This is a genomic window from Lapidilactobacillus luobeiensis (assembly GCF_024345205.1).
GTDB classification, from domain to species: Bacteria; Bacillota; Bacilli; order Lactobacillales; family Lactobacillaceae; genus Lapidilactobacillus; species Lapidilactobacillus luobeiensis.
Window position 1 is genome coordinate 1 of record NZ_BROC01000006.1, and the last position, 57,671, is coordinate 57,671.

A 57,671-nucleotide genomic window follows, 5' to 3' on the forward strand; every position below is an offset into this window, starting at 1 on the left:
AAGAGAAAAACTGCTAAAACCGTTAATTAATCAAGGTTTTAGCAGTCTTTCATTGTTACGTGTTTCGGGAATCCAGGTTTGTTATTTCATGCGCATTATTTTTTTACCGATAGGAAAGATATTCTTGATTGTATAAGAATATTAGGTTAAGAAAGCGCTTTATAACTTGCTACATAAATTATTCATGATTAAAAATTATTTTATTTTTTTATGGTGATATATTGCCTAAATAGGAAAAAATTGTGATTACGCGGTTTTTTCGAGCACAAGATATGGGACTTACCCAGCTGTGATCCAGTTAAAAATATAAGTAGGTGATGAACTGAACATATTATGTCCATTAAGTTGGGTCGATTATGGTATCTTTTTTGGATCAGGATTAGTTCGAGCAGGACTTTTGCCGAATAATCGCGGCTACAATCGATCGTGCCGTGATCGCAATACTAAAAAACCCAGCACAGAGATACTGTGCTGGGTCGCGTTGTAAGTCAACGCTTATTTCTTGGAAGATGAGCTTGATGAACTACTTACATAGCTAGAAAGAACATCTTGGAGATCCTTATCCTTGATATCAACGTTGGCTTTCTTAATAACTTTAGCCAAAATTTGTTGCATTACTGTTGAGTCTGACAACCAAGTTGTGTAAAGCTGGTCTTTGAGATCTTTGGTGTGATCAGACATCTTACCTTTACCAGGATTCTTGACCATCTTGATAATGTGATAGCCGTAAGAAGTTTTGACTGGTGTTTCCGTATACTTGCCTTGAGCCAGCTTGAAAGCCGCTGCTTTAAAATCAGCATCTAGGCTAGTATCAGTATTGTCGAAGGCAGCCAATTTGCCACCATCAGCCTTAGTACCAGTATCAGTTGAATATTTCTTTGCTAAAGTCGTGAAATCAGCACCACCGTCTAATTGCTTGATAATATCTTCAGCCGTTTCTTTCTTCTCGACTAAGATATGAGCAACAGTGACTTTAGGTTGATAACTTGCCCATTGCTTCTTCAATTGTTTGTCGGTGACTTTCTTAAGATCTTTCAGGGCAGCCTCGGTCAAGAAGTTTGTCCGAATATTGTTCTTCAGGTCAGTTGTCGTCATGTTATTGCTGGCCAAGACAGAAGACAATTGCGCACCATAAGTCGTTTTGAATTTCTTGTATTCCTTGGTGACCTTGTCTTTGGAGACTTTACTACCATATTGTTGCTCCAAAGCCTTGGTGATGATCATCGTTTGCAAGGTCGATTTTCCTGAAGCAGACTTCTTCATCTCATCGTAATAATCGGACTCGCTGATCTTACCACCCTTCATGGAAACAACCGTCTTGTTGCTACAGCCTGCCAATCCCACGACTGCTAGTAAACCAGCCGCCGCTAAGACAAGCTTCTTCATTGATTTCTTCATAATACTGAATCCACATCCTATTCAAAGTCCTAGATAAAAACTCAACACTCTTAGTAATATACCATAATTAGCAAGCAAATAAAATTAAACGGTCAAATTTAACGGAATGTTCAAGCCTTTATTCCAAAAAATTCAAATCCGGCACAGAAAATTCACAGGTCAAGTTTTATTGCTTGCCACGAGAAAATCAATGCTCCGCTGCTTGAGTCGGCTCTACACCAGGAAGGTCATTCAGGTCATTTTGTAATTGATCGGTTTGATCCTTTAAGGCGTTTAGTCGGGGTTCTGCTTGAAATTGAAAATCAGTGACGTCTTTTTTCAGCGCATCGATCGTGGGGACTGCATTATGACTGATCTCGTGGTGAAGGGTGGCTAGGGCGGTGCGCAATTTGCGCACGCTACGGTTGACGTTATCAGTCGCGCTGGTCAAACCATCAACATAAGTGCTGAACTCATTGCGTCGTTGAGCACCGCTCTTTTTGGAAGTCAGCAGCACGGTGGTCAACCCCAAAACACTGCCCCAAAGGAGCCCCTTACCAAATGTGGCTTTACGTCGTTGCTTCGTCATTCGACTTCCTCCTTAGCCAGGGCCGATTTGATTTTAGCAGCGATCGCGGTCAAACTAGCCTGATCGTATTGATCCGCGTTATTGGCCCAATGCATTTTGAAACCGTCATCGCTGGTATAGCGCGGTACAAAATGGATATGTGAGTGAAAGACGGATTGATAGGCCAGTTCGCCATTGTTGTTGCAGATATTTAGTCCTTGTGCTTCAGGGAAAGCCTGCTTGAGTGCACGGGCGATCTCTGGAACGTGGCTGAAGACACGTGTGGCCAAGTCGGTATCGTAAGCGTAAATGTCGGGAACATGCTTTTTAGGCACGAGCAGTGTGTGTCCCGGGGTCACTTGCGAAATGTCGAGGAAGGCCAAAACATCATCATCTTCATAAACTTTAACACTGGGGATCTCGCCCCGAATGATTTTGCAGAAAATACAATTATCCAATAGATTCACCTTCAAATTAAATGATTGAATATTCCAAACTATCCATTTCATGCTATCATATTAGTAACTAAAAAAATAGTGATGATGGTTGGATTCCCACTGTTACCACTAAATTCGATTTGATCTTGCGTTAAGAAAGGAACACGATCCATGTTAGAAGTATCGCACTTGACTGGTGGTTATCAGCACCTTAAAATCTTGAATGACCTGAGCTTTTCAGTAGCCAATGGTGAAGTCGTTGGTTTGATCGGACTGAACGGCGCTGGTAAATCGACGACGATCAAGCATATCCTTGGGCTTTTGCGGCCTTTATCAGGTACGATCGAGATCGATGGCCTGCAACAGACCAGTGATCTTTCCGCCTATCGGCAACAGATCGCTTTTGTCCCTGAGACCCCGATCCTTTACCCTGAGTTGTCTCTGCGCGAGCATTTGGAGTTAACGATGATGGCTTATCATTTGGATCCTGACGCGACTTGGGCTCGGGCCAATCGTTTACTGAAGACCTTTCGTTTGGATCAGATGCTAGATTGGTTCCCGGTTCATTTCTCTAAGGGGATGCAGCAAAAAGTAATGATCGTCAATGCGTTTATGACTGACGCTAGCTTATTGATCATCGACGAGCCATTTACTGGTCTGGATCCATTAGCGGTGCGCAATCTACTGGATTTGATCGCGACAAAAAAAGCGGCGGGAACAGCGGTTTTGATGACGACTCATATTTTGGCGACGGCTCAAGCGCAAGCGGATCGTTTCATTTTGTTGAATCAAGGACAGATCCGCGCTAGTGGGACCGTTGCTGAACTGGCTCAGACGTTTCAGGTGGCACCTGACCACTTGGATGATATTTATTTAACGATGGCGAAGGAGAATGGCGATGTCTGATTTTGCGAAAATGTGGGCAGACCGTCGTCGCCAGCACTTGATCAAGCAAAGCAAATATTTGCAATATGTTTTTAATGATCATTTGATCTTAGCTTTTGTTTTTCTGGCTGGCGCTTTAGCGTTCTGGTATAGCAATTTTTTACAAACGATCAAGCTACCTTTGGCTTGGGCGCCTTATCTGATCAGTGGGATCTTACTAGCGACTTTGTCAGTGGGGCGCTTGGCTACTTTGGTGGTCAATGCAGATCAAGTTTTTTTATTGCCTCGTGAAGCAGAAATGAGTCAGTATTTACGACGAGCTCGTTGGCTGAGTTTGATTCTGCCAGGAGCACTCTTGATCAGTGTAGGGGTGATCTTAACGCCATTTACACTACGGGCGACGCAGCTTGATCTGACCCAGTGGTGGCTCGTCGTGCTGACACTGTTGATTTTCAAGGATCTTGATCTTTGGCGCCAGTATTTTGCGTGCTTTACGAGCTGGTCCAGTAAACGTCAACGTGAGTCGGTGATCTTGATCTATTGTGGCGCCACCTTGAGCTTATTGTTGAGTTTTGGTTTGACGAGTTGGTGGGGCTTGTTATTAGCAGGGGTGTTGTGGGGCGGTCGAATTTATTTTGACCGGCGCTCGGATCTGCAAACGGTCGCTTGGTATCAACTCATCGCTCAAGAAAATGTCCGCCAAGTGCGACTTTTGCGCTTTTATAACCTGTTTGTGGATGTACCTGAGATTGGTGGGCACGTGGTCCAGCGACGGTGGTTAGACCGGCTGATCCAAGCTTGGTCCCAACGACAACCGGGACCGTATCGCTATTTATTTATTCGGGCTTTTCTACGGCGAACGGATTACAGTAATATTTGGTTGCGTTTCGTTGTGATCGGGGTTGTGCTTTTGGCGTTGATCCAACAACCAGCGCTACTTTTGATCATTGCGTTGCTATTTCTTTATTTGACGGGCTATCAATTATTGCCGTTGGTCCATCATTTTGACCATAATGCCTTGGCCAAGTTATTACCAACGGTGCCAGCGGCACAACAGCAACAGTTTACCTCAGTTCTGCGACCGCTTTTATTGATCGAATGGCTGGCTTATAGTATTACGATTTTGATCCACTTGGGTTTTGCGCGCTTACCATTAGCGCTGGCACTGATCGCGGGTACTTTACTGTTCTTATACCTCTTTTTAAAATTTTATTTGCCACAGCGTTTAAGTGCAGGCAAGAAGGGAAAAAAATAAATGCGTTTACGGAACAAACCCTGGGTACCAGCGTTGATGGCGGCCCATCCAGAAGCAGTGGTTTCCGCACAGTCAGGCTTGGCTGGTCATTGGCGCCAACGATTTGCAGATCCGAGTTTACCACTACAATTGGAGATCGGTTCCGGCAAAGGTCAGTTTATCATTGGGATGGCGCAACAAAATCCGCGCCTTAATTTCATCGCAATGGAGATCCAGGCCTCAGCTCTGGGAATGATTTTACAAAAGCAGGTTGAATTACAACTACCTAATCTACAATTGTTTCTTGGTGATGGTGCGGCGGTGACAGATTATTTCGCACCTGCAGAGATCGCCGACCTTTATTTGAATTTCTCTGATCCTTGGCCGAAAACCAAGCACGCAAAACGCCGCTTGACATATCCCAGTTTTTTAGCGCAATATCAGCAGATTTTGCTGCCCGCAGGCCAATTGCGTTTTAAAACGGATAATCGGGGGCTGTTTGAGTATTCATTACAAAGCTTAAACGCCAGTGGCTGGCTTTTTGATTTTGTTTCTTTGGATCTACATCAGAGCGAACGGGTCGACACGAACATCGAAACTGAGTATGAGCAAAAATTTGCGGCCCGAGGTCAAGTGATCTATGCTTTAGATGCCCACAAAATGACGGCCGCTCAGGCAGCTAGCCGTTCAGCGGCTGGTGAACAAAAATAGGTAAAATAAAAAAACCATCATGTGCGGCGATTGCGCATGATGGTTTTTATTGAATGTTGTGAATAATAGCAGTCGATTCTGATTTTTAGGCGAGTGCTTCTTTTTTCAAATCAAGCAATTCTTTGGTTTTAGCATCAAAAATGAATTGATATTGAACCAAAGCGTGGCTTTCTTCACGAGTGATCCCGCCAAAAAAAGCCAAATGACGATCACCACGCCAAGTGATCGTCCGTGGGGTGGATTCGATCCAAGAACCTTCGATCGGCCCCTCCTTCAAGAACAGCGACTTGATCTCCTCCAAAAGACTCTCAGGCAGTTGTTTTTCCTTCAGATGCCAACTAAAAGCAGCTGCGGTGCCGATCGCTAGGCCATTTGCAAAACCGATCAAGGTATATTTGAGCATTTTTTTTGTTGCTTCTGTCATGGTTACTCCCTCTCGATCACCAAAGTTTTTTCAAAATTACTCCTGTACTCAATAGGATACCCTGTTTCACTGAAAGGGGCAAATAAAATGAGTAAATTCTTTCTTAAAATCAGTGAAAATTATCGCTGGACCATTAAGGCAGGATCGCATGGGCGCAGAATGATCAAGACAAGTGATTTGAAGCGGTGAGCAAGTAGCGGCGTAAGCGATGGTTGATGTTTTGCCGACAATGCATCGATCGGGCTGATCGATCGGACTATCGGCGAAAATCCGGGCTAATTTTTCGGAGATGATTCAGTTGACGCTTACTAAAAGATAGCTTATAGTATGGTAGTAGAAAATCATGGAGGTCAGATCATGAAACAATTAACTGAATTCGAAAAACAAGATCTAGCAAGCATTACGGCGCAGGGCAAAACAATGTTGTTCTTTACAGCAACTTGGTGTGGTGACTGCCGTTTTATCAAACCAAGTATGCCCGCGATCGAGGCTGAATATCCGGACATTGATTTCATTGAAGTCGACCGGGATAAGTTCATGGATCTCGCCGTTGAATTGAATATCATGGGGATCCCTAGTTTCGTTGCTTATCAAGATGGTCAAGAAGTTGGTCGTTTCGTCAATAAAGATCGCAAGACCAAGGCAGAGATTGAAAAATTTATTAATAATCTTGCTTTTACGATCTAAGACTTTAAAAACGACCCCATCTAGCTTACAATAATAAACGTGCAACCAAAGCCAGTTGCTTCTGTGTTTTTTGCAGAACTGCTGGCTTTATGTCGCTATTGACGATATTTTAGTTGCCATTAACAATAAATAATAACAATAAAAAAATGATGGGAAGTTTTTTGATTGCTGATCACAAGCTATAATCCAGTCGCATTAGGCGACGTTCTTGTTATGACCACGGCTCAGGCGACAGCTTCCGAACAAAAGGCTGTTCGTTTCGGTGATTTGGTCCAGATCCAGCGGCGCGATAATGATCAAGTCGTTGGTTATAATTTATTCAACGCTTCGACTTATTTATCAGATCTTAAGGGTCAAGGTCAAGTGTTTCTCACAGCGGCACAAGTCGAACAAATCAATGCTCTATTACAACAAGCTCAACAGCCACAACGTTTGAGTGCTGACCTAACGCCTAAATTCGTTGTCGGTGAAGTTTTGGAAATGAAGGCGCATCCTGATTCAGATCACTTGAAGATCACGAAGGTCGCCGTTGGCCAAGCTGAACCGCTCCAGATCGTTTGTGGTGCGCCGAATGTTCAGGCTGAACAAAAGGTCGTTGTCGCTTTAGTGGGTGCGATGATGCCTAGTGGTAAATTGATTTGGCCAGGTAAGTTACGTGGAGTCGCTAGTTACGGCATGATCTGTAGTCCTCGTGAATTAGGGTTGGCCAATGCGCCGGCACGACGGGGGATCATGGTGCTTGATCACAAGACACCAGTCGGTCAGGCCTTTGACTTTCAAGCTCACTATGAATTTGCTTGATCAACAACGCGAACACGCGCAGAAATTATTTTGATTATTCTGATAGTAGGGTGAAAAAATGGAAACGAAGAAATATTTCTTTATTGGTATCAAGGGTTCAGGGATGAGTGCATTAGCGTTAGTCGTCCATGATCTGGGCTATCAAGTTGCAGGTTCTGATATCGATCAATATACGTTTACACAGACGAGTTTGGAAGCGGCTGGGATCCCGATCTACGCCTTTGACCCGGAAAATATTCGCGCAGGTTGGACTTATATCGCCGGGAATGCTTTTCAAGATGATCATCCCGAGATCAAGGCGGCCCATGAATCGGGTGCTGAAGTGATTCGGTATCATGATTTTCTGGGTCAGTTGATGAGTGGCTACACCAGTATCGGTGTTGCTGGAACACATGGGAAGACCAGTACGACAGGTTTATTGGCTCACGTTCTCAGTGGGGTCGCGAAGACGGCATATTTGATCGGTGATGGTACTGGAAAAGGTGAGGCAGACGCTAAGTTCTTTGTATTTGAAGCAGACGAATATCGGCGGCACTTTATCGCCTATCACCCAGATTATGTGATCATGACTAATGTTGATTTTGATCATCCTGATTATTACCGTGATCTGGAAGATGTGTTCAGCGCCTTTGAACAAGAGGCGCAGCAAACTTCAAAGGGGATCTTCGCTTGGGGCGATGACCCTAATTTGCGCCGCCTGAAGGCCAATGCGCCGATCTATTACTATGGCACAAAAGATAGTGATGATTTTCAGGCGATCAATATTAAACGGACCTCGTCAGGTTCAGAATTTGACGTCCGGCACGAAGACACGTTCATCGGTCATTTTGTGATCAATTTGTTTGGCGAACATAGTATTTTAAACAGTCTGGCTGTGATCGGGGTCAGCTATCTCGAAGGCCTTTCGATGACCGAAGTTGCGGCGGAATTATTGACTTTCTCAGGCGTTAAGCGTCGGTTCGCAGAAAAGAAATATGGTGCGGTGACCGTGATCGATGATTATGCGCATCATCCATCGGAAATCAAAGCGACGATCGATGCGGCTCGTCAAAAGTATCCGGATCGCCAGTTGGTCGTGGTTTTTCAACCACATACCTATTCACGAACTAAAGCATTGATGCCTGGCTTTGCCAAGAGCTTAGATGCAGCTGATCAAGTCTATTTGACGGAGATCTTTGGTTCAGTTCGCGAGCAGCAAGGAACCGTTTCTAGCGCGGATCTAGGGGCATTGATCGATCACGGTGGTCAAGTCCTCCACTTGGACGAAATGGCGACATTGTTGCAGTACCAACATGCGGTAGTTATCTTTATGGGTGCCGGTGACATTCAGAAATATGAAACAGCCTATGAAGATCTACTGACGAAGTAGGGTTTGCTAATGACGCTGGTCGTGACTGGATCCTTGCCTGATTTAACAACGTGCCACCGCAACGGACTTCTGCGCAGAATGATGCCAGGATCCTAGTAGCGCAATCGCTTATTAGATCATTGCTAAGTCAAAGTTTGCAGTCCTGCCGTTGTGCAGTCATACTTGCTTGGCAGATCATTGAAGTTGTGATCAGTATTTTGGTACACTAAGGTCAAGAAGTAATGAACCAAAATAAAACAGTAACGGGATGATCGACACAAGATGGAGGTTCTGATGGCGACAACAACGCAACAAAATAAATTGTTACTTTTGGACGGGAACAGTCTGGCCTTTCGCGCTTTTTTTGCGCTACATCATTCGCTGGATCGTTTTACCAACAGTCAGGGACTGCATACCAACGCGATCTATACATTCAGCAATATGTTGGAGGTGTTGTTGAAGGCTGAGGAGCCGACCCATGTTTTGGTGGCTTTTGACGCAGGAAAGACAACTTTCCGGACAGCGCTTTTCCCTGAATATAAAGGAAATCGTTCCAAGACGCCCAGCGAGTTTGCGGAGCAGTTGCCGTATATCAATCAGTTATTAGACGCTTATGGTCTCCAACATTATCAATTGGCTGATTATGAAGCTGATGATATTATTGGTACTTTGGCACAGGCCGCACGCGATCAGATGCCTGTTACGATCGTGACCGGTGATCGTGATCTGACGCAGTTAGCAACAGCCAATACGACGGTCAAAGTCACGATCAAGGGAGTCAATGAACTTGAGACCTACACACCTGCTCACGTCCAAGAAAAACTAGGTATCAGTCCAGAGCAGATCATTGATTTAAAGGGACTGATGGGGGACACTTCAGATAATTATCCAGGGGTGACCAAGGTCGGTGAGAAGACTGCGCTAAAACTATTAGGTCAATATGGTTCAATGGAAAACCTCTATGACCATGTGGCAGAAATGAAACAGAGCAAGTTAAAAGAAAATCTGATCAATGATCGCGAAGCGGCGTTTTTGTCTAAAAAATTAGCGCGGATCAATATCGCTGCGCCGATCACGATCGACTTAGCGCAAACCGAACGTCAACCGGTGGATCAAGCAGCTTTGATCGCTTTTTATCAGGAAATGGATTTCAAATCGAAACTGGCAAAAATGGATCTAAGTGAGGCCACAGAGGACAATGAAGCGACGGCTGCGGCGACTCCGATCACGATGACGGAATTGACGCGAGCGGAACTTCCGCAGATTTTAGCAAAAAAAACAGCGCGCGCGTTCGACTTGGATATTTTGGGTGACAATTATCATCTGGAAACGCCGATCGGTTTTGCATTAGGTACGCCGGAACGCTGGTATTACAGTGATGATCTTGGCTTATTACAAGAGGCGCCATTGCGCACTTGGTTAGCCGACCCACAGCAAGAGAAATATGTGTTTGACAGTAAAAAAACCATGGTGTTATTGGCAAGACTTGATGTGCCGATTGCGGGCATGACCTTTGATCTCTTGTTGGCGTCGTATTTATTGAATACGTTTGACAATAGTAACGATCTCGGAGTGATCGCTCATCTCCATGGTTACGCTGGTGTGCAGACTGATCTGGATGTTTATGGCAAGGGAACTAAACGAGCGATCCCCACTGATTATCAGGTTTTAGGTGAACATCTTTGTCGCAAGGCGCAGGCGATCTATCAATTACAAGCGCAATTGACGCAGCAGCTTCAAGAAAATGATCAAGATCAGCTTTATGATGAGATCGAAGCGCCACTAGCATTGGTCCTAGCGCAAATGGAGTTAGCGGGGATCACAGTGGATAGTCAACGCTTAAAGGCGATGCAACGTGATTTTGGTCAAACTTTGAGTCAGATCGAAGCGCTGATCTATGCCGATGCTGGTCATGAATTTAATATCAATTCAACCAAACAACTAGGTGTGGTTTTATTTGATGAACTCAAATTGCCTGTGATCAAAAAGAATAAGACGGGGTATTCTACCTCGGTCGAAGTTTTAGAGCAATTGCAGCAAAGTCATCCGATCATTGAACGGATCTTGACTTATCGACAGATCTCCAAACTGCAATCGACCTATATCAAAGGGTTGCTGAAAGTGATCCATCCTGATCATAAAGTGCATACCCGTTATTTACAAACCTTGACGCAGACAGGGCGATTATCCTCAGTGGATCCCAATTTGCAGAATATTCCAGTTCGTCTACCTGAAGGCCGCAAGATCCGTCAGGCTTTTGTGCCCAGCCATCCTGACTGGGAGATTTTCTCTAGTGATTATTCTCAAGTGGAGCTACGCGTTTTGGCCCATGTTTCTGGGGATCAGAATATGCAGGCGGCGTTCAAAAACGGGCTGGATATCCACGCCAATACTGCAATGAAGATCTTCCATTTGAATGATCCTGAGGAAGTCACGCCTGATATGCGGCGGCAGGCCAAAGCAACGAATTTCGGGATCGTTTATGGCATCAGTGATTATGGCTTAGCCAAGAATATCGGGATATCGCGACCACAGGCGGCGGCTTTTATCGCGGCTTATTTCGAGCAATATCCTGATGTTCAGGCATATATCAAAAATATTGTCGCGTTGGCTCGTGAGCAAGGTTATGTAGAAACGATCATGCATCGGCGGCGTTATTTGCCAGATATCAACGCGAAGAACTTTAATTTACGCTCGTTTGCGGAGCGGACCGCGATGAATACGCCGATCCAAGGTAGTGCTGCGGATATCATCAAAGTGGCGATGATCAATATGCAAGAACGGTTGACTGAAGCTGGCCTACAAGCTCGAATGCTCTTGCAAGTCCATGATGAATTGATTTTTGAGGCACCTAAAGCGGAGATCCCAATTCTGGAGAAATTAGTTCCTCAGGTAATGGATTCAGCGGTTAGTTTAGATGTGCCCCTAGTTGTTGATAGTGCACATGGACCAACTTGGTATGATGCAAAGTAGTCGATCGATCAAGAAATAATGGGGGAGTTTAGGTGCCAGAATTACCAGAAGTTGAAACTGTGCGACGTTCGTTGTTGGCCTTGGTTCAAGGGAAAAAAATCGCGACAGTGCGTGTTCTTTATCCGAAAATCATCAATGGTGATGTGCCGATTTTTGTCGATGCGTTAAGTGGACGCCGGTTTGAAACGATCCAGCGCCGGGGCAAGTATTTATTATTTCGGTTTGACCAACAGTTAACGATGGTCAGCCATTTACGGATGGAAGGTAAGTACTTTTTAGAACCAACTGCGCAACCGGCGAATAAACATGTTCACGTTATCTTTGAATTGACCGACGGGACAAGTTTACAATATCAAGATGTTCGTAAATTTGGACGAATGCAATTGGTCAAGACTGGCACAGAGGAACAGTTATCAGGAATCAGGACATTGGGTCCAGAACCACTTGGTCCAGACTTCACGGTGGCCGCCTTGTATGCGGGGTTACAAAAGCATTATAAAGCACTCAAACCAGTTTTACTGGATCAACATGTGGTCACAGGTTTGGGTAATATTTATGTTGATGAAGTGCTCTGGCTCAGTCGGCTTAATCCGCTGACGCCTGCTGATCAGGTAACAATGGCCCAAGCTCGACAACTTCACGAGCAGATCATTATGGAATTACAGCAGGCGGTGGACGCTGGTGGGACCAGTGTTCGTAGTTACGTTGACGCTAACGGTCATCAAGGACACTTCCAGTTCGCACTTAATGTTTATGGACACGAAGATGATCCCTGTCCGCGTTGCCAGACGCCGATCCGTAAAATCAAAGTCGGTGGTCGTGGGACTCATTTTTGCCCACACTGTCAGCCGCTCCCCGCAGGCGTTGAGGTGTGTGATGACTGAGGTTAAAACGACACCGAAAGTTTTAGGGATCACTGGTGGGATCGCTTCAGGAAAGTCGGCCTTAGCACGATTATTTAAAGAATGGGGGGCTGAACTGATCGATGCTGATCAGATCGCCCGTCAGGTCATGGCGCCGGGCACGTCGGCGCTGCAACAGATCGTTACTATTTTCGGTCCGCAATATTTGCTTGCTGATGGGTCGTTGAATCGCGCGAAACTGGGGCGGTTAGTCTTTAGTGATCCCCAAGCATTGTTGCGCTTGAACCAAATCACTCAAAAAGCGATCCGCCAACAGATCGGCCAGGCGATCACTACCAGTAAAACTCGGAAGGTCAAACTGATCGTAGCGGAGATCCCTCTTTTAGTCGAGGAAGGTTATCAACCGCTTTGCGATGGGATATTGGTCGCTGATTTGCCGGTTGCCCTACAGCTTGAACGGATCCAACAACGGGATGGTTTGACAGCGACTGCTGCTGCCCAACGGATCGAGGCTCAGGCCAGCCAAGCAGCGCGATTAGCCGTCGCTGACTTTGTTGTTGATACCAGTCAGGATCTGGCGCAACTAAAGCGTCGTTTCCAAGCCTTGGTTCAAAGCGATTCATTTCAAGCTTGGCTGAATGCTTGATCGGCTAGTGCCACTTTTTAGAAGAAATCGGATCTTGAAGGCATCGCCTTTGGATCCTTTTTTTGTTTCAAGACTTTTTTGAATGGATCAGTGCTGACAAAACTGGCTATCAGTGCGGAGCCTTTTCGGTTATTTTTTTTAACATTTGATTTTTTGAAAAAATAAGATGGTTAAATCATTGGTTTACAAGAATCGTGCTGCGCGAACCTGCTTGTTGTGCTTAACTACGCGATCGTTCCGGAAGCAAAGTGCACTTCCAAAACGATTGCTAGGTTAATGCTCGCAAGCAACCCGTTTCGCTTCGCACTTTGATTTAATCGTGCTGCGCGAACCTGCTTGTTGTGCTTAACTACGCGATCGTTCCGGAAGCAAAGTGCGCTTCCAAAACGATTGCTAGGTTAATGCTCGCAAGCACCCTGGTTCGCTCCGCACTTTGTTGGTTTCGTTGTGGGTTTAAGGTATAATATTGGTATTGAAGTCTACATTTGGTGTAGGTGATTCCGACTTGCCGAGGAACTTTCTCGGGGTCAATGATCGAATTTGAAATTGAGGTGTCAGATTATGCAATGTCCACGTTGTCATCATAATTCTCTAAAAGTCGTCGACAGTCGTCCTGCGGATGAAGGTCGGGCGATCCGGCGTCGACGGGAGTGCGAGAATTGTGGTTATCGTTTTACGACTTTTGAACGAATCGAACAAACGCCTTTGCTGGTGATCAAAAAGAATGGTACGCGCGAAGAATTCAATCGCGAAAAGATCATGCGGGGGCTGGTTCGTGCGGCTGAGAAACGGCCGATCAGTATGGATCAAATAACGGCGGTCGTCGATAAAGTTGAGCGAGATATTCGGCAGAGCGGTGAGAACGAGGTCCACTCTGAGGCGATCGGTGAGTTAGTTATGAAATATCTAGCAAAGCTGGATGATGTCGCTTATATTAGGTTTGCCAGTGTTTATCGCCAGTTCAAAGATATGAATGTTTTCATGCAGGAAGTTCAGGAATTGATCGCTAAAGAGAATCAGTCCTTAAAGTCGACTTCTGAGCAAGGGGATGAATCACAGAAATGAGCGCGCAACCAAGTCTTGACCCAACCAGTGGTTACTATTTGATTCGGGCTGGACGGCTCAGCGATCTTGATGGTCAGGTCTTGACCAAGCTCTATCAACCTTTGATCAATCCCAATGCCTTTACGCTTTATCAAGCGCTTTGGGCTTCGGTCGATGATGCTTTGATCCGCTCACAACGTCCCCATCATTTCCAGATCTTGGAGTTACTGGGGATCAATCCCCAAGAATTCTTGCATGCGCGGCAACAATTGGAAGCAGTCGGCCTGATCCGAAGTTTTCAGACGACGGATGAGTTAGGCGATTATTTGATTTATTATCTTTATCCGCCCCTGACGCCAGAACGTTTCTTCCATGAAGAGATCTTAGCGACTTATTTGTTAGAAAAAGTTTCCCGCAAACGTTATTTGGCGTTGGTCCAGGAATTCCAATTACCACGTTTTGATTTACAAAAGGCTCAGGAAGTGACCGCGGGTTTCCTCGATGTTTTTAATTTGCCTAGTAGTACTTTGTTAACGCCGCCGACGGAAGTCAAGTCTGGGGCGCAACGGTTTCAGTCCGATCAGCCGCAACAGTTGGTCAGCGAGGTCAGTCCGGCCCAGCTGGCGACTTTCGATTGGGAGACCTTGCTTGCCTTAGTGGGTCAAAAACAGATCCGTAAAAGTGAGATCATGGCGCATCAAAGCGAGATCTACGGTTTACACGAATTTTATCAGTTCAGCATTACTGATATCGCTCGTTTGATCAGTCGAAGTTTAGATCTTAAAAATAATCAAATTGATTTTCGGAGCCTTGAACAACAGGCCCTGACTTTATATGACCAGTTGAATTCTGATGAGCGATCGAAGCCGGCGGTGGCTAAACCGGCGACACCGGCGCCGGTCAAGACAAGCGCGTCAGAAGCGTTCAGTTCGGATGATCAAGCCTTGTTACAAATGGCAAAATCAATGGGCGTTTTGCCCTTCGCTACGAAAATCAAAAAGCAGAAGAATCCGCGCCTTTATGTTGGCAAAGGGGAGATGTATAATTTAAAGACCCTGCAACAACGCCATGCTTTTTCTGAGGGGACTTTGAATATACTTGTTTGGGCCGTCTTACAGGAGAACCCAACTTTGACAGTGGCACATTTGGATAGTATTGCGCAGGACTGGCTGACGGCAAAGATCACAACGCCGGAAGCAGGTCTTAGTTACTATTATCAACGACAAAAGGGTGTTTCTTCAGCTAATCGGCGACCGCGGCGTCAGTCTAAAAATCAGGGCGTGATCCCCAGTTGGTTGCAACCTGAACAGACAAACACATCTGCGCCTTCGAGTTCTGAACAAAAACAAAATGATCCGCAGATCGATGATGAGATCCAACGAAATCTAGCTTGGCTTAAACAACAACGGCAACAGCGAGGTGACGACCATGTATAGTCTTAGCGAATATTTAACAAAGTTTTTAGCAACACAACATTTGGGCCATGATTATCAGCAATTAATGACTCAGGCGTTACAAGATCCAGAGGTCAAAGCGTTTTTAAGCCATCATCAGGAGGCGATCGCGCCGGGCGCGATCGAGAAATCGGCATCTTCGATCTATGAGTTTTATCAGGTCAAAGCGGGGCTCAATCCTGAAGAAGTGGTTTCTCAGGCTGGTTATGAGCCTTATCTGTTGATGAACAATGGTTTGATCGAAGTCGCGTATCGGCCAACGGTACAAGCAGCCGCGGCTCATTCAGCTCAGGCACGGCGGCAACGGGTCACGATGGTCAATCTTCCTCAGGATCTGCGTGCGGCTGATTTGGCTGACTATCGACAAACGGCTGGTCGTAAGTCAGCTATCAATGCTGCAATGGTGCTTTTGCGTCAACTGAGTCAACCAAGCGATCATCCCTTTGCTCGTGGTCTGTATCTGACGGGACCTTTTGGTGTGGGCAAAACCTACTTGATGGGTGCCTTAGCGAATGAGTTGTCTAAGGAGGGACTGGCGACGACCTTGGTCCATTTCCCAACGTTTGCGACTCAGATCAAACAGGCGATCAGTGCAGGTCAAGTTTGGCCGCAGATCCAAAAGATCCAAAGCGCGCCAGTTTTGATCATCGACGATATTGGCGCTGATAGCAATGGTCCTTGGGTCCGCGATGAGGTGCTCGGCGTGATTTTGCAATATCGGATGCAGGAACGGTTGACGACTTGCTTTACATCTAATTTGGCGATGGCCGAGCTGGAGACCTTCTTGGCTGATACTAGACAAACAACGGATCTATTGAAGGCAAAACGTTTAATGGAACGGATCCGCTTTTTGGCGGCGGAGATCACGATGCAAGGTCCTAATCTGCGTCAGGCCACGGCCCAAACACTGGATTAGACTTGCCCATGATGATCAAGGTGATCGAGTATTAACAAAGATGCTTGTGGCCCTTATTTTCGGGAGATTGAATCACTGATCGCCTCAGTAAAAAATACAAAACAAAAATGTTGCCTGAGCTTATTGAGCAGAGGCAACATTTTTTTGACACTATTTTCTGGTGGATCCGACAGGTTATTGATCTAGCTAGAATTGCTCGTGCTTCGGCAGTTGGCGGATCAGTAATGTAAGTAAACCAACACTCAATAATAAGCTGATCCCGATAAGGGTTAAATCATTGGCGTCGACTTCATTGCTTTGAGGCAATTTCTTTTGTTCGTTAGATTTAGGTGCAGTCGGTTTTTCTTTTGGATCCGTTTCGTTTTGATCCTCATCGGGGATCTGCCCATCGCCGTCCGGTTTTTCGTTTTGCTCACCGCCTTGATCGGGATCCTCACCATCATTATCGTCTGGATCTTTAGGAGTATTGATCAAATTGATCTCTTGCGTGTCATCATCATTAAGCAACGGTAATTTATCACAAGTCAACTGATAGCCAGCAGGTGTTTCTTCCTTAACGGTATATTTGATCAATTTGCCGGATTCATCATATTTTGGTAATGCTAACCACAGAGCGACCCAGCCTTGAGCGGCGCTGAGCGTTTTTGCTTCATATTTGGGCATATCATTAGCGTATAGTTGGACTTTGATCGATTGCGGGCGTTGCTGCGCACTATTATCCTGATCATTCCAGTATTTATGGACGCGAATATTGATGAAGCTTGTGGTCACGTTAGTAGGCAGATCGGGATCAGCGGTATTGATCAGATCGTGACCATCTTGGGTGACCGTGTAGCCAGATGGGCTTTTAGGATCCTCAAACTCAAAGACACGATAAACGATCGGCTTACCTTGCTCATCATTTTTGGGGAGGTCAGTAAAGAAATATTCCCAATTTGTTTTCGCGCTGACTTCTTGTCGCGCGACTTCGATCCAGCCATCTGGTGCTGTGGTACTGGCTTTTTTCAAAATAACGGTAACTTTGTCAGGTCGATTATTATAAATGTTATCATCGTCGTGCCAAACTTTGCTACCGAAGATCGTCGTGGTCACGGGCGCTTGGAGATCTAGGCGATTGGTCAAATCAAAACCGTTGATGGTACTGCTGTAGTCGGGAATATCATCTTCGGTGATGAAATAATGGATCTCGGTTCCTTGATCGTATTTAGGCAGGTCTTTGAACTGTGCTTGCCAATTATTGGCGGCTGAAAGTGTGAAATCAGTAACTTTTTCGATACCGTCAGTATCATGACGCCAAAGATGGGCGCTAACACTGTCCGGACGTTTACCGGCCTGATCATTTTCATCCACCCAATTCTTCTTGATTTGGATCTGGGTCAGCGCTGGGGTGTGGCGGTTGATCAAATCAGGACCGCTGCTCGTGGTGGTATAGCCAGCGACTTTTTTCTCGGTTACAGAGTAGGTGATTTTATTGCCGTTAGTATCGTGAGTTGGCAGGTCCTTGAATTGATAACGCCAGTCAGAACTGGCAGTGACGATTCGTTTGGCGACATATGTTTTAGCCCCACCATTAACTTGACGCCAAAGTTTGACAGTCACGTAAACCGGGCGGAGACCATCCTGATCATTGCCATCGTCCCAAAATTTTTGACCGCTGAACGTTGTTTTACTGACCTCTAGATTTTTCTTAGTATTGATCACGGTTATTTGCGCAGGTTCGCCACTATTTTGGTCTTGAAAATCCCAGCGGTGGGTCTCGCCACCCTCGATATTGACCTTATTGGCGATCAAACTACCATCGATATTTTGATGGGCGATGATCTCGGCTTGAGGCGCTAGCATGGTTCCTTGGAAAGGCGCGTTGACGTTGATCACCGTTTTGTTCGAGTTGGTAAAATTCCAAAGGATCTTGGCGTCATCAAAATCTTCGGTTTCGTGATTTTGGCGATCACTGCCATCGATCACTAGTTTGATCTGCGCTTTGATCGCAAATTCGCGAACATTGTCAAGATCAACGTTGATGATCAGGGGGGCGCCATCCCGACTGAGTCCCGTGATCTTGATCGGTCGATCATTCGCTAGAGCCTTAGCGTCTAGTTTGTAGTATTGAAAGGCCTGACCATTAGTTGCCGCAATGTTTTCATCGGTGACCGTGACGTAATGGCGACTGGTATCTAATTGATAACCGTTGGGTGCCTTTTGTTCAACAAAATAATAAAGACCGGCTCCAGCGACTGTCACACGGAGCTGACCTTGACTGTTAGTCCGTAGATTTTGCGCGATCAGGCTATCATCAGAGCCACGGTAAAGGTTGAAAATCGCATCAGGTAGGAGCTGACCTTCAGTATCCTGTTTCGTCAAGACGATCTGCGCGCCAGTTTGACTTGGATCAACGCTGATCGTTTGATTATTTTGATCACTGAAGTCGGCGGAGATACTGGGCGAGTCGGGTTCTTGAGCCCATTCATTTGATCGGTCCAGCGCCTGGCCTAATACGGTGGTGATGTTGATGTACTGATTAGCGCCTTTATCTTGGAAAACCTCACTTTCTTGGAGGTGATCCAAGGGGTTGGTATTGACTGAGATCGCACTTTGATTATTTTGATCCAACAGACCAATATTTGTTTCGGCACCAAAAACGGCTTTATTGCGATCCATCAACGAGCTGACAAACGCTGAGGGACTGATCGTTTTCACATCTTGAAAATAATAAATATCCTTCTCTAAACTACCTTCAACGATATTCGTGCCGAAGTTGGTGTTGCTATAAAGATCATCAGTCGCGATATTGCCATTGGTGTGGGCATTCGTGTGCGCTTCTTGCGAGAAGATATGAAAGAATTGAGCCGCATGCAATGGTGCACTTTCTGCCTCCGGAACATCGTTATAAAAATCCCCCCCATTGGGGACATCGGGATTATCGGCCGCATGGACCAAACCACTGCCACTACCTAATAAAGTCGTCGTTGCCAAAAAAGTGATGGCGATGACGCGCCCAGCTCGTTGCAAAATTTTCTTCAACATGATTCTGACCCTCACTATAATTTGAATTTGTCTGTGTGATCTGCCCGCCACAAACATAACAATTAAATTATAGCTCACTATTAAAAAAATGACAGCGATCTTGTGAATTTTCGCGAAATAAAAAACGTGATCATGACGATCAGCGTTTTATATTACGGGATCGATCAAGATTGACTAGGTCTAGGCAATCAAATGGTCGGGGGCAACCATGTTTGGTGGCGATGAGGTATCATTGAACAACTCCGCTTCAGTTTTCGGTCAAACCAAAGTGAGCCAGTGCTTGAGCAATCCCGTTTTGATCGTTGGTTGCAGTGACATAGTCGGCTTGGGCTTTGACGGTGGCGGTGCTGTTACCCATGGCGATGGCGGTTCCTGCGACTTTAAACATGGCCAAGTCATTCTGCTCATCTCCAATAGCCATGATCTCAGTCCGTTCGATCTGCAAATAGCTGGCCAATTCTAGCAGGGCATTGCCTTTATTGACTTGAGGACTCATCAACTCTAAGAAATTGCCACCAGCGCGAACAACATAAAGGTCCTGACCGAATCGTTGTTTCACTTTTGCTTCGATTTGATCGAGCTGAGTGATCGTTCCAACAAAAAGACCTTTTGCGATCTTGAAATCTGAGGGGAGTTCTGCAGGTTGACGGATCAAGAGGCCCGCGTGATTCTCCCAAGCCTGGATCACGGTGATCCGATCAACATCATGATCCGCAGTATAGATCACGCCGGCTTCATCAAGCACGTTGAAGGGAACATGATGATCCTTAGCAAAGGCTGTTAAGGTGCGGTAGTATTGGTTGTCGATCAAGTGGCGGGCGATCACTTGACCAGTGGTCGTCTCTAGTGCCGCACCGTTAAAAGTGATCGCATATTGATCGGCGCTAATGAGACCTAAAGTTTTCAAAAAATGTTGGGCGCCTGCCAGTGGTCGACCAGTACAAAGTACGACTTTGATTCCTTGTTGCTGGACAGCTTTGATCGCGGCGACCGTGCTAGGTAGGATCTGACCGGCGCTGTTGAGTAAGGTATCATCGATATCGATGGCAATTAATTTGATTGTCATGTGGGAGTGCTCCTTTTCAATTTGATTGGAGATCAAGCCGAGCGCTAGATCGGCTCGCTTGATAAGCATAACATTTGCAGGCAGGTGTAGGCCCCATTTTTGAAAGTATCTAGGGACGTTTTTGCAAATCATCTTGGTAACAATGCTAAGCATGATCCACGGCAATCAAGTCATGGTGAATCAGGTCCGGCCGCAGCGGATTGAAAAATTGTCCAGTTATCTTGAGATCGACGAAACCACGTGGATAGCTCACGCTGACTTTGCCAAAAATGTGCTGTTTTACTTTTAAGAATGTCCCCCCGACTGAGCCTAAACATGATAAACTACTTTCTGTAACCACTTACAGGAGGATTTTTTATGACATCAGAACGAACGGAAATGCTAGCGGGACATTTATATTATTCACCCGATCCTGAGTTGGTCGCGTTGCGACAACAGGCTAAGTTGCAAATCTATCAGTATAATCAAACGGCACCAGCCGAAAATGAAAAACGTGCGGCGATCTTAGCGTGCTTGATCGATTGTCCCAGTAAAGACGCTTACTTTGAAGTACCGATGCGCATGGATTATGGGCACAACGTTCATATCGGCCGTAATTTCTTTGCGAATTATGACGCTATTTTTCTCGATGTGGCGCCGATCACGATCGGTGATAATGTGATGTTGGCGCCACGGGTCTCACTGTACACCGCAGGTCATCCAGTGGTCGCCAGTGTGCGCAATACTGATTTGGAATACGGCCATCCGATCACGATCGGTAATAATGTTTGGCTCGGGGGCAATGTAGTCGTTTGTCCCGGTGTGACGATCGGCAATAATGTGGTTGTTGGCGCTGGCGCAGTCGTCACCAAAGATATCCCGGACAATGTGGTCGTCGCGGGTGTTCCTGCTAAAGTGATCCGTCCGATCACAGCCGCTGATGAGAAAGAATGGCAGCAACAACAAGCGCTTTGGCGTCAGCATTTAGTCGATTGAATGATTTTCGGTTAGTTAGAAAAAATCAGTTTATAAAAAAATGAGTCGTACGATCGTGCAGGATCAACGAATCAAATCGGGCGGCGCATTTTGCTAGTATTTTGATGATTAGGGGAGGCCGATCATGTTTAGAATGTTTACAACGCACAAGATCCGCAAATATCAGGAGTTAACGGGAAAACTATGGGATTTTGTGCCCGGTCAGGGTGAGCATGCTCAGCAAACTTATCAAGTTTTGACCCCGAATTGTTGGGAAAGCCTACCTGATTTTGCGGGCTATCGTGGTGAAGGAGACTATACCACGACCTTTATGGCTGGGGGTCAGTTACGCTTTGAATTTAAAGGAGTTAGTCACACGGCGACGGTGTTTTTAGACGGAAAGAAAATAGCATCGCACTATAATGCTTATACGATCTTTAGTACCGTGGTCAAAGATGTTCCTTGGGGCGAACACACCTTAACGATTCGAGCGGACAATCGTTTTAGTGAAGAAAGCGCACTGCATCTTCCCAATGACTATATGTCTTATGGCGGTGTCAGCCGACCGGTTATTCTAGAAAATGTCAGTGATACTTATCTAAAATGGTGTCACGTCACGCCGTATCTAGAAAATGATCAGTGGCGAGTAAAATTGGCCATTCAAGTCGCGAATATCAGTGCGGAAAGCAAGACTTTCGCGTTGCGGACAGAGATCGCCGGGATGCAAATGGATTGGGGCGAGCAAGAGCTGGCTGCGAATTCAGAAAAAGTTTTTTATGCGGAGCAGTCGTTTACAAATGTCCAAGCATGGCAGCAAACCAGACCGAAACTTTATTTGGTTAGTTGTCAACTCCTGAGTCAAGGCACGCCGATCGACGATCTGATCGACCGTTTTGGTTTTAGAGAGATCAAGGTCGTGGGCAAAAATATCCAATTGAATGGTCAAAATATTCGGATCAAGGGTTTTTGTCGCCATGAAGATCATCCTCAATTTGGTTGTGCGTTACCGTTGGCCGCAATGGCGGCTGATCTGGCGCTACTTAAGGATCTTGGCGCCAACTCGATCAGGACCTCTCACTATCCTAACGATGAACTTTTTCTTGATTTGTGTGATGAACAGGGAATTCTCGTTTGGGAGGAAAACCACGCGCGGGGGTTGACGGAAGCAGACATGCGCAATCCTCATTTTGAGCCCCAGGCCGAGCAAGTCATTGCTGAAATGGTTCAGGCTCACTATAATCATCCCGCGATTTATATTTGGGGGATCTTGAATGAATGTGCTAGTGATACCGAGTATGGGCGCTCCTGTTACGCTCAGCAGTTCTCGCTGTTGCGACGCTTGGATAAAACACGCCCCTGTTCTTTTGCCAGTTGCAAATTCAAAACAGATAAATCCTTTGGCTTACCCGATGTGGTCGCGTATAATATTTATCCGCAATGGTATCACGATGCACCGGTGGCTACTTATCTCGATGATCTTTATCAATGGGTCCAAAGGGAAACAGCTGGTGCGGGGAAACCATTCATGATCACGGAGATCGGTGCTGGTGGTTTGTATGGGTATCATAATCCGCAACATTCGAAGTGGACTGAGGATTATCAGGCCGAAGCGCTAAAAAAGCAGTTGCAAGCCGTCCTCAGTGATCCAAATTGTTTAGGTGTTTATATTTGGCAATTCTGTGATGTCAGGGTCAGTGAAGAATGGTTCGATAATCGGCCGCGAACGATGAACAACAAAGGAATCGTTGACGAATTTAGAAGACCTAAAATGGCCTATCAAGTCGTCAAGCAGATTTTTGAAGAGTTGGCCTAAGTCAGCACTTTCGAAAAGTATTATCAATCACTGGTGTGTTACGATTTAAATTGGATCATCAAAAGGCTGGAAATGTGCGGTGACCCAGTTTCAGCTTTTTTGATGTCAGCGAATAGCGCCACCACACGATGAAATAAATGATCGTTATTTTGGAAAACTTTTAAAAGGGTGGAGATTTCGATAAGGATTGATCATATTCTTATCTTTCTGACTTGGAAGTGCGGGCTAATTTGAAACGTGCTGCGCGCAACTGACTTCTGTGCTTAGCTACGCAAATGTTCCGGAAGCAAAAGCGGCTTCCAAAACCTTTGCTAGGCTAATGCTCGAAGTCAACCCGTTGCGCTCCGCACTTTGATTTAGAAACGTGCTTGCTAGCCCAGCTTCTTCCGCTTAACTACGCTAGGGTTCCGGAGGCAAAGCCCTGCCTCCAAAATCCTAGCTAGGTTAATGCTCAGAAGCTACCCGGGCTGGTTCGCACTCTAATTTGAAACGTGCTCACCAGCCCAGTGCTTTTCGCCTAGCTACGTAACTGTTCTGGAAGCAAAAATCAACTCCCAAAACAGTTACTAGGCTAGTGCTCAAGCACTACCCGGGTCGGTTCGCACTCTAATTTTGAAACGTGCTGTGCACAACTGCTTTCTGCGCCGATACGCAATTTGTCACAGATTGTCTAGCGTCAATCTGCAACAAATCGCTAGTCGTGCTCAAAAGCAACTCGTTGCGCTCCGCACTTTGATTTAGAAACGTGTTCGCCAGCCCAGCTTCTTCCACTTAACTACGCTAGGCTTCCGGAGGCAAAGACCTGCCTCCAAAATCCTAGCTAGGTTAATGCTCAGAAGCTACCCGGGCTGGTTCGCACTCTAATTTTTACTTGCTCTTTTCTTTTTTTTGTGGTTTAATAACGCTTGAAGATACCACAATGACGATTGAACTTGTGCAGAGAGAGTAGCCTTGGCTGTGAGCTTCTCCGGTTCGGTGATTGCGACCGCTTCGATTATTTTGGGTGATTCCGTTATTGATCATCATGAGTGGATCTATGTCCAGAATTCGGGTGGAACCGCGTTAATCCAATAACGTCCCTAGTAATCAATCGATTACTGGGGCTTTTTTTGTGGCAAAAACAAGGAGGAACTATCATGGCAGAAATCACGTTAACTTTCCCAGATCAAAGTCAGCGTCAATATGAAGTTGGCAGCACCACGCTTGACGTTGCGAAGAGTATTGCAAATAGTTTGGCTAAAAAAGCCGTTGCTGGTGAAGTCAACGGGACGATCGTTGATTTGGAGCAACCGCTGAAACAAGCGGGTCAATTTCGGATTTTGACCAGTGACGATCCTGAAGGATTGCAAGTTTTGCGGCATACTGCAGCTTTCGTTTTAGGCGCGGCTTTGAAACAATTACACGGTGATGTTCATTTCGGTGAGCACCAAAGCAATGAAGATGGTTTTTATTTAGATACAGATCGGGCCGCGGGACAGGTTGCCATCAGCGAATTACCAGCAATCAAAAAAGCGATGCAAAAAGTTATCTCCGCTAATCAACCGATCGAACGGAAATTAGTTGATAAAACTGAACTGTTGGCAGAATTCAAGGATGATCCTTATCAGACGTCATTATTGAATGCGATTGACGCGGTTCAAATCAGCGTTTATCGTTTAGGTGACTACCTGAGTTTTGGTGATCACGCTTTGTTGAAGAGCTTGGCACCATTGAAGCACTTTGAATTGTTGTCTGTTGCTGGTGCTTACTGGCAAGGCAAGTCCAGTAATCCCATGTTACAACGGATCTACGGAACGGCCTTCTTCAAGGCGGCTGATCTTGACGGCGATTTGAAGCGGCGAGCAGAGATCAAAGAGCGGGATCACCGGACGATCGGCCGCGATTTGGATATTTTCTTCGTTGACCCAGAAGTTGGCGCTGGCTTGCCTTACTGGATGCCCAATGGTGCGACGATTCGCCGTGTGATCGAGCGCTATATCATTGACAAAGAAGTTGCCAACGGCTACGAACATGTTTACACGCCAGTTTTAGCCAACTTAAATCTGTATAAAACTTCTGGTCACTGGGATCATTATCGTGAAGATATGTTCCCACCAATGGATATGGGTGATGGCGAATTTTTGGAATTGCGGCCAATGAACTGCCCATCACACATTCAGATTTACAACCATCACAACCGTTCATATCGGGAATTGCCGATTCGGATCGCCGAATTAGGAATGATGCACCGTTATGAGAAATCAGGCGCTTTGTCTGGCTTGCAACGGGTCCGGGAAATGACCTTGAATGATGGCCACACTTTCTTGGCGCAAGATCAGATCAAGGATGAGTTCAAGAGTGTTTTGAAAATGATGATGGAAGTTTACGATGATTTCAATATCACCGATTACACGTTCCGTTTAAGCTATCGTGATCCAGCTAATACCGAGAAATATTTTGATGACGATGAAATGTGGAACAGCGCTCAGGCGATGCTGAAGGGCGCTTGCGACGAATTAGGCTTGGATTATTATGAGGCCGAAGGTGAGGCAGCCTTCTATGGTCCTAAGCTGGACGTTCAAACCAAGACAGCACTTGGTGGCGAAGAGACCATGTCCACGATCCAATTAGACTTCATGTTACCTGAGAAATTTGATTTGAAGTATACTGGCGCAGATGGTCAAGAACACCGTCCGGTCATGATGCACCGGGGCATCGTTGGCACCATGGAACGTTTCATTGCGTACTTGATGGAAATTTACAAGGGCGCGTTCCCAACCTGGTTGGCGCCAACGCAAGTCGAAATCATCCCAGTGAACTTGGATCTACACACGGATTATGCCAAGGATATCCAAAAACAATTGGCGGCAGCCGGTGTCCGAGTCAAACTCGACTTACGTAATGAGAAGATGGGTTACAAGATTCGTGAAGCACAAACTCAGAAGATTCCTTATACCTTAGTTGTGGGTGATGAAGAACTGAAGGCCCAAACAGTTTCCGTCCGGCGTTATGGTGAAAAAGATGCCGCTGACGAACCGATCAAGATTTTCCGCGACAGCATTTTGGATGATATTCATAATTATAGTCGAACAGGTTCTGGCAAAGTCAACGCTGAGATCGAAAGCAAGTTGGACTAAGCGACCTGACGGCAGGAGAGAACGAAGGCACCTTTTGACTCAAACAGAATGACCATGACAAAACCGCCGCTTGTGGCGGTTTTGTTGTCTGCCTTATGCTAGGGTGTTGGACAGAATTGATCCTAGTTGCAATCGAGGCGCGGTGTTGAAACGTGCTCCACACAACTGACTTCTGCGCTTAATTACGCCAGGCTTCCGGAGGCAAAGCCCAGCCTCCAAAATCCTGGCTAGGTTAATGCTCAAAGTCAACCCGTTGTGTTCCGCACTCTGGGGGTTGGTGGGCTGTTTGTTCGCTTGGCAGAAGGTCGGGCTGGGGGTGAGTCAGCCGCGATATTATTGTTGGCGATTTATCGCCTACAATAAGGCCGAGCTTGAAGATTTTCGGTGATTTTCCGAAAAGCTTCAAGTCGTTCCCGCTGCGTTCCACCACCCCCAGCCCGACCTGAAGCCCACTACATCTGCCAACCACCAATACCAGAGCGCAGTGCAGGCCGCGGCCAAACTACATTTGGCGTTCTGATCCTGCTCCAACTCTACGAACGCTCAGCAAGACTCACTGTCAAGGAAATCTGGAAAAACTTCTTGACTTCCATTGTCATTCTAGTTACAATAGAACAGTTGAATTAAGCAGAAGTTCCCGCTTCTCACCCATGTTTCAGACCTCTGGGTATCAAAACGTTATGTTTGCCGAAGAATTATATTTCGCTGCGGGTGCTTTTGCGCTCGCAGCTTTTTGCATGGGTTGACGCATTAGCGTCGACAACTTATGGAGGTGACTTCCCATAGCAAAAGATTTAATCGTTAATGAAAGTATTCGGGCACGTGAAGTTCGCTTGATCGATGCTGAAGGTAATCAGGCCGGAGTCAAGTCCAAGGCCGAGGCGCTACAGATGGCGGAACGCGCTAATCTGGATCTGGTCTTAGTTTCGCCAAACGCGAAACCACCAGTTGCCAAGATCATGGATTATGGCAAGTATCGTTTCGAGTTACAAAAGAAGAATCGTGAGGCTCGTAAGAAGCAAAAGGTCGTCAATATCAAAGAGGTTCGTTTGAGCCCTGGTATCGGCGAGAATGACTTCAATACGAAGTTGAACAATGCCCGGAAGTTTCTAGGCAAAGGTGATAAAGTTAAGGTTTCAATCCGCTTTAGGGGTCGGGCGATCACTCATAAGGAAGTGGGACGTAAAGTTCTCGAGGATCTGGCTGAACAAACAGCCGATATCGCGACTGTCGAATCTCATCCCCGAATGGATGGTCGAAGCATGTTTCTAATGCTTGCACCTAAGGCTGAGAAAAAAGCTTGATCGACATTTACATTACTTTAGGAGGATCTTATCATGCCAAAGCAAAAAACACACCGCGCTTCAGCAAAGCGCTTCAAGAAAACTGCTAGTGGTCAATTAAAGCGGGGCCATGCTTACACAAGCCACCGTTTCCACGGCAAGACGAAGAAACAACGTCGTCAATTAGCAAAAGCAGGTTTGGTATCACGCAGCGATATGCGCCGTATCCGGCAAATGCTTTCTCAAGTTCGTTAGGACTTAGCCATTAATTATATTCGATAGATAGTCTCAAGGAGGAAATTATTATGCCACGTGTAAAAGGCGGTACAGTTACGCGCAAACGTCGTAAGAAAGTTTTAAAATTAGCTAAAGGTTATCGCGGTGCCAAGCATTTACTGTTCAAATCAGCCAATGCCCAAGTCATGAATTCGTATCGTTACGCATTCCGCGATCGTCGTCAGGTCAAACGTGAATTCCGGAAGTTATGGATCGCGCGGATCAATGCGGCTGCTCGTTTGAACGATTTGAACTACAGCCAATTGATGCACGGGTTACGTGTTGCTGGCGTTGATATCAACCGTAAGATGTTAGCAGACATTGCCTATACTGATGCTGCAGCCTTTACTGCAATTGCTGATCAAGCTAAAGCTGCTTTGGCTAAATAAGGTTTCAGATAAATTCAACTCACTCGTTTTCGAGTGAGTTTTTTTGTTACTAGAGTTAACCCACTTATCGGGATCATTTGGTGAATGACTTGCATGGTAAGACTCGATAGGATAGTAAAGTCACGAGATCAGTGCAGATAATCCACGTCCGAAAATTACTGGTTGCTCCTCATTGTGATCATTGTTATCTAGGAGAGGCACATCCAACCAAAGTCTCATGGACGACCTGGCAATTTATCGCTATACTGATCGCAATCAAATCAATTCAGATCGCGAGATGAGAAAATGGAGATTTATCGAGCCAACGAGTTGAACTTCGATTGCCGAGAAGACATTGCAACTATTTTTGCTGAGGGTTTTACCCAATGGCTGGGCTACTTCTCCAAAGATCCCCAAGTGATTGCTCAGGCATTTGCCCATGCTTTTCAACTTGAATATTTTTTTGTAGCGGTGTCAGGTGGACGCGTCGTGGGTATTGTCGCCTGTACGGATTGCCGCCATCTTAGTTTGAAATTTAATAAAAGTGAGTTGCTCAGGCATCTTGGCTGGTTTAAAGGAACAATTGCTGAGCGAGTTTTGCCGCGAGAATTTGCGGCTCCTTTCAAGAATCCACCCAAGAATACTGGTTCGATCGAGTTCGTCAGGGTTGCTGCTCAGGCGAGGAACAGCGGGGTTGCCTCACGAATGTTGAAGACTGTGATCGCACAAACTTCGTACGCCGATTTTATCATTGAGGAAGTTGCTGATACGAATTTGGCAGCGATGGCACTTTATCAAAAATTAGGTTTTATTGAAACGAAAAGACGGCCACTGTCAGTTAAACAGGCGCAAAGAATTGGCATCAACGCTTTTGTATCCTGGAAGCTGACAAAAGATCATTCGACTGTGCTTGTCAACAACTAGGCGACACCGACATAAAAATAGGCTGATCAAAATATCCGTGTGGTTCATGCTGAGAAACGCTAGATCCAGACGGCCGAATCAAATATGGTCAGGTCAATAATGTGGCTAAATCGAACCTGAGGTGATCACGATGAATAACATTTTTTTATCTTGGTTTGTCTGTGAATGTGTTAGGACCACGAATGATGGTCTAGTCCTATCTGAATGGATCCAGCGATTCTAAGACGTGGCTCTGAGCTAGACCAATCATTATTAGTCGTTCTAACACCTCAGTAAAGTGAGGTTAAAATTTTTGGGCGGTCAACATTGGTCTGGTCGCTAGACGGTACACAAGCTTTTTGAATTCGGTTATTTACTGATCTAGCAGGGATTTTACTGCGCGAAAGCACTTGCATTTCTGAATTTAATATGCTAAATTAACAATGTTAACAATATTGTTTCATGTGACTAGATGATACTAGGCATGGAAGAGCGCTCGAGGAGTGATCCTCGTGGACTTTTTCATGCCTTTTTGCTTTAATGAAAATAATAGACATCCTAGGGCACATGGAGCAGGCATCTGCAGATGAGGTAGAAATGAAAATCAAGAAAGTCCTCAATCAAAACGCGGTCTTGGTCACTGACGACGGTCAGGAAAAAGTCGCGATCGGTAAGGGAATCGGTTTTGGCAAGAAAAGAAATGATCTGGTCTTTAAACGTCAGATCGAGCGCATGTTTGTCATGGCGCCGGAAGGGCAATTGAAGCTGCAAGATCTTCTGAGTCAAATCGATGAGAAATATTTGTTTGCGGCCGAGCATATCATTGACCACGCTGAAACAGTGCTGATGGAACAACTCAATGAGCATGTTTTGATCGCGTTGACTGATCACTTGTCGTTCTCGGCGGAAAATATTCGTAATGGGATCGTGATCCGCAATAAATTGTTGCGCGAGATCGAAGTGTTGTATGGTGAGGAATTTAGTATCGCGCAGTGGGCGGTGGAGTATCTGAATAAGGAACTGCATATTCCTTACACCTATGACGAAGCGGGCTATATCGCGATCCATTTGCATAGTGGGCGTGGTGATCGCGTGCGGAAGAAGCGCGAAAGTATTCGCGAAGTCATGATCGTTTCTGATGTGATCCAATTGATCGAGCGGGAATTGAATCTGGATATTCATTCAGAGGCGATGGCCTTGAATTATTCACGGTTGGCAAATCATTTACGTTTATTGATGAAACGCTATTATTACCAAGAGTATGCGGTTTTGGATCAAGAAATCGTTCAAATGGTCAAACGCAAGTATCCGGAAAGCTATGGTATCGCCAAGAAAATCCGGGTCTTGTTGACAAAGAAATATCAGATGTCGATGACGTCTGAGGAACTTGGGTATATTGCAATCCACATTGAACGCCTGCGATTGACGCGGACACGGCCGGATCAGGGTGATCCGGAATCAGGCGACAGTCCAGCGTCGGAATCAGGGCATGATCAACAGGAGGAGTAAATTTTATGAAAGCTTATATGCAAAGAATGGGTCGCTCGTTGATGCTACCCGTCGCAACTTTGCCAGTAGCGGCATTATTTATGGGGATCGGTTATTGGATCGACCCACAAGGCTGGGGCGGTAACAACGTTATTTCCGCCTTCTTGCTCAAAACAGGGAGTACGATCCTTGACAACTTGGGTATTTTGTTCGCAGTGGGCTTGGCTTACGGGATGTCGAAAGATAAGGATGGCGCCGCGGCGCTTTCTGGATTGGTCGCTTTCCTGACACCATACACCTTGTTACAACCAGGCGCAGTTGCGATGTTCTTCCGGATGGATGTCAAGAATGTTAACATCGCCTTCAGCGCGATCAACTTCAAGAACGTCTTTATCGGGATCTTGGCAGGTTTGGTTGCCGCAGCGTTGTATAATCGCTTTAGCGGCACGAAACTACCGATGGCCTTGGCCTTCTTCAGTGGGAAACGGCTGGTGCCGATCGTGACCGCTGGGACCATGGCGTTGGTTTCACTGTTGTTACTGTTCATTTGGCCACCAGTTTATACCGGCTTAGTTAACTTTGGTGAATTCATTTCTGGGTTAGGCGCTGTTGGTGCTGGCCTTTATGGCTTCTTCAACCGTTTGCTGATCCCAACTGGGTTACATCATGCTTTGAATAACGTGTTCTGGTTCAACTTGGCTGGGATCGATGACATCGGTAAATTCTGGGCTAGCCAAGGGACTAAAGGCATTACCGGGATGTACCAAGCTGGGTTCTTCCCAGTGATGATGTTTGGCTTACCTGCTGGGGCTTTGGCAATTTACCAGTGTGCTCGCCCTGAGAAAAAGAAAGTTACAGCTTCCTTGATGTTGGCAGCGGCGTTCGCTTCCTTCTTTACAGGTGTGACTGAACCATTGGAATTCTCTTTCATGTTCGTTGCTTGGCCATTATATGTGGTTCATGCTGTTTTAACAGGTATCTCTATGTTCCTCGCGGCAACTTTCCATTGGACTGCCGGTTTCAACTTTAGTGCTGGGATGGTCGACTTTATCTTAAGCCTCCGGGTGCCGATCGCCAACAAGCCATACATGCTGTTGGTGCTGGGCCTGATCATGGGCGTTGTTTATTACTTTACTTTCCGTTTCGTGATTACCAAGTTCAATTTGATGACACCTGGTCGTGAAGCCGACGATGTTGCCGGTGAAGAAGCTGAGGACCTTGATACCAACGTTGCAGGTGAAGACAAGTACGGTCGTTTGGCGCGGCGGATCTACACCGCATTAGGTGGCGCTGAAAACGTGACTTCGATCGATAACTGTACCACACGGCTCCGTTTGATGGTGAAAGATACCGACAAGGTCGATGTTGCTAAGATCAAAGCGACCAATGTTCCTGGGGTCAAAATCATTGATAAAACCAATATTCAAGTTATTGTCGGAACCGATGTACAATTCGTCGCCGATGAAATGAAGCGTTTGGCCAACGGTGGCGTGGCGGTTGCCGCTGATGCAGCTGCAGTCGTTGCTCCGGCAAAGAAAGAAATCGCCAAGAAGATCGACGTTTACGCCGTCGCAAATGGTGACGCCGTCGCAATCACTGAAGTTCCTGATGATGTCTTTGCGCAAAAGATGATGGGTGATGGTTTCGCCATCAAGCCAACTTCTGGTGAGATCTTCGCGCCAGTTGCTGGGATGATCACCAGTGTTTTCCCAACGAAACACGCAGTGGGCATCAAGACTGATGCTGGTCTCGAAGTGTTATTGCATATGGGGATCGACACCGTTAGCTTGAAGGGCGAACCATTTACCGTTTATGTTGAAGCAGGCCAAGAAGTTGCTCGTGGTCAATTGATCGCTTTAGTTGATCTTGAAGCGCTGAAGGCCGCTGGCAAGCATGCGGAAATGATCGTTGCTTTTACCAATGCGGATGCGGTCAAAGATTTGGAATTGACCACTGGCAAGACGGTCAAAGCTAATGACATTCTCGGTTCTGTCGAAGCAAAATAAGTGTTAAGAAATACAGTGTTGCCGGCACCAGTTGCTGCTGGCAACCTAGTTGATTGATCTAGCCAAGCAGTTCGTTCATCATTCCTTAAGGAGTGTTAGCGAACTGCTTTTTTGTTCACTGATTTGACAGAGAATAATAAAAAAGCGGTCGCGTGCACTAGCCCACTTCGCTGAAAGTCAGTTTCCTGTTTTCATTTTTATGCCAATTTTTTCAGAAAAAACTTACGCAGGCTGAGAAATTCTGGTAGAGTAATCACTTGTGCTGTTAAAGACAGTGAATTTGAAGAATTGGGAGTGTACATATTTATGGAAACAAGGACCAATAAAAAACCGACCTTGATCATGATCGGCCTCTTACTTGGCGGCTTCGTTGGGATGTTCAGCGAGACTGCCTTGAATATTGCCTTACCACAATTAGAACAGGATTTAAATGTCAATACAGGAACGATCCAATGGTTGGTCACCGGCTATTTATTAATGGTTGGCGTCGTTTTACCGCTATCCAGCTTATTGACCAAACATTTTACGACTCGCCAATTGATTATTTTCGCCTTGAGCGATTTTATTGTTGGCGCGGTCATTTCAGCTTTAGCATCGGGCTTTACAGTGCTCTTGATCGGCCGGATGATCCAAGGAATCGCGACCGGCTTGATGTTACCGCTGATTTTTACAGTTCTATTAGCAATCTATCCGCCGGAAAAGCGGGGCGGCGCTATGGGGCTAGTTGGCTTGGTGATCATGTTCGCGCCGGCCGTGGGTCCGACCATTGCCGGTCTGATCCTAGGTGCTTTATCTTGGCACTGGATCTTTTGGTTGTTTGTGCCATTGTTGGCGGTGGCATTGGTGATCTCCATGATTTTCATGGAAAATGTCGTTCCGTTGACCAAACCAAAAGTTGATTTTCTGTCGATCGTCGGTTCGACTGTGGGCTTTGGTGGTTTGGTGATCGGGGCCAGCTTGGCAGGAGATCGCGGCTGGTTAGACCCCTTGGTCTTGATCAGCCTGATCGTGGGTCTGATCAGTTTAGTTTGGTATGGCCGCCGCCAGTTGCAGTTGGCGGCGCCAGTGCTCAACCTGCGGGCTTTCGGTGTCCGGCGGTTTAGTTTAGGGACTGTTTTAGTGATGATCGATTTTGGGATCATTATGTCTTCCATGTATTTATTGCCGATGCTTTGGCAAAAAGGCTTAGGGGTCCCAGTTGCATTGACCGGCGCGCTCATGTTGCCAGGTGGTTTGGTCAACGCCCTTGTTTCCGCAACCTCGGGCCGCTTGTTCGACCGTTATGGGGCAAAACATTTGACTCGGATCGGCTTTCTATTGAGCTTTCTCGGTGCACTTCTGTTGTTGCTGACTTCAACGCAAAGTAGTTATATCTATGTGGTGATCGCGCATATGATCTTAATGGTCGGTGCGCCATTGGCCATGTCGCCAGCGCAGACATATGGGTTGAACGCATTGACAGGCGCTTTGGCTGCTGATGGCAGCACGATTTTGAACACGTTACAACAGATCTTAGGGGCTTTGGCCACGGCAGTTGCGACCAGCTTGTTGGCTTGGGGACAGGCACGGGCTAGTGTGTCTGGCGCTGCTGGCTTCATTTACGGAACACATGCCGGCTTCACTTTTACGCTGATCTTTGCATTGATCGGTTTCATTCTAGCCTTTCAAGTTAAAGATGGGCAGGTAGATCAAATGCCCGTGAAAATCGACGACTGAGATCTAATAAATCAAAAAGAGTGCGAACCACCCCCGGGTAGCTCCCGAGCACTAGCCTAGCAATTGCTTTGGAAGCCGAACTTTGCTTCCAAAACAATTGCGTAGCTAAGCGCAGAAGTCAGTTGTGCACAGCACGTTTTAAAAACAAGCTCGCAACTGTTTGGTTGTGGGCTTGTTTTGTTCTAATCGGCGATCCTAGAAATCTGTTGGTCCCGGCTTAGTAAACGATCGAGATAACGGCTCAAAGTATTATTCCTGATTACTTTCGGTCAGGTTGATTTGAAGTGTTAGGGCAGTTCGTAGTTTCCCTTTGCTGAGTCAGGATTTATGCATTATTATGATCGCGTCAGTTGTTTGCAGTTGGCTGGCTTAGATTTGCGGTAAGTTCTGACCGTTGTTACTGTTTTCAAGAGCTGATATGGTATAATTGCTGTTGATTGGAGTGATTCGATGTCCATTGCCACATATCGTATGTATTCTAAAGCTCTAAATAAACAAACTCAGTTTAATCTATATTTGCCTTCAAAGCGTTTAGAGCGTCAGCCAGTCTTGTTTCTACTTCACGGTCTTTCTGATGATTACGCGGCTTGGTTAACGTTGAGTTCACTAGCGCGCTATGCTGGTCAATATCCCTTTGCGATCGTGATGCCAGATGCAGGTCGAAGTTATTATACAAATTTGCCGAATGGTGAACGTTATTGGGATTACTTAACGGAAGAATTGCCGCTCTATCTAAAAACTTGGCTGGAATTTCCCCTGACCAGAAGCACAACGTTTGTTGCCGGGCTTTCCATGGGCGGCTATGGTGCTTTTAAAATGGGCCTGACTTATCCAGAACGTTTCGGTGCTGCGGCTAGTTTATCTGGTCGGTTGGATATCGCGGCGACTTGGGCAGACCGTTCTTCTTATTTTGATGCCGTTTTTGGTTCGCAGGAAAAATTTCAGAGTGGTCAGGATAATTTGTTGAATCTGCTAGCTAATCAGCAGGTCACACGACTGCCTTTGTTACAATATATTGGGGCCGAGGATCATCTTTTGGAAAGTAATCGGACATTTCGAGCCTTTAGCCGACAATATTTGGAGAAACTAGATTATCGCGAACAAACCGGTAATCATAATTGGGCTTTCTGGGATACTTATTTACCATCGACTTTGACTTGGCTGACTGAACGTTATCAACAATTAAATAGTTAGATATTGTTATAATAAGCATTCAGAAAAACAGACTGACCGCGATCATGGTCAGTCTGTTTTCAAAATAAGGCGCGGTTAGTCGACTTTTTTCGGTTTTGTAGGTGAAAGGCCCTGAGCCCAGTCCCAGACAAGCACGTATTTACCTTGATGAGGTTCGCTTGTCCGCTGATGAGCCTGACGTAACCCTGTTAGAGTTGCTGGTAAGATCTCCGCAAGCCGCAGGAAAAGTGGGCGTTGTTGACATTGATCGGACCAAAATTTCAACGCCACACCATCCGCCAGCTCACGCCGATAGCCAACATCGATCAGTTGGACTTGCTCATCATCGACTTGGGTCGGCGCGCCATTGAAACGAATGATCTGACCAGCTGGGGCGACCAAACGTGCTGCGAGACCATGATCTTGGCCACCCATACCAGTATTGAAGACGACCGTTGCCTGGTGTTCCCAATCATTGGTTGCCGGTAATTGGTCATAGGGGACGAACTTGCTGAGACCCGGTTGCGTTATTTCTGATTGGTGGCGATGATTGGCTACCCCAATAACGGGATTGCCAGCTTGTTGGGCGATTTGCGCTAAGAGACCGCCAACTGCGCCAGTAACGCCAATGATCGCCACGGTAGTGTGGGCGGGGACTTGAGCAAAATGAAACCAAGCATTATAGGCAGCAATCCCTGGGGTCGGCAAACAAGCGGCGACGGCTGGGTCCAGCAGGTGCGGTAATCGAATCGTTTTACTGACGCCGGCGATAACAAATTCACTATCAGCGCTGTGGGGGCGATGGGCAATGACCCAGTCACCGATCGCAAATTCAGTGACTTCTGCGCCTAGAGCGGTGACTTTCCCCACGAGATCGCTACCTAAGTATTGTGGTTTTTCCAGAGGCACTTGGGCGAATTGACCTGCACGCAAAGCGACATCGTAGGGATTGACTGGAAAATAAGCGACTCTGATCTGGACTTGGTGTTTCTTAGGTTGCGGGATCGGAACTTGATAAGCCTGCAAAACACTGGGGTCACCATATCGACTAAATCCAAAGCTGATCATCAACAACACTCCTTTACTCCAGCATAAGAGAAATAAACGAAAATTACGAATATAAAGTTTGCTCAACTTGAGATCAAAGGACTAACAACTTAATTGTGTTTTAGCAAGGGACGCTTTATAATTAGTAGAAGAAAAACGAGGTGGAACATGGCTTTTTTTAAACCAGATTGGTTACTTACTAGCATTTATGCCTTGCGACCGATCGACTTGAAACGTAATGGCATCAATACGATTTTAACAGACTTAGATAATACCCTGATTGCTTGGCATGAACCGGAATCTTCGGGACAATTACGAGCTTGGCTGGCGGAGATGGCCCAAAGCCAGATCCAGGTCATCGTTATTTCTAATAATAATGCCAAAAGGGTCGCGCGTGCTGTCGCCGATTTGGATATTCCTTTTATCCATAGTGCACGCAAACCACTGCCTTCAGGTATTAAGCGAGCTTTACGGCAATTTAAGCTGGAACCGCAGCAGACGATCATGGTCGGCGATCAACTACTGACAGATGTGCAAGCGGGACATTTGGCCGGGGTGCGGACGGTCATGGTCAAGCCCCTGGTGGAAACAGACAGCTGGGTCACGCTGTTTAGCCGATTCATGGAAGGTTTTATTATGAAGCACTATGCGCGTAAAGACGCGCAATTTAAATGGCGGGAGCGATTGGATGACTGAAGCATTATATTGTATTGGCTGTGGCGCACAGCTGCAGAGTACGGATCCACAGGGGGCAGGGTATATCCCGGCGGCCGCCTTGGCGAAACAACAGGCTAGTGGCAATGATACTTATTATTGTCAGCGCTGTTTCCGCTTGCGGCACTATAACGAAATTGCCGATGTCGCCATTGATGACGATGAATTCACACGTTTGCTGAATAGTTTGGGGCAGAAGAAGGCCTTGATCGTCAATGTGGTCGACCTGTTCGATTTCGATGGCAGTGTGATTCCTGGGTTGCACCGTTTTGTCGGGAAAAACCCGGTGATTTTAGTGGGCAACAAGGCGGATCTTTTGCCCCATAGTGTTCGCCGCGCCCGGGTGACCGATTGGCTCAAACGTCAAGCGGCCGTTCAAGGGTTGCATCCGATCGCCACGCTGTTGACCAGCGCTAAGAAGAATTTCCAGCTTGATGAGTTGCTGGCGACGATCGAGAAATATCGGCAACACGGTGACGTTTATGTGGTCGGTACCACCAATGTGGGCAAGTCGACCTTGATCAACGCGATCATTAAAAGCACCGTCGGCAATCAAGATGTGATCACGACCTCGCAATTTCCTGGCACGACTTTGGACCAGATCCAGATCCCTTTGGCTGATGGTCATGACTTGATCGACACGCCAGGTATCATTAATGGCACTCAGATCGCCCATTTGTTGGCGAAGGATGAACTGCATTACATTAGCCCGCAAAATGAACTCAAGCCGAAGATTTTCCAACTGACGCCACCACAAACGCTATTTTTAGGCGGCTTGGCGCGCTTAGATTTTGTTTCCGGCCAGCGTGCTAGTTTGGCGGTCTACGTTGAGAACAATTTATTGGTTCATCGAACCAAGACAGCCACTGCGGCGGAGTTTTATGATAAACACGCCGGGGAGTTATTGACGCCCCCTGCGGATGTCAGCAAGATGCCCGCCTTTAAACGGCACACATTCGCTATGAAAGAGGCGCAAGATCTGGTGATTGCCGGGTTAGGCTGGATCAAATTACCACCAGCAAGCCACTTTGACTTGTATTTGCCTGCTGGTGTTGGTTTTAGTCTGCGGAATCCAATCGTTTAGGAGAGATGTTATGTTAACGAGTAAACAGAAACGCTATATCAAAAGCCAAGCTAACCGGTTGAGGCCCTTAGTCCATGTGGGTAAAAACGGGGTCAACGAAGCTTTTTTGACCGATTTGCGCCGGGCATTTGCCACTCGCGAGCTGATCAAGGTCAACTTGCTACAGAATGCGCCAGTCACGACTGAAGCAGTTGTTACCGCGGTCAGTGAGATCTCAGATGTCACGGTGGTCCAAGTCTTAGGTCGGGTTCTGACGATTTATCGACCTTCCCACAAGGAGAAATATCAACAGTTATCCACGGAAGTGAACGCGATCAAATGACGCATTTAACGGAACAGGCCGTGACAGTCACGCCAGCGCCACAAGTTAAATTAGCGCCCACCGATCAGCCGCGTCATTGTGTGGGGATCGTCGGCGGCACTTTCAACCCCGTTCACAATGGGCATCTGGTCATGGCTGATCAAGTGATGCAACAATTGAAGCTGGAGCGGGTCCTCTTCATTCCTGACGCGAACCCGCCACACGTTGATCACAAAACAGCAATCAGCGCCAAGGATCGAGCGGCGATGGTGGCGCTGGCGATCCAGCATCATCCCGGGTTCGAGCTGGACACACTGGAGATCGCCCGCGGTGGCAAAAGTTATACTTATGACACCTTGGTTGAATTGAAACGGCGCCATCCTGAGAATGATTATTTCTTGATTTTAGGCGCGGATATGATTGCTTATCTACCCAAATGGTATCGGATCGCGGACTTGGCCAAATTGGTCACATTCGTTGGTGTCCGTCGACCAGGTTTTCCTGTCAAAAGTAAGTATCCCGTGATCTGGGTGGACGCGCCGCAGTTGGCGACCAGTTCGACGCAATTGCGGCAACTGGTCGCTCAAGGCCGCTCGATCCGGTATTTAGTCCCAGACGCAGTCGCCAGTTATATCAAAGAAAAGGGGCTTTATCATGCCTGATCAATATTCCTATTCATCGGCTCGTTTCGCCGAATTGGTCCCGATGACCCGCCAGCAATTGGTTGAAAAATTACGCGGCCAACTTAGCGACTATCGCTTCAACCATTGCTTGCGCGTGGAACAAACCGCAATGGCGTTAGCAGCGGAAAATGGCGTTGACATTACCCAGGCGGGGATCGCGGGGTTGCTCCATGATTACGCCAAGGAGAAATCTGACGCCGAATTTAAGGCGATGATCGCCAAACACCAGCTGGATACTGAATTGTTGGCTTATGGCAATAATATTTGGCATGGTGAAGTTGGTCAGTACTTCATCGCCGAAGAATTAGGCGTGACTGATCCCGAGATTTTAAGCGCGATCGCCCATCACACTTCTGGCGCCGCCCAGATGTCGACCTTGGACAAAATCATTTTCGTCGCGGATTATGTGGAGCCCGGGCGGGATTATCCGGGCGCGGCGGCGGCCCGAGCCTCAGTTGCGGCGGGCTTGGACGCGGCCGTGGCTTATGAACTGGATCATACCTTGATCCACTTGATCGACAAACAACAGCGAGTTTATCCGGCGATGTTTGCCGCGTACAACCAATATGGTCTTAAACAGGAGGAACATTAGTGATCAGTAGCGAAGAAATTTTAAAAACAGCGGTGATTGCCGCCGATGATAAACGCGCCGAAGATATTGTGGCGTTAGATATGCGCAAGGTCAGTCTCTTGGCCGATTATTTCGTGATCATGCATGCAGGTTCAACCCGGCAGGTCGAAGCAATCACCGATGAGATCGTCAATAAAGTTACCAAATCCGCGCCCGTAGATTGCCACGTGGAAGGCAAGAAGGATTCTCAGTGGGTCTTGATCGATTTCAAAGATGTGGTGATCCATATCTTTACGGAAGAAACGCGTGAATTTTACAACTTAGAGAAGTTGTGGGCCGACGCGCCTTTGGTTGATTTAGGCGAATGGGTCAAGGCATGATGTACCAGACTTTTGCCTATTATTATGATCTGCTGATGGACAAGAGTCTCTACCAGCAGTGGCTAGACTTTACGGAACAACGCGTCGGCGCCTTGGCAGGTCAACAAATTCTTGACTTGGCCTGTGGTACCGGCGATTTGGCGTCTCTTTATGCCCAACGCCAACAGGGTAACGGTCAAGTTTACGGTGTTGATCTGTCTGAGGAAATGCTCAGTTTGGCCAGTCAGCGGGTGGCCAATGATCAAGTCGATGTGACCTTACTTCAGGGTGATTTTCGCCAACTGAGCCAGCTGGATCTGCCTCCGTTGGATCTGGTGACTTGTTATGACGATTCGCTCTGTTATTTGACCAACTTAAGCGATTTGACCACCACTTTCAAGCAAGTGGCGCAAGTTTTGGCCCCGCAAGGCACGTTTTTGTTCGATTTGCACTCCCTTTATCAGGTCAATGAAGTTTTCCCTGGGTATATGTACAATTATCGTGAAGAAGACTGGGCCTTTATGTGGGCCAGTTTCGCCGGAGAAGCCAGCAATAGTGTGACTCATGATCTGACTTTCTTCGTTTGGGATGACGCGCTGGGCGGCTATGACGCCTTGAACGAGACTCATCATGAGCGCACCTATCCGTTAGCGACCGTCGAAGCCGCGTTACAAACGGCCGGCTTCACGCAGATCCAAACATTCGGTGGTTTCACTGGTGAGGCGATAACCGCCGCAACGCCGCGCTGGTTCGTTCAAGCGCAACGAGGCTAGGCGATGACGGAACTACAGGCCTGTGGGATCATCGCTGAATACAATCCGTTTCATCGCGGGCATGCTTACCAACTCCAGCAAGCCCGGCAAAAAAGTGGCGCAGCTTGTCTGATCGTGGCCATGTCGGGAAATTACGTCCAACGCGGTGAACCGGCGATCGTTGATAAATGGCAGCGGGCGCGTTTGGCGTTGGCCCACGGCGCGGATATCGTGGTGGAGCTGCCGTTTGCGGTCAGTTGTCAGCCGGCGGATCGGTTTGCGACCGGCGCCTTAGCGATTTTAGCGGCGCTTGGTTGTGATACTCTGGCCTTTGGTACGGAAACGCCGACTTTTGATTATCAGGATTTCGTTCAGCGGGTCTGGCCCCGATCTCAGCAACAACGGTTTGCTGTGGATTATACGAAAACCTACGCCACCCAATGGAACGAACTCTTACAACAAGAAATGGGTTCAATGGTGGCGGCGCCCAATCAACTACTAGCCTTGAGTTATGCCATTGCCAATGCCCAATTGGCTCAGCCGTTGACTTTGTTGCCGCTAAAGCGAGTGGGGGTTGATCACGATCAGGACAGCAGTGGTCATGACCAACACGGCCAGGCTTTTGCTAGTGCTTCTTACTTGCGGCGCCAATTGTTGCAAGGTCAAACTGCGGCGATCGGTCCGTTTGTGCCTTATGATCCCCAAGTGATTCAAGGACCATTCTTGGCGGCAGACCAATTATGGCCATGGTTGCATTACCGGCTGACCACGACTTGGCCCCAAGAGTTGGCCTCGATTTACCAAATGTCAGAAGGTCTAGAATATCGGTTTTGGGAGCAAAATTTGCAGAGTCAAAATTGGTCTGATTTCTTACGCCGGGTCAAGTCGAAACGGTATACCTATGCCCGCTTACGGCGGTTGGCGCTGTACACCTTGCTCAATGTCACGGCGACGGAGATCAAGCAAGCCCTGACGCAACAACCCCAATTGCGGTTGTTAGGCTTCACCGCCGCCGGGCAGCAGTATCTCCATCAGCAACGGTCGAACTTAGCGGCGCCCTTGATCACGCGCGTTACCGCCGCGGCTGGCGCGCCTCAGGGACCCTTAGGCTTGCAGATCCGCGTCGATCGCTTGTACGAGCAATTGTCTGGGCGCGAACAGAATTTTAAACAACAGATCATCATAAAAAAATGAGGTGTCGAAAATGACTTTAAGATTTCCAATTGACCAGCTGCAAAAATACCAGCGCAAGGCGATTCAGATCGATGAGACCTTAATGCCCGAAACTTCTTTAAAGCAACGTTATCCCCAATTGATCGGGGCATCCGCTTTTCAAGTCAGCGGGACGTTGCAGGCAGAAGGTGAAGGTTGGCGCAGTCGCTTGCAGGTGAGTGGCCAGCTGACCGTGCCTTCAACACGAAGTTTGGCCCCAGTGGCCCTACCATTAGACTTACGGATTGACGAGCTTTATCTGGATCAGGAGCTGGCAGTCGCCGAGTTGGAAGAAGATGAAGCCACACCAACAGAGAGTAATGAGGATATCATTATTCCCATCGTCAACGGTGAGATCGATTTGGCCAGCGCCATCGAAGATAATCTTCTTTTGGCGATCCCTACCCAGATCTACACGCCAGCAGAAGACGCTGGTGAAGCGTTGCCGACTGGCGAGGGGTGGGAAGTGCTGAGTGAGGCTGATTTCGCTGCCGCTGCCGCTGCTCAAGCCAATCAACCAAATCCAGAATTTGCTAAATTGAAAGTTTTATTCGATCAGCAAAAGCAGGATGAAGCCAAGCAAGAGCCAGACGAAAATGATTCCAAATAGGTTGGCCGGACCAGCCGATCGGTTATCAGGCTCGCCTGATGTGCGTTAGGCAGAAAAAGCAGGGAGCTGCTTTTTTATTTTTTTAGAAATCCGGATTCATAGCGCTTTCACAGTGTCCTTTCGCTATGAATTTTGCTTGTTTTTTGTTAGGATAGAGATGTTTGAGAATCAAAGCGGTTAGGCCGCGCAGGTAAGAACTAAATAAATTGGAGGCAATGATTCATGGATAAACCACAAATTGGCGTCATTGGTATGGCCGTCATGGGAAAGAATTTAGCGCTAAATATCGAAAGCCGTGGTTATACTGTTGCGATCTATAATCGGACTGGCAGTAAGACCGAGGCTGTTGCCAAAGAACATAGTGATAAGAAATTAGTGCCAAGTTACACGATCGAAGATTTTGTCGCTTCCTTGGAGAAACCGCGGCGGATCATGATGATGGTCAAGGCTGGTGCCGGTACCGATGCAGTTATTAAGCAATTGTTGCCCCTGTTGGACAAAGGCGATGTTTTGATCGATGGTGGTAACACCTTCTTCAAAGACACCATGCGTCGCAATATTGAATTGGATAAGTCAGGGATCAACTTTATTGGTATGGGGGTTTCTGGTGGCGAACTTGGCGCCTTAGAAGGACCTTCCTTGATGCCTGGTGGCCAGAAGGAAGCTTATGATCTAGTCGCACCGATCCTAGAACAGATCGCCGCAAAGGCTGACGATGGTGCACCTTGCGTCACTTATATCGGTGCGAATGGTGCCGGTCATTATGTTAAAATGGTCCACAATGGTATTGAATACGGCGATATGGAATTGATCGCCGAAGTTTATAATATCTTGCGCCGGGTCTTAGGCTACAGTGTTGAAGAATTGGCGGACATCTTCAAGGAGTGGGATCAAGGCGAATTGCAGAGCTATTTGGTCGAGATCACCGCAGATATTTTGACGCGCAAGGATGATCTTGGCACTGGTAAGCCAGTTGTTGATGTTATTTTGGACGCTGCTGGCAATAAAGGTACTGGGAAGTGGAGCTCTCAAGAAGCGTTGGCTGTCGGCGTTCCCCAATCGCTGATCACAGAAGCAGTTTATGCTCGCTATATTTCCGCATTGAAAGATGAGCGGGTCACGGCCAGCAAAATTTTACACGGTCCAGAACCAAAATTAGCAGCCAACGTTGATAAAAAAGCTTTGGTAGAAAAAATCCGTCAGGCACTTTATTTCAGCAAGATCATGAGCTATGCTCAAGGTTTCGAACAAATGTTAGCTGCTGCTAAACATTACGATTGGACATTAGACTTCGGTAAAATCGCGGCGATTTGGCGGGAAGGCTGCATCATTCGGGCGCAATTCTTGCAAAAAATCACCTCGGCCTATGATCAAAATGCCGATTTACAGAATTTGCTTTTGGATCCATATTTCACTGATATCGCTGAAAAATATCAAGAAGCAGTTCGTGACGTCGTTGCCTTAGCCGTTAAGAATGGCGTACCAACACCAGCGCTGAGTGCGGCAATCAATTATTACGATTCTTATCGTGCAGAAGTCCTACCAGCCAACTTGACCCAAGCACAACGGGATTACTTTGGCGCACACACTTATCTGCGCAATGATCGCGAAGGCGTCTTCCACTATACTTGGTACGAGGAACAATAGAAAAACTAAAGTAAATTAATTAAGCTTATCCCACGTTTAGAGCGATTTCTAAACTTCGGGATAAGCTTTTTTTCGTTTAATCTTCATTAGTTTTCATTAGAATTGTGGTACAAATTGTGGTACATGGTCCCTTGTACCACAATTTCTGTATCGGTTGGTATTGCTGGGCTGAAGCCTTTCGAAACATTCAGGCTTGCTCCCTCTGTCGGACGAGTATAGTCAGCCGTCATTTGCACGCTTGAGTGACCCAGATAATGCATTACATCTATTTGTGGAACTCCATGCGCAATAGTTTCTGTTGCAAAATAATGGCGGAACATATGTGGATGCATTTTGATTCCAACTTTTGTGCTAATTGTTTTGCACAGATAAGTCAGGTGAAGTACTCCGGAAGGATCGCCATTTTGTTTGACCCACAACCAAGGAGTGGATTCAGTATCTTTATGACCGGCAGTCCGACGTAAATTGGCAGTTTCAATAGAATTCTCCAGTGCGTTTACTGATTCACCTGTCATCACAATTTTACGATAGCTGGTTTTCGTTTTTAGCTCGCCGCCATTGGGCTCGTTAACGCTGCGTTGATAATCAATATTTACAACTGCATATCTCTCTTTAGTAATTTGATTCTCTTTAATTTCAATTGAGGTAGTTCGCAGACCGTTAATTTCGCCGCGACGCATGCCAGAGTTCGCCAAGATAAAAATCATGTTGTAATCATACGGATTCAAATTTTCTTTTGCGCACTTCATCCATTTGTTGAAGTCTATCGGCTCAATTGATTTGTTTTTAGCGTCTTTGCCTGAGTAGTCTAAGCCTCTAATGCGGTTGCTTCCCAACAGCTCTTGGCTGACAGCATAGTTAATAATCAATGAGAGAGTACCATACGCAGACCTGATTGTGTCATGGGCTAATTCACTCTGTGATAGACTATCAAGCCAGGATTGGACGACAGGGCGCTTTATTTTGGATAAGAAATAATTTCCGAGTGCTTTTTTGATATAGGTGTCGTAGTTCATCTTTTGCGAATCAGCTGTTGAAGTGCGCCACCGACCTAGTCGTTCTTTTTCAGAAACCATCTGACGCCAAACTTGCTCTAATTTGACTTTGTCAGCTGATAGGTTGTCAAAATTCTTTAGCGCTAAATCAGATTCGAATTTCTTTAGGACAATATCAGCTTCTCGCCACGTTTTATAGCCAGACTTGCTAAACTGTTTATAATTTCCCACGGTGTCTTTATAACCGCGTCGCACACCAAATCGCTTACCTTGATCAGTTGGGTACTCGTAAAGATTTGGGTGATTCTTAACTTTTGTCCATTTTCTCATTATCGTTACTCCCTTCGTGATGTGTTATTTAATACGCCAAAAAACACGCACGTATGTTCTTTTAAACTGTAAAAAAATAGGCGGTACATAATTTCTATTAAGTTATTCTTCCGGATTAAGATCCATCTCAGCAATAGAATCATCAAGTTGTTCCATGACACCTTCAGCTTCAAGTTTGCTAGTCCAGGACGAACGATTTTCAGGTTTCTTTATGCTGTTGCGGACATTGCTATAAACATTTTCAACTAACTCTTCCCAAAGCTTGTCTGCCTGACGGGCAACCACTGTTTCGTTATATCGCTTAGCTGGCGCACGCTTCAAATTTTTTTGTCTGCAGATCAATCGCTTTTTCTAAAAATCTGTCTTTTGCTGAGGTAATTGATTCAAAGTAGTCGAAAAACTCTTTCTCGTTCATTTCTTGACCTCCTTATGATCAAAGCCTCGGTTAAGAATCGCACTTAACTATGCCACTAGGCGAGGTTAAAAATAAATATTACAGTTAAATCAGATGATTGAAAAACCCTTTTTTATGGGTTATAATTAATCATAAGTTAAGGGTCAATCCGTAGGCAAACCCTTTACTGCCTTGCCGTCTAGCTCAGTCACTCGTGTGGCCTTGAGCTTTTTTTGTTGGGCAAAATCGCCATTAACTAATAAATCATATCCCACAAATAATTTACGATAAAATGTTTTTAAACTGGTGTTTTCTTTTACAGCATTTTCAAATCCGTCTAACGCTGTATTTATTACATAGTCAGATAATTCTGTTTTGGGAATTCTTTTCAGATTATAGGTTATAACGGAAATACATTTGGGTGTTCCTAGTGGAAACACTTTGAAAATTTCGTCTAAACTATTGAATTTCTTACGATCATATCTTCCAACAGAGTTAATAATACTATCTAGATTTGGATAACATCTGATTTTATTTTCCAGCTTAAATAGTTCATCGTCTTTGAGTTTTAAAGTATCTAAATCGACACTATTCCAGTATTTTGCAAATGGAACTTTAGTTTTTCTGTCTCCCTGATGTGCTGCGAATGACAAGGCAACAGCAGGTAAATAGTTGTTAGTGTTCAGAAAATAATCCTTGATATAGCTTAATAGGTCCGGATATACATAAATATATTTTTTATCGCCTAAGGCAACAACAATATGTTTGCCCTGATTAATTTGATCATCAATTTTGTCAAGGTTTTCTACAGATACTAAAACAGATTCTATTTCGCCCTTTCGCCCGGAATCTTCAACCAAACGTTTGATTAATGAATTATATTTTCTTACTTCTAAAGGAGTTGCACCTTCATCAATTCTATTAAATTGTTTGTATAAATCAGTATAATTATCCGTTTTTATTGAAGTATAAGTAAAATTGAGGGAATGATCATTCTCAATAGATTCAGTTAACTCTTTGTGTCCTTTTTTATATTCAACAACCAGTATTCTATTCGCTGTTTTTCTTGTATCTTCTCGTGGTAATTGTGAGGAAAAATCAGATAACAGTTTTCTGACATTTCTATCTGTTAATGAATATCCTAAGAAAACGATTGGAGATGAAATCATTGAAGAAAGTATCTTTGCGCTAATTAATATCGATTGTTTGTCATACTCTTCGTAATCTTCTTTGGTTATTATTAATGAGCTAGGATCGGTGAGACTACCGTGGATTTTATACAATTCGGACCAATTATCTGTTTCATCAAAAAAGCCACTTTGTCCGATATATGTTTTAGGACTTTGTCCATTTTTATGATGTAATTCAGTTTCAATTAAAGAATCGTAGTTTGTAGTTACAATAATTTTTGCCTTACTGAGCAAAATACCGAATTGATTCAGTTCATCTTTATCAATATTGCTTTTTAAATGCGCTTTTTTGAAATGATTGCATAAGTCAAATTTGAAGGGAGATATATTTTGTTGATAGGCCATCTTATCTGTTAATCCCGCAACATGAATATCACCGTTGTAAAAACCATTGTCAAATTTTTCTTTAATGATTGTTGCAATTTCGGTATTAACGTTAAACCCTATATCTTCGTCGGATAAGTCAGAATATTTCTTCGTAAGATCGTGCATTTCAGAATAGAAGGGAGTAGAAATTTTTAATTTTTTCCAATATCGTTGTAGAAGTTCTTCCCAAGAGTCAGATTCTTCTAAATATCGCTTTGAGATACCTGACCCGATAAAAACGATAGGGTAACTATTATTGTCAACAATCTCTTTTAATCCCATTTAATCACCACCAATATATTTGTTCAAAAGCCCCAGCCGGGAATCGAACCCAGCTAATCACCAGATTAGGGTAGTTGGTTCATCGTTATTAATAGACGTTACAAATCTGGAAATGAAGCGCTCTTCCAGAATGTTGTAGCAAATGTAGGTACATTTTTAGATGACATATTTTGTTTATCAAACTCGGATAACTTGCTACCTGATAATGTTGTTTTAACCGCAAGTTGTTGCCCATTCTGCATAGGATATGAAACCGCGACATTCATATTCTCAAATTTAGTAGCAGCTCCAGCTTTTTTTAAGGCATTCCATGTTGTCAGAACATCAGAATACATGTTTCTCACGGCCATTTTATCTGAAAGGTCACTACCATCTTCTTTAATCGTTAATGCGACGGTTGAACTTCCATCCTCATAATAAACACCATTAACATCAGTAAAAACTAAGCCACTAGCATAATCCTTGAGCATTGATTTAACCGAATCATTACTATCAAGTGCAAAGCCTTTTTTGACTTTAGTTGCTTGTTTTGAGCTGCTTTGTGCTTTAGTTGATGAAGCTTTGTCTGCCTTATCGTCGCTGCATGAACCAGCTGCAATGATTACAATAACAACTAAGATCCAAAACCAAACTCGCTTGTAGAATGGTTTTTTCAACTTATAAGTGTTGCCATTCTCATCTTTAATCTTTTTTGCCATAATAATTCCTCCAACCCAGACCTACATCTGGTATAATATTTTTGCACAAAGTCATTACCGAAAGTCACCGTGCCAGCGGTGGCTTTTTCTTCTTGCTCTAACTGACCGATTTAATATTTTCTTGTTGGGCTATCTTATTCTTTTCAAGGGCCAGTGTTTCACGATACTCAGCAGCATCTGGATTTTCCGTGAAATCAACCGTCAAATCTTCATATCCCTTAAGAACATCTTTGATTTTTGAGATAGGGACATTAAAGTATTCTTTGCGTGCGTTAACTTTATTAATTCGTTCGTCTGCAAATTTATTATGTAATTCTGTTTCTAATTTGTAGGCATCGTAGGAGAAAATCAGGGCGTGAACATCAAATTTAAATGGCACTGAAGCAGAGCTTAGTTCCGCAATTCGTTCTAATGGATCTAGTCGGCGTGTGACACCAATTTTAACTACATCCGGGCCAAACGATCCAATATTAGAAATAATATAAACGTATCCGGCTGTAGCATTTTCGGCACGATAATCTAAGTCTTTCTTTTTATCCTCCGACTCGCCAATATTTTTTTGAAGTTCATCAATTCTTGATTGAACATCTTCTTTTTCTGTACCATCAAGCGTAGCAAGTTTCTCTTTTAGTTCAGCAACCGCTTTGATGTAATGATCTAGTTCTTTATCAATCTGTTTTTGAGCGTCTTGAATTTCCTTCTGAGCACGTTTTTCTTCACGCTCGCGTTCGCGTTGTTCACGCAATTCTTCTTTTTCTTCCTGTTTCTTTTCAGAATATTCGAAAGCAAGATGTAATTCATCTATTTTACTATCCAAATATTTAGGAGTGAGGCGAACACCGTTGGGATCGTTTAGTTTATTTAATTGATCGAAGGACTTCTCAATTCGATTACTGATTCTATCTAAATTAGAGTAGGTAATTTTATTAATCGCGGCTTCACACTCACCATTAAATGTTCGCAACAGCTGTTTGATGTTTTTCTTTTGCATCGAGCGGCCTCTTGCGGCGGAATTATCCAGTAACATTGATTTAAAAATCTCTGCCGCAAGCTCATTGCGAATCATTTGCTTTTGATCCTGGCGAACTTGATCGAGTTGAGATTTATATCCAAGTGACGAGGCAAAGTCATAACGAGGTTCGTAAAGGCCATTAGATTCCATGTTTACCTTATCTTCTGTATCGACTAATTTTTCTTTTAGACTTTTGATATCAGCATTTAGAGTTTTTATTTTTTCCTTTATGGAAGATTGTTTCTCATTAAGTTCATCAAGCTCTTTATTTTCATTGCTGCGTTTTGATTCGAATTCAAGCTCAAGATTTTTAATCTCTTTAGTTTTATTATCGATAATATCCTGTAATTCTGCAGGCTTCATTTGCTGTGCGGTCAAAACGATATTGGCTTTTTCCTGTAAAACAGCATTCTCAGCGGTTAAGCGCTCAATCTCATCTTTCAACTTATTGACTTTAAATAGATCAGTTAAACTCATTATTACTCCTCCAAGTGATTAATTAAAGCAATTCTAAATTGCCGTGATAAAAGTCATCTATTGTATCAATAGAATAATCAGCCATACTCTCACCAATATGGAATGAATCGAGGAATGCATGATAATTAGCATCTTCGGGATCAATGTCCTCAAAATACATAGGCACTAGAATATCAACGGCAGTTCTGTTTGCTTCGGCCTCGGTAGCACTATTAGAAGAATCGCAAAAATACGAAATACCCCGATGACTGCATAAAACATGCGCTGTTTCGTGTGCAACGACGAAGGGTAGCTGCTGCTGATCATACCAATTGAGATTGATGACAATTGATCTATGATACGCGCTAGATCCAGAGGGCGTATCTGAATTCATTGCACTAGTTAATTCGTATCTGATGTTGTGGTCGAACGCAAAGTTCAAAGTAGATTGCATGAAGTTATCATTCATCATCATCTTTGCCCCTTAGCAGTCTTCTCATTAGCGCCAAATCTTCAGGCGGAACGGGCTTACCTTGGAATGTTAAGACTGCATTCTCATCGTCCAAATCGACGGTGTTTTTATCTTTTTCTTCATCTTTTTTGTTAATGTATCCAGCCATGTTTAATAGTTTTACATAATCAATATGATAAACGTCAGCCAATATCTTAAGTGTATCAGGGCTGGGTTTGACGGGCTCTTTACGACCATTAGTGCCTTTTTCTATATTTGCAATCGCTGTATGACTTAACCGACCGTTAGTCATTTCGGAAATTTCGCGTAAGGATCGTTTTCCACGAATTTCCCGTAGATATTGTCCTAAGTTATTAGTCATTGTAAAACCCCCTGTACATATTGTAATCTATAGTTGACAAAAAAACTACAAATTATTTGTAAATTGTGGTTTACATTCTGTAAATCAAAGTGTACAATATAGTTATTGAGAGGAGATGAGTTGATGAAAAACGCAGTTCGCCGCATTAGACGTGAAAGAAACATTACTCAAGAAACACTGGCCAAGGATTCCGGTATATCAAGACAATACTTAAGCAAAATCGAAAGCAGTTCCGTGATGCCTTCTACAGAAATTAGCTTAAGTTTGGCAAAATCTTTGGGGTTAAAAGTCGAAGATTTATTTTTTTATCAAAAGTGTAAAGTTTGATTTACAGATAATAAACATTGCTTTACATGACTGGAAGTGAGCGCATGTCAGAAGAAAAGAAAACAAACGAATCAAAAGCAATCAACTTCCCAGGTCTACTAAATCGGTTGGAGAACACGTACAACTTTAACAAGGAAAATGTTTACCCCAACAGATTAGATGATGTTGTCGCTGATATTAAAAAAATCGAGGCCAAATACAATCTTCGGCCTCGACAACTTGAATCAGTTGTGAGATTTACTCGTGTGGAAAGTGAACTTGCTCGGCTATTAGATCAACGCTGAATTTTGTTTCGTTACGATCAGCGTGATACCTTGCAAAATCCATATTAAGGTCTGAAGCTGTTCCCCAAGCTTCTTTGACTCTCGGAATCATGTCCTGAGACATTTCTTCTTGGCAATATGGACACTGAATGGTTGACGGCCATGTACTCGTATTAAGGACGAATTTATGGCCGCACTGACCACATGTAATTTGAACCACAGTTATCTGTGCCATTTTGTCACCACCTTTCAGGTTGATTATATCGCTTAAAGGTGAGCAACACTATTCAATTTTCAAGGAGGTGAGCTAAATGAGTAAGGAAGAAATGATCAACGATATCATTCTCTGGCGGCCAGATGTTTCACGCAATTACTGGGAGTCAAAGTCGATTCGAGTTGTTGAGGCTAATTGGAAGTTGCTCAACAGCTGTGAAAGTAATGAAGTGGATGAAATCAATGCTACTTATTGCTGATAAATGAATTGTACCGTAATTTTCAGTGTGTCTGACACTATGGCTTTTAGTGATTGGAGGTGAGTATATATGTATTTAACACAATCAGATCAGCAAGTTCTCTCTCTCTTTGATCAACGGCTCAAGGCGAATGATATGGCCCGTGGTGATATCGCAGCAGACTTAGGATTTAAACACGCAAGTGCGGTAACGAATTGGTCGTCACGGGGTATTCCTGAAAATCAGCTTTTTAAGGTTATTAAGGCAATGCGAGATGCAAGATTCATGATTGGCGCCTGTTTGCTTGAAAGTGGCATGGTACTACCGAAGATTACCAAGGCCAAAGATGATTCATATGCGTGGTTCTTTTCCCAGAAAAAAGAGGAAAGCGAGCGACGTGCCCTCGATAATCGTTTTACCGAATTAAACAGTAAGCCGGTTGACCAGAGAACCAGTGCTGATCGTGAGGAAATGAAACGTTACTGTGACGAATATCTGCAGGAGGTCACGGCAGAAGTTGAATTAGTTTTACAAATTACTGATGACTGGGGTATTCAGGAGGTGATCAAATGGAAATAACAATTGATAAGGATTCAGCAAAATTGTTAGTTGAAACATTTAAAGATAGTGCCATGGACGAGCTTGTATCAAAAGTAGTTGCTGCCTTAAATACAAAAACCCCTGTTAGTCAAAAGTTGCTATCAACTCCCAAGCTTAGTCAAGTTAAGGGCATGAGCCGTGAAACAATCATAGCTTATGTTGCGGCCGGAATGCCACACACGTCAGTTGGGAAAACAGGGAAGCAATGGCGTTTTGAACTGGACCAGGTTAATTCGTGGCTGGATGAAAATCAGGAAAGGTATTGATTGCATGAGTTTTTTGCAGCAGGTATCAGGAATCTTAATTTTGATTGGGCTTACTACCATCGTTGGAATAGCTTACGAGTGGGGCAAGACTGGAACATTCAAAAAGGCTTTACATCAAATCTTTGATTTAGATTGGAAGTGATTTTGTGACAGAACTTGAAATGATGCAGCGGATTCGAACTGCAAGATTGTTTGCATTCGAGGAGGCCTACAACAAAATCGAAGATCGCATACGCTTCAATCGATTGATTGGCATCAATGATAAGGAAATTGGCATGACAGCGTCACAAGGAGCAATTCAGGAACTGATTAATGAAGAGCAATATGAATTGGCTCACGGAACAACAAAAAAGCCTACATCGGCCGCCACCGACATAGGCTAAAAAATAATCAAATCAAAATTATTTATACACATATTTTAACATTGCAAAGGAGTTTAAACAATGACAGTCATTAATTTACAATCAATGACCATTCATCATTTTAAGGGTATCAAAGATTTCAGCTTTGAGCCTAAAGGAAATGACGCTGCTGTTTTGGGTCAGAACGCTTCGGGTAAGACAACCATTTTTGACGCTTTTACTTGGTTGCTTTTCGGCAAGAACTCGGAAGAATCGAAAGCATTTCACGTCAAGCCATTGGCGGCTGAGGGAACTGAGTTACTTGGATTAGAACCTGAAGTTACCGCAACGCTGAAAATTGGCGCTAAGAATACAGTACTGAAGCGAGTTCTCAAAGAAGTTTGGACCAAACCAAACGGCGAGCTTAAGAAGGTGCGCAAGCCTGATAAGACTCTACTTTACGTGGACGATGTACCACAGAAAGTTAAAGAGTATGAGGAATTCATCAATAAGATCATTGATGTCGATACTTTTAAGGCGCTAACTAACCCGGCGATGTTTACCAATCTCAAATGGGATCAACAGCGTGCTGTGTTAATGCAACTTATCTCAGGTCTAACTGATCAAGATGTCATCAATAAGCATCCAGAGCTCAAAGACTTGAGTCAGTTAATCAGTGATAGTACTATCGAGGACCAAAACAAGCGGATTAATGATCAGCGTCGTCAGATTAAGCGTGATATTGATGCTTTGCCCGCTCGAATCGATGAAGCAACCAGGGCAATACCCGAAACAGTCTCCACTAGTCCTGGTGACTTAGAAGAAATGAAAGCTACCTATCAATCTGAAATTGATTCTCGTAAGGCAAAAATTACTGAATTGCGATCGGTTGATACCCCAACTGCTTTATATAAACAGATAGCAGAATTAAAGTTACAAGCAGTTAAGGATGAAACAAAATTTGGGGCTACCAATAATCTACACGTAATGGAAACGGCCAATAAAGTGACTGAATTACGACGTCAACTGAGTGATGCAACTAATAACGATGAGCAATTGACTGCTGATATATTCAGTACTGGGCAAAAAATAGAGGGTATTGAAATAAAGAAAGAGTCACTTCTAAAAGAATATCACGCCCTAAAAGAACAAAGTTTTGATGAATCTGCAAAGACCTGTCCAACTTGTCATCGAGAACTACCCGATGATGAAGTTGCTGAACTGATTAAACATTTTAATACCGAAAAATCAGAAAAATTAGAGCAAATCGTCGCTCAGGGAAAACAATACAAGTCTGAATTGGATGAATTAAGAATTAACCTGGGTGATCTTAAGCGAAATGAAGAACAATCAATTTCTAAGGTTACCGAATTAACAAAATTGAATAAAAAAGCAACATCAGAGTATGAATCGGCAAAACGTTCTTTAGTCGAATATAAAGATTCAGCTAGTTGCAAAGAGACCGAAGCCAAAATTGCTGATTTACAGAATCAAATCAATAATCAGTCGGCCTCCCAGATTAACGTAACTGAGATTGAACACCTGAATGATGAGATCAGTCAATACGCCAAGTCAATTGCTGATATCGAAACTGAATTAGCTAAATATCAAGCTGTTAGAACACAACAAGCACGCTTAGCAGAACTTGAAGCCGACGATGCACGATTAAAGGCGCAGTATAACGAACTAGACAAGCAATCTTACCTGATCGAACGGTTTATGCGTGCAAAAATCACCATGACCGAAGATAGCATCAATCAAAAATTTAGTGTTGTTAAATTCAAGCTATTTGAAAACCAGAAAAACGGTGAATTGAAAGAAACCTGCGAAGCAACGGTTAACGGTGTGCCGTTCAGTGATCTAAATAATGCGGCCAGAATTAACGCAGGATTGGACATCATTAATACTCTTACAGATTTTTACGATATGAAGGCTCCAATCTTTATTGATAATGCAGAATCAGTTAACCATCTGGTTGAAACTGGATCACAACAAATCAGCTTAGTAGTATCCGAAGATAAAAAATTGAAAGTGGTGGCTTAAATGACAGTAGCAAAATATGAAACAGGATTATCTAAGATTACCAATGCAATTGCACCAATGATCTCCAGCCAATTAAGTAATAACGGCATTGAGATGACTGACTATCAACGACAGGTCGTTATTTCGGCAATCTCTGCAATTAACACAACGCTAGAGAATAGCAGCTTATCGATTAGCCAAATCGATCAGAGCAACTTAACACAAATCTTATTGACGGTAGCCGCGTTGCAATTAAATGCTGATGCAACTCCACGAGAAGTTTATTTCATCGTTCGGAAGTCAAAAAACGCCAAACCAAAGATTGAAATGAATATCGAGGGTGACGGCAACGATGCTTTACTGGCACGATTTGGTCGCGACGTTAAAAAAGTCTACCCTTATTGGGCAATTCGAGAGGGCGACGATTTCACTTATCCATCACACAGAGGTGTCGAAACAACCCCACCTACATGGGTCGAAAAAGGTATCGGCAAGGTCATTCGGGTCGTTTATCCTATTGAGTCACAGAATGGCAGTATTAACTATTACATCGGCGAACGTGCTGATGTTAAGAAGAATTTGATTGCCCATATGATGAACAACTTGATGTGGGATAAAGATAAGATTGCTAAGAAAACGGAGATTCGCCAGAAAACTGAAAATATGACGCTTGATGAAATCTTAGACGATGATGATTTAGTTAAAACTGGCCAGATCAGTCCTGCTTGGCGCGAACCTCAGTCTCGTGAGAGTATGATTATCCGTAAGATGCGGAACAATGTTACTAAAAAGATTCCTAAGGATTTCTCCAGCAGTTTTGTTGCTAATCAATATCAAGAGGTCACTGATCCAGAGGCTGCTAAGGTTCGCAAGGACGTAACAGAACACGCCAATTCAGAAGACTTTGAACAGGCAAAAATTGAGGCTAGTAAGCCTGAAAAAAATGAACCCAAAGAAGGATGGAAGCCCGCACCTGAAGGAGTATCGCAAGCGAGTGAAGTAGTTAAGCCTCAGCAGCCTGAAATCATCGATGCACCAACTAAGGAAGAAGCCCCACAAGAACCAGAACCTTCCATTTTTGATGATGACGAGGACCCATTCTAATGCTTGATATTACAATATTTGGCACAGGATCATCAGGAAACGGTTATTGCGTGAGTGATGGTAAGACTCAACTTTTACTTGAAGTTGGAATTCCCGAGAAAAAAGCCGCACCTAAGATGAACTTTGATTTCAGCAAAGTTGTTGGCATCCTAATCACTCACGAACATGGTGATCACAGCAAGTATCTGAAGCAATATCTGCTCAATACGATTGCGCCAGTTTATCTGACAGCTGGCACTGCCAACGCACTCAAATTCGAAGGTGTTCGAAGAGTCGACATCCAGCCGTTACACGAGTACAAAATTGGCACTTGGATAGTGACGCCATTTCACGTCGAACATGACGCCAAAGACCCAGTAGGCTACCTGATTGAGAGTCAGGCGGGCGACCGTCTGCTTTATGTCACTGATACTTATTTTGTTAAATATAGGTTTAAAGATATTACTCAGATGTTAGTTGAGATGAATTACTCATCTGCAATCGCTCAGAAGAATGTTGATGATGGTATTTTAAATCCATTCTTGGAGCGGCGTATCTGGCATTCTCATTTCGAGATGGAGAACTCATTGAACTTCATTAAAGCTAACACCTCACCAAGTTTAGAGAGCGTCACGCTGATCCATTTATCAAAGTTAAACGGTGATCCAAAGTTGTTTAAATCTAAGACTCAAGAAATAACCGGTGTACCAGTCACAATAGCAAAAAGTTAGGAGGTGCCCAATTGGCACGTCCAATCAAAAAAGGAATTGATTATTTTAATTTAGATGTTAATTTTCTCCATGATATCAAGATTCGAAAAATCATGCGTTCGTGTGGAAACCAGTCAATCACTATACTAATCTGCCTGCTCTGTAATATTTATCAAGACGATGGGTATTACATGCGGTGGGATGAAGATATACGGTTCTTGGTGGCCGATGATGTCGATGCCAAGGAAAGTGCAGTACAGGATGTGGTGACAAGGGCGTGCGCAGTTGGGTTCTTCGATGATTCATTATTCAAGGAGTACAGAATTTTAACGTCGAAACGGATTCAAGAGAATTACAAGTTGGCCTCGAAGCAGAAGAAAGATAGTTCGATTAAACCCGAATATTTACTGCCAAGAGTTTCCATTAATGATAACGGGGTTTCCATGCATGGAAATGGAGTTAACAAGCATGACAATCCACATAGTATATCAGAACAAAACAAATCAGATAATAACAA

At 44.9% G+C, this 57,671-nt stretch carries 57 protein-coding genes (1 of these 57 running past the window's edge); 43 read left to right on the forward strand and 14 right to left on the reverse strand.

From position 1 onward, the window contains the following. Nucleotides 1-495: 495 nt before the first annotated feature. The 3 genes from OCU21_RS03265 to OCU21_RS03275 form a co-directional block, all read right to left on the reverse strand. Nucleotides 496-1,386: a peptidylprolyl isomerase gene (locus tag OCU21_RS03265; RefSeq protein ID WP_261806188.1), complete on the reverse strand. Its 891-nt coding sequence runs from the start codon at nucleotides 1,384-1,386 to the stop codon at nucleotides 496-498. A gap of 199 nt (nucleotides 1,387-1,585) precedes the next feature. After that, nucleotides 1,586-1,966 (reverse strand): YtxH domain-containing protein, encoded by a 381-nt coding sequence (locus tag OCU21_RS03270; RefSeq protein ID WP_261806079.1) that lies wholly within the window; start codon nucleotides 1,964-1,966, stop codon nucleotides 1,586-1,588. Next, entirely contained in the window at nucleotides 1,963-2,403 is a 441-nt protein-coding gene (locus tag OCU21_RS03275) for an HIT family protein (RefSeq protein ID WP_261806080.1), read from the reverse strand. Before OCU21_RS03275 ends, OCU21_RS03270 begins: the two co-directional genes overlap by 4 nt. A gap of 150 nt (nucleotides 2,404-2,553) precedes the next feature. Between OCU21_RS03275 and OCU21_RS03280 the strand changes: the two genes are divergently transcribed. The 3 genes from OCU21_RS03280 to trmB are packed head-to-tail and all read left to right on the forward strand — an operon-like array spanning nucleotide 2,554 to nucleotide 5,212. Further along, on the forward strand, nucleotides 2,554-3,288 hold the full coding sequence (locus OCU21_RS03280) for an ABC transporter ATP-binding protein (protein WP_261806081.1): 735 nt from the start codon (nucleotides 2,554-2,556) through the stop codon (nucleotides 3,286-3,288). Further along, nucleotides 3,281-4,522: an ABC transporter permease gene (locus OCU21_RS03285; RefSeq protein WP_261806082.1), complete on the forward strand. Its 1,242-nt coding sequence runs from the start codon at nucleotides 3,281-3,283 to the stop codon at nucleotides 4,520-4,522. Before OCU21_RS03280 ends, OCU21_RS03285 begins: the two co-directional genes overlap by 8 nt. After that, nucleotides 4,523-5,212: a tRNA (guanosine(46)-N7)-methyltransferase TrmB gene (gene trmB, locus OCU21_RS03290; protein WP_261806083.1), complete on the forward strand. Its 690-nt coding sequence runs from the start codon at nucleotides 4,523-4,525 to the stop codon at nucleotides 5,210-5,212. It begins immediately after the preceding gene. 85 nt (nucleotides 5,213-5,297) lie between these two features. Here the strand turns inward: trmB and OCU21_RS03295 are convergent, their stop codons facing one another. Beyond that, nucleotides 5,298-5,636, reverse strand: a complete 339-nt coding sequence (locus OCU21_RS03295; RefSeq protein WP_261806084.1) for a hypothetical protein — start codon at nucleotides 5,634-5,636, stop codon at nucleotides 5,298-5,300. A 357-nt stretch (nucleotides 5,637-5,993) separates the two neighbouring features. On the opposite strand from OCU21_RS03295, the gene OCU21_RS03300 reads away from it, so the two are divergent. The 9 genes from OCU21_RS03300 (at nucleotide 5,994) to dnaI (ending at nucleotide 16,368) form a co-directional block, all read left to right on the forward strand. After that, a complete protein-coding gene (locus OCU21_RS03300) occupies nucleotides 5,994-6,323 on the forward strand; it encodes a thioredoxin family protein (protein ID WP_261806085.1) in 330 nt (109 codons plus the stop codon). A gap of 165 nt (nucleotides 6,324-6,488) precedes the next feature. After that, nucleotides 6,489-7,124, forward strand: a complete 636-nt coding sequence (ytpR, locus tag OCU21_RS03305; protein WP_261806086.1) for a YtpR family tRNA-binding protein — start codon at nucleotides 6,489-6,491, stop codon at nucleotides 7,122-7,124. A 58-nt stretch (nucleotides 7,125-7,182) separates the two neighbouring features. Next, nucleotides 7,183-8,493, forward strand: a complete 1,311-nt coding sequence (murC, locus tag OCU21_RS03310) for a UDP-N-acetylmuramate--L-alanine ligase (RefSeq protein WP_261806087.1) — start codon at nucleotides 7,183-7,185, stop codon at nucleotides 8,491-8,493. Nucleotides 8,494-8,766: 273 nt separating this feature from the next. Beyond that, nucleotides 8,767-11,445 (forward strand): DNA polymerase I, encoded by a 2,679-nt coding sequence (polA, locus tag OCU21_RS03315; RefSeq protein ID WP_261806088.1) that lies wholly within the window; start codon nucleotides 8,767-8,769, stop codon nucleotides 11,443-11,445. Between the two features lie 32 nt (nucleotides 11,446-11,477). Further along, entirely contained in the window at nucleotides 11,478-12,329 is an 852-nt protein-coding gene (gene mutM, locus OCU21_RS03320) for a DNA-formamidopyrimidine glycosylase (RefSeq protein WP_261806089.1), read from the forward strand. Continuing rightward, on the forward strand, nucleotides 12,322-12,954 hold the full coding sequence (gene coaE, locus OCU21_RS03325) for a dephospho-CoA kinase (RefSeq protein ID WP_261806090.1): 633 nt from the start codon (nucleotides 12,322-12,324) through the stop codon (nucleotides 12,952-12,954). The genes mutM and coaE overlap by 8 nt, the downstream gene beginning before the upstream one ends. 561 nt (nucleotides 12,955-13,515) lie before the next feature. Beyond that, nucleotides 13,516-14,019, forward strand: coding sequence for a transcriptional regulator NrdR (gene nrdR / locus OCU21_RS03330; protein WP_261806091.1), 504 nt, complete (start codon nucleotides 13,516-13,518; stop codon nucleotides 14,017-14,019). Next, nucleotides 14,016-15,434: a DnaD domain protein gene (locus tag OCU21_RS03335; protein ID WP_261806092.1), complete on the forward strand. Its 1,419-nt coding sequence runs from the start codon at nucleotides 14,016-14,018 to the stop codon at nucleotides 15,432-15,434. Before nrdR ends, OCU21_RS03335 begins: the two co-directional genes overlap by 4 nt. Further along, entirely contained in the window at nucleotides 15,427-16,368 is a 942-nt protein-coding gene (gene dnaI / locus OCU21_RS03340) for a primosomal protein DnaI (protein ID WP_261806093.1), read from the forward strand. Before OCU21_RS03335 ends, dnaI begins: the two co-directional genes overlap by 8 nt. A gap of 186 nt (nucleotides 16,369-16,554) precedes the next feature. Here the strand turns inward: dnaI and OCU21_RS03345 are convergent, their stop codons facing one another. Continuing rightward, nucleotides 16,555-19,392 carry a Cna B-type domain-containing protein gene (locus OCU21_RS03345; RefSeq protein ID WP_261806094.1) on the reverse strand — a complete coding sequence of 946 codons (2,838 nt, stop codon included), beginning with the start codon at nucleotides 19,390-19,392 and terminating at the stop codon, nucleotides 16,555-16,557. 247 nt (nucleotides 19,393-19,639) lie between these two features. Then, nucleotides 19,640-20,458, reverse strand: a complete 819-nt coding sequence (locus OCU21_RS03350; protein WP_261806095.1) for a Cof-type HAD-IIB family hydrolase — start codon at nucleotides 20,456-20,458, stop codon at nucleotides 19,640-19,642. 357 nt (nucleotides 20,459-20,815) lie between these two features. Between OCU21_RS03350 and OCU21_RS03355 the strand changes: the two genes are divergently transcribed. The 11 genes from OCU21_RS03355 (at nucleotide 20,816) to OCU21_RS03405 (ending at nucleotide 35,575) form a co-directional block, all read left to right on the forward strand. Next, nucleotides 20,816-21,433, forward strand: coding sequence for a sugar O-acetyltransferase (locus tag OCU21_RS03355; protein WP_261806096.1), 618 nt, complete (start codon nucleotides 20,816-20,818; stop codon nucleotides 21,431-21,433). 124 nt (nucleotides 21,434-21,557) lie between these two features. Beyond that, entirely contained in the window at nucleotides 21,558-23,225 is a 1,668-nt protein-coding gene (locus OCU21_RS03360) for a glycoside hydrolase family 2 protein (RefSeq protein ID WP_261806097.1), read from the forward strand. A gap of 1,136 nt (nucleotides 23,226-24,361) precedes the next feature. Continuing rightward, nucleotides 24,362-26,341 carry a threonine--tRNA ligase gene (thrS, locus tag OCU21_RS03365; RefSeq protein ID WP_261806098.1) on the forward strand — a complete coding sequence of 660 codons (1,980 nt, stop codon included), beginning with the start codon at nucleotides 24,362-24,364 and terminating at the stop codon, nucleotides 26,339-26,341. Nucleotides 26,342-27,123: 782 nt separating this feature from the next. After that, nucleotides 27,124-27,645 carry a translation initiation factor IF-3 gene (gene infC / locus OCU21_RS03370; protein WP_261806189.1) on the forward strand — a complete coding sequence of 174 codons (522 nt, stop codon included), beginning with the start codon at nucleotides 27,124-27,126 and terminating at the stop codon, nucleotides 27,643-27,645. Nucleotides 27,646-27,678: 33 nt separating this feature from the next. After that, complete coding sequence (gene rpmI / locus OCU21_RS03375; protein ID WP_125598048.1) at nucleotides 27,679-27,879, forward strand: 50S ribosomal protein L35; 201 nt, start codon at nucleotides 27,679-27,681, stop codon at nucleotides 27,877-27,879. 50 nt (nucleotides 27,880-27,929) lie between these two features. Next, nucleotides 27,930-28,289, forward strand: coding sequence for a 50S ribosomal protein L20 (gene rplT / locus OCU21_RS03380; protein ID WP_125598051.1), 360 nt, complete (start codon nucleotides 27,930-27,932; stop codon nucleotides 28,287-28,289). Between the two features lie 285 nt (nucleotides 28,290-28,574). Beyond that, nucleotides 28,575-29,192, forward strand: a complete 618-nt coding sequence (locus OCU21_RS03385) for a GNAT family N-acetyltransferase (RefSeq protein ID WP_261806099.1) — start codon at nucleotides 28,575-28,577, stop codon at nucleotides 29,190-29,192. 576 nt (nucleotides 29,193-29,768) lie between these two features. Then, nucleotides 29,769-30,680 (forward strand): PRD domain-containing protein, encoded by a 912-nt coding sequence (locus OCU21_RS03390; RefSeq protein ID WP_261806100.1) that lies wholly within the window; start codon nucleotides 29,769-29,771, stop codon nucleotides 30,678-30,680. Between the two features lie 5 nt (nucleotides 30,681-30,685). Further along, nucleotides 30,686-32,665, forward strand: a complete 1,980-nt coding sequence (gene nagE, locus OCU21_RS03395; RefSeq protein WP_261806101.1) for an N-acetylglucosamine-specific PTS transporter subunit IIBC — start codon at nucleotides 30,686-30,688, stop codon at nucleotides 32,663-32,665. Between the two features lie 306 nt (nucleotides 32,666-32,971). After that, complete coding sequence (locus tag OCU21_RS03400; protein ID WP_261806102.1) at nucleotides 32,972-34,381, forward strand: DHA2 family efflux MFS transporter permease subunit; 1,410 nt, start codon at nucleotides 32,972-32,974, stop codon at nucleotides 34,379-34,381. A 450-nt stretch (nucleotides 34,382-34,831) separates the two neighbouring features. Further along, the gene (locus OCU21_RS03405; protein ID WP_261806103.1) at nucleotides 34,832-35,575 is read left to right on the forward strand and encodes an alpha/beta hydrolase; all 744 of its coding nucleotides are present in this window, start codon (nucleotides 34,832-34,834) and stop codon (nucleotides 35,573-35,575) included. A 75-nt stretch (nucleotides 35,576-35,650) separates the two neighbouring features. Here the strand turns inward: OCU21_RS03405 and OCU21_RS03410 are convergent, their stop codons facing one another. Next, a complete protein-coding gene (locus OCU21_RS03410; RefSeq protein ID WP_261806104.1) occupies nucleotides 35,651-36,622 on the reverse strand; it encodes an alcohol dehydrogenase catalytic domain-containing protein in 972 nt (323 codons plus the stop codon). A 147-nt stretch (nucleotides 36,623-36,769) separates the two neighbouring features. On the opposite strand from OCU21_RS03410, the gene OCU21_RS03415 reads away from it, so the two are divergent. The 10 genes from OCU21_RS03415 (at nucleotide 36,770) to gnd (ending at nucleotide 44,534) form a co-directional block, all read left to right on the forward strand. Next, on the forward strand, nucleotides 36,770-37,297 hold the full coding sequence (locus OCU21_RS03415) for a YqeG family HAD IIIA-type phosphatase (RefSeq protein ID WP_261806105.1): 528 nt from the start codon (nucleotides 36,770-36,772) through the stop codon (nucleotides 37,295-37,297). Continuing rightward, complete coding sequence (gene yqeH / locus OCU21_RS03420; RefSeq protein ID WP_261806106.1) at nucleotides 37,290-38,399, forward strand: ribosome biogenesis GTPase YqeH; 1,110 nt, start codon at nucleotides 37,290-37,292, stop codon at nucleotides 38,397-38,399. Before OCU21_RS03415 ends, yqeH begins: the two co-directional genes overlap by 8 nt. Nucleotides 38,400-38,409: 10 nt before the next feature. After that, nucleotides 38,410-38,721: a ribosome assembly RNA-binding protein YhbY gene (gene yhbY, locus OCU21_RS03425; RefSeq protein WP_261806107.1), complete on the forward strand. Its 312-nt coding sequence runs from the start codon at nucleotides 38,410-38,412 to the stop codon at nucleotides 38,719-38,721. Next, entirely contained in the window at nucleotides 38,718-39,362 is a 645-nt protein-coding gene (locus OCU21_RS03430) for a nicotinate-nucleotide adenylyltransferase (protein ID WP_261806108.1), read from the forward strand. The genes yhbY and OCU21_RS03430 overlap by 4 nt, the downstream gene beginning before the upstream one ends. Beyond that, complete coding sequence (gene yqeK, locus OCU21_RS03435; RefSeq protein ID WP_261806109.1) at nucleotides 39,355-39,975, forward strand: bis(5'-nucleosyl)-tetraphosphatase (symmetrical) YqeK; 621 nt, start codon at nucleotides 39,355-39,357, stop codon at nucleotides 39,973-39,975. Before OCU21_RS03430 ends, yqeK begins: the two co-directional genes overlap by 8 nt. Next, complete coding sequence (gene rsfS, locus OCU21_RS03440; protein ID WP_261806110.1) at nucleotides 39,975-40,334, forward strand: ribosome silencing factor; 360 nt, start codon at nucleotides 39,975-39,977, stop codon at nucleotides 40,332-40,334. Before yqeK ends, rsfS begins: the two co-directional genes overlap by 1 nt. Further along, nucleotides 40,331-41,086 carry a class I SAM-dependent methyltransferase gene (locus OCU21_RS03445; protein WP_261806111.1) on the forward strand — a complete coding sequence of 252 codons (756 nt, stop codon included), beginning with the start codon at nucleotides 40,331-40,333 and terminating at the stop codon, nucleotides 41,084-41,086. Before rsfS ends, OCU21_RS03445 begins: the two co-directional genes overlap by 4 nt. A gap of 3 nt (nucleotides 41,087-41,089) precedes the next feature. Then, entirely contained in the window at nucleotides 41,090-42,259 is a 1,170-nt protein-coding gene (locus OCU21_RS03450; RefSeq protein ID WP_261806112.1) for a nucleotidyltransferase, read from the forward strand. A 10-nt stretch (nucleotides 42,260-42,269) separates the two neighbouring features. Then, nucleotides 42,270-42,887 (forward strand): DUF177 domain-containing protein, encoded by a 618-nt coding sequence (locus OCU21_RS03455; protein ID WP_261806113.1) that lies wholly within the window; start codon nucleotides 42,270-42,272, stop codon nucleotides 42,885-42,887. A 222-nt stretch (nucleotides 42,888-43,109) separates the two neighbouring features. Then, nucleotides 43,110-44,534 carry an NADP-dependent phosphogluconate dehydrogenase gene (gene gnd, locus OCU21_RS03460; protein WP_261806114.1) on the forward strand — a complete coding sequence of 475 codons (1,425 nt, stop codon included), beginning with the start codon at nucleotides 43,110-43,112 and terminating at the stop codon, nucleotides 44,532-44,534. A gap of 86 nt (nucleotides 44,535-44,620) precedes the next feature. Here gnd and OCU21_RS03465 read toward each other — a convergent pair whose 3' ends face one another. The 7 genes from OCU21_RS03465 to OCU21_RS03495 all read right to left on the reverse strand — a co-directional run bounded on the left by OCU21_RS03465 (nucleotide 44,621) and on the right by OCU21_RS03495 (nucleotide 51,090). Next, nucleotides 44,621-45,859, reverse strand: a complete 1,239-nt coding sequence (locus tag OCU21_RS03465) for a tyrosine-type recombinase/integrase (RefSeq protein ID WP_125598101.1) — start codon at nucleotides 45,857-45,859, stop codon at nucleotides 44,621-44,623. A gap of 102 nt (nucleotides 45,860-45,961) precedes the next feature. Further along, complete coding sequence (locus OCU21_RS03470) at nucleotides 45,962-46,180, reverse strand: hypothetical protein (RefSeq protein ID WP_125598104.1); 219 nt, start codon at nucleotides 46,178-46,180, stop codon at nucleotides 45,962-45,964. A gap of 237 nt (nucleotides 46,181-46,417) precedes the next feature. Further along, nucleotides 46,418-48,091 (reverse strand): SIR2 family protein, encoded by a 1,674-nt coding sequence (locus OCU21_RS03475; RefSeq protein WP_125598107.1) that lies wholly within the window; start codon nucleotides 48,089-48,091, stop codon nucleotides 46,418-46,420. A 98-nt stretch (nucleotides 48,092-48,189) separates the two neighbouring features. Further along, complete coding sequence (locus OCU21_RS03480) at nucleotides 48,190-48,789, reverse strand: hypothetical protein (protein ID WP_261806115.1); 600 nt, start codon at nucleotides 48,787-48,789, stop codon at nucleotides 48,190-48,192. A gap of 97 nt (nucleotides 48,790-48,886) precedes the next feature. Beyond that, complete coding sequence (locus tag OCU21_RS03485) at nucleotides 48,887-50,278, reverse strand: SNIPE associated domain-containing protein (RefSeq protein WP_261806116.1); 1,392 nt, start codon at nucleotides 50,276-50,278, stop codon at nucleotides 48,887-48,889. Nucleotides 50,279-50,300: 22 nt separating this feature from the next. Beyond that, the gene (locus OCU21_RS03490) at nucleotides 50,301-50,732 is read right to left on the reverse strand and encodes an ImmA/IrrE family metallo-endopeptidase (RefSeq protein ID WP_261806117.1); all 432 of its coding nucleotides are present in this window, start codon (nucleotides 50,730-50,732) and stop codon (nucleotides 50,301-50,303) included. Further along, on the reverse strand, nucleotides 50,719-51,090 hold the full coding sequence (locus OCU21_RS03495; RefSeq protein WP_261806118.1) for a helix-turn-helix domain-containing protein: 372 nt from the start codon (nucleotides 51,088-51,090) through the stop codon (nucleotides 50,719-50,721). Before OCU21_RS03495 ends, OCU21_RS03490 begins: the two co-directional genes overlap by 14 nt. Before the next feature lie 123 nt (nucleotides 51,091-51,213). Between OCU21_RS03495 and OCU21_RS03500 the strand changes: the two genes are divergently transcribed. From OCU21_RS03500 to OCU21_RS03545, 10 genes are all read left to right on the forward strand, one after another. Further along, nucleotides 51,214-51,417 carry a helix-turn-helix transcriptional regulator gene (locus tag OCU21_RS03500; protein ID WP_261806119.1) on the forward strand — a complete coding sequence of 68 codons (204 nt, stop codon included), beginning with the start codon at nucleotides 51,214-51,216 and terminating at the stop codon, nucleotides 51,415-51,417. A 44-nt stretch (nucleotides 51,418-51,461) separates the two neighbouring features. Continuing rightward, complete coding sequence (locus OCU21_RS03505; protein WP_261806120.1) at nucleotides 51,462-51,701, forward strand: hypothetical protein; 240 nt, start codon at nucleotides 51,462-51,464, stop codon at nucleotides 51,699-51,701. Between the two features lie 290 nt (nucleotides 51,702-51,991). Next, entirely contained in the window at nucleotides 51,992-52,153 is a 162-nt protein-coding gene (locus OCU21_RS03510; protein ID WP_164511103.1) for a hypothetical protein, read from the forward strand. Nucleotides 52,154-52,222: 69 nt separating this feature from the next. Beyond that, complete coding sequence (locus tag OCU21_RS03515) at nucleotides 52,223-52,711, forward strand: hypothetical protein (RefSeq protein ID WP_261806121.1); 489 nt, start codon at nucleotides 52,223-52,225, stop codon at nucleotides 52,709-52,711. Next, a complete protein-coding gene (locus OCU21_RS03520) occupies nucleotides 52,702-52,998 on the forward strand; it encodes a helix-turn-helix domain-containing protein (protein WP_125598131.1) in 297 nt (98 codons plus the stop codon). Before OCU21_RS03515 ends, OCU21_RS03520 begins: the two co-directional genes overlap by 10 nt. Before the next feature lie 146 nt (nucleotides 52,999-53,144). Next, complete coding sequence (locus OCU21_RS03525) at nucleotides 53,145-53,381, forward strand: hypothetical protein (protein WP_125598134.1); 237 nt, start codon at nucleotides 53,145-53,147, stop codon at nucleotides 53,379-53,381. Nucleotides 53,382-53,441: 60 nt separating this feature from the next. Continuing rightward, entirely contained in the window at nucleotides 53,442-55,382 is a 1,941-nt protein-coding gene (locus tag OCU21_RS03530) for an ATP-binding protein (protein ID WP_125598137.1), read from the forward strand. Then, complete coding sequence (locus tag OCU21_RS03535; protein ID WP_125598141.1) at nucleotides 55,383-56,465, forward strand: hypothetical protein; 1,083 nt, start codon at nucleotides 55,383-55,385, stop codon at nucleotides 56,463-56,465. It abuts the gene before it with no gap. Next, complete coding sequence (locus OCU21_RS03540; protein WP_125598144.1) at nucleotides 56,465-57,175, forward strand: MBL fold metallo-hydrolase; 711 nt, start codon at nucleotides 56,465-56,467, stop codon at nucleotides 57,173-57,175. The genes OCU21_RS03535 and OCU21_RS03540 overlap by 1 nt, the downstream gene beginning before the upstream one ends. Before the next feature lie 11 nt (nucleotides 57,176-57,186). Then, nucleotides 57,187-57,671: the start of a Lin1244/Lin1753 domain-containing protein gene (locus OCU21_RS03545; RefSeq protein ID WP_125598147.1), read on the forward strand. 502 nt of this gene lie beyond the right edge of the window; the window shows 485 of its 987 coding nt (coding positions 1-485); the start codon lies at nucleotides 57,187-57,189; its stop codon lies beyond the right edge, outside the window.

Coding starts and splice junctions, on each gene's coding strand:
- OCU21_RS03400 (WP_261806102.1), top strand. CDS start 32,972: ATGGAAACAAGGACCAATAAAAAACCGACCTTGATCATGATCGGCCTC.
- trmB (WP_261806083.1), top strand. CDS start 4,523: ATGCGTTTACGGAACAAACCCTGGGTACCAGCGTTGATGGCGGCCCAT.
- OCU21_RS03465 (WP_125598101.1), bottom strand. CDS start 45,859: ATGAGAAAATGGACAAAAGTTAAGAATCACCCAAATCTTTACGAGTAC.
- OCU21_RS03500 (WP_261806119.1), top strand. CDS start 51,214: ATGAAAAACGCAGTTCGCCGCATTAGACGTGAAAGAAACATTACTCAA.
- yhbY (WP_261806107.1), top strand. CDS start 38,410: ATGTTAACGAGTAAACAGAAACGCTATATCAAAAGCCAAGCTAACCGG.
- OCU21_RS03345 (WP_261806094.1), bottom strand. CDS start 19,392: ATGTTGAAGAAAATTTTGCAACGAGCTGGGCGCGTCATCGCCATCACT.
- dnaI (WP_261806093.1), top strand. CDS start 15,427: ATGTATAGTCTTAGCGAATATTTAACAAAGTTTTTAGCAACACAACAT.
- OCU21_RS03335 (WP_261806092.1), top strand. CDS start 14,016: ATGAGCGCGCAACCAAGTCTTGACCCAACCAGTGGTTACTATTTGATT.
- OCU21_RS03350 (WP_261806095.1), bottom strand. CDS start 20,458: ATGACAATCAAATTAATTGCCATCGATATCGATGATACCTTACTCAAC.
- OCU21_RS03390 (WP_261806100.1), top strand. CDS start 29,769: ATGAAAATCAAGAAAGTCCTCAATCAAAACGCGGTCTTGGTCACTGAC.
- OCU21_RS03360 (WP_261806097.1), top strand. CDS start 21,558: ATGTTTAGAATGTTTACAACGCACAAGATCCGCAAATATCAGGAGTTA.
- OCU21_RS03535 (WP_125598141.1), top strand. CDS start 55,383: ATGACAGTAGCAAAATATGAAACAGGATTATCTAAGATTACCAATGCA.
- OCU21_RS03480 (WP_261806115.1), bottom strand. CDS start 48,789: ATGGCAAAAAAGATTAAAGATGAGAATGGCAACACTTATAAGTTGAAA.
- OCU21_RS03485 (WP_261806116.1), bottom strand. CDS start 50,278: ATGAGTTTAACTGATCTATTTAAAGTCAATAAGTTGAAAGATGAGATT.
- OCU21_RS03280 (WP_261806081.1), top strand. CDS start 2,554: ATGTTAGAAGTATCGCACTTGACTGGTGGTTATCAGCACCTTAAAATC.
- OCU21_RS03455 (WP_261806113.1), top strand. CDS start 42,270: ATGACTTTAAGATTTCCAATTGACCAGCTGCAAAAATACCAGCGCAAG.
- rplT (WP_125598051.1), top strand. CDS start 27,930: ATGCCACGTGTAAAAGGCGGTACAGTTACGCGCAAACGTCGTAAGAAA.
- OCU21_RS03520 (WP_125598131.1), top strand. CDS start 52,702: ATGGAAATAACAATTGATAAGGATTCAGCAAAATTGTTAGTTGAAACA.
- OCU21_RS03415 (WP_261806105.1), top strand. CDS start 36,770: ATGGCTTTTTTTAAACCAGATTGGTTACTTACTAGCATTTATGCCTTG.
- coaE (WP_261806090.1), top strand. CDS start 12,322: ATGACTGAGGTTAAAACGACACCGAAAGTTTTAGGGATCACTGGTGGG.
- nrdR (WP_261806091.1), top strand. CDS start 13,516: ATGCAATGTCCACGTTGTCATCATAATTCTCTAAAAGTCGTCGACAGT.
- OCU21_RS03270 (WP_261806079.1), bottom strand. CDS start 1,966: ATGACGAAGCAACGACGTAAAGCCACATTTGGTAAGGGGCTCCTTTGG.
- gnd (WP_261806114.1), top strand. CDS start 43,110: ATGGATAAACCACAAATTGGCGTCATTGGTATGGCCGTCATGGGAAAG.
- OCU21_RS03410 (WP_261806104.1), bottom strand. CDS start 36,622: ATGATCAGCTTTGGATTTAGTCGATATGGTGACCCCAGTGTTTTGCAG.
- OCU21_RS03540 (WP_125598144.1), top strand. CDS start 56,465: ATGCTTGATATTACAATATTTGGCACAGGATCATCAGGAAACGGTTAT.
- OCU21_RS03495 (WP_261806118.1), bottom strand. CDS start 51,090: ATGACTAATAACTTAGGACAATATCTACGGGAAATTCGTGGAAAACGA.
- polA (WP_261806088.1), top strand. CDS start 8,767: ATGGCGACAACAACGCAACAAAATAAATTGTTACTTTTGGACGGGAAC.
- OCU21_RS03445 (WP_261806111.1), top strand. CDS start 40,331: ATGATGTACCAGACTTTTGCCTATTATTATGATCTGCTGATGGACAAG.
- OCU21_RS03355 (WP_261806096.1), top strand. CDS start 20,816: ATGACATCAGAACGAACGGAAATGCTAGCGGGACATTTATATTATTCA.
- OCU21_RS03385 (WP_261806099.1), top strand. CDS start 28,575: ATGGAGATTTATCGAGCCAACGAGTTGAACTTCGATTGCCGAGAAGAC.
- OCU21_RS03295 (WP_261806084.1), bottom strand. CDS start 5,636: ATGACAGAAGCAACAAAAAAAATGCTCAAATATACCTTGATCGGTTTT.
- rpmI (WP_125598048.1), top strand. CDS start 27,679: ATGCCAAAGCAAAAAACACACCGCGCTTCAGCAAAGCGCTTCAAGAAA.
- OCU21_RS03490 (WP_261806117.1), bottom strand. CDS start 50,732: ATGATGATGAATGATAACTTCATGCAATCTACTTTGAACTTTGCGTTC.
- OCU21_RS03475 (WP_125598107.1), bottom strand. CDS start 48,091: ATGGGATTAAAAGAGATTGTTGACAATAATAGTTACCCTATCGTTTTT.
- OCU21_RS03515 (WP_261806121.1), top strand. CDS start 52,223: ATGTATTTAACACAATCAGATCAGCAAGTTCTCTCTCTCTTTGATCAA.
- OCU21_RS03505 (WP_261806120.1), top strand. CDS start 51,462: ATGTCAGAAGAAAAGAAAACAAACGAATCAAAAGCAATCAACTTCCCA.
- OCU21_RS03285 (WP_261806082.1), top strand. CDS start 3,281: ATGTCTGATTTTGCGAAAATGTGGGCAGACCGTCGTCGCCAGCACTTG.
- OCU21_RS03450 (WP_261806112.1), top strand. CDS start 41,090: ATGACGGAACTACAGGCCTGTGGGATCATCGCTGAATACAATCCGTTT.
- nagE (WP_261806101.1), top strand. CDS start 30,686: ATGAAAGCTTATATGCAAAGAATGGGTCGCTCGTTGATGCTACCCGTC.
- thrS (WP_261806098.1), top strand. CDS start 24,362: ATGGCAGAAATCACGTTAACTTTCCCAGATCAAAGTCAGCGTCAATAT.
- yqeK (WP_261806109.1), top strand. CDS start 39,355: ATGCCTGATCAATATTCCTATTCATCGGCTCGTTTCGCCGAATTGGTC.
- OCU21_RS03300 (WP_261806085.1), top strand. CDS start 5,994: ATGAAACAATTAACTGAATTCGAAAAACAAGATCTAGCAAGCATTACG.
- OCU21_RS03510 (WP_164511103.1), top strand. CDS start 51,992: ATGAGTAAGGAAGAAATGATCAACGATATCATTCTCTGGCGGCCAGAT.
- OCU21_RS03265 (WP_261806188.1), bottom strand. CDS start 1,386: ATGAAGAAGCTTGTCTTAGCGGCGGCTGGTTTACTAGCAGTCGTGGGA.
- OCU21_RS03530 (WP_125598137.1), top strand. CDS start 53,442: ATGACAGTCATTAATTTACAATCAATGACCATTCATCATTTTAAGGGT.
- murC (WP_261806087.1), top strand. CDS start 7,183: ATGGAAACGAAGAAATATTTCTTTATTGGTATCAAGGGTTCAGGGATG.
- OCU21_RS03405 (WP_261806103.1), top strand. CDS start 34,832: ATGTCCATTGCCACATATCGTATGTATTCTAAAGCTCTAAATAAACAA.
- yqeH (WP_261806106.1), top strand. CDS start 37,290: ATGACTGAAGCATTATATTGTATTGGCTGTGGCGCACAGCTGCAGAGT.
- OCU21_RS03430 (WP_261806108.1), top strand. CDS start 38,718: ATGACGCATTTAACGGAACAGGCCGTGACAGTCACGCCAGCGCCACAA.